General features: G+C 64.5%; 53 protein-coding genes (2 of these 53 only partly in view). 28 read left to right on the top strand and 25 right to left on the bottom strand.

Translation table 11 applies throughout. The features are described 5' to 3' along the window. The 3 genes from AB5K84_RS35060 to AB5K84_RS35050 all read right to left on the bottom strand — a co-directional run. On the bottom strand, nucleotides 1-934 hold the 5' portion of the coding sequence (locus AB5K84_RS35060; RefSeq protein WP_011085234.1) for a lytic murein transglycosylase. Its footprint begins 368 nt before the window's first position; 934 of the gene's 1302 nt are visible here — the first part of the coding sequence; the start codon lies at nucleotides 932-934; its stop codon lies beyond the left edge, outside the window. Nucleotides 935-1057: 123 nt separating this feature from the next. Then, nucleotides 1058-2995 carry a glycosyltransferase gene (locus AB5K84_RS35055; RefSeq protein WP_171463840.1) on the bottom strand — a complete coding sequence of 646 codons (1938 nt, stop codon included), beginning with the start codon at nucleotides 2993-2995 and terminating at the stop codon, nucleotides 1058-1060. Beyond that, on the bottom strand, nucleotides 2995-4353 hold the full coding sequence (locus AB5K84_RS35050; RefSeq protein ID WP_038967394.1) for an HlyD family secretion protein: 1359 nt from the start codon (nucleotides 4351-4353) through the stop codon (nucleotides 2995-2997). Before AB5K84_RS35050 ends, AB5K84_RS35055 begins: the two co-directional genes overlap by 1 nt. A gap of 275 nt (nucleotides 4354-4628) precedes the next feature. Here AB5K84_RS35050 and htpX point away from each other — a divergent pair, with 275 nt between their 5' ends. After that, nucleotides 4629-5600, top strand: a complete 972-nt coding sequence (gene htpX, locus AB5K84_RS35045; RefSeq protein WP_011085237.1) for a zinc metalloprotease HtpX — start codon at nucleotides 4629-4631, stop codon at nucleotides 5598-5600. A gap of 137 nt (nucleotides 5601-5737) precedes the next feature. Further along, a complete protein-coding gene (locus tag AB5K84_RS35040; RefSeq protein WP_028175046.1) occupies nucleotides 5738-6379 on the top strand; it encodes a tetratricopeptide repeat protein in 642 nt (213 codons plus the stop codon). Between the two features lie 169 nt (nucleotides 6380-6548). Here AB5K84_RS35040 and AB5K84_RS35035 read toward each other — a convergent pair whose 3' ends face one another. Further along, entirely contained in the window at nucleotides 6549-6905 is a 357-nt protein-coding gene (locus tag AB5K84_RS35035) for a hypothetical protein (protein WP_038967397.1), read from the bottom strand. A 172-nt stretch (nucleotides 6906-7077) separates the two neighbouring features. Next, a complete protein-coding gene (locus AB5K84_RS35030) occupies nucleotides 7078-7884 on the bottom strand; it encodes a hypothetical protein (RefSeq protein ID WP_028175044.1) in 807 nt (268 codons plus the stop codon). 228 nt (nucleotides 7885-8112) lie between these two features. On the opposite strand from AB5K84_RS35030, the gene AB5K84_RS35025 reads away from it, so the two are divergent. Further along, a complete protein-coding gene (locus tag AB5K84_RS35025) occupies nucleotides 8113-8406 on the top strand; it encodes an antibiotic biosynthesis monooxygenase (RefSeq protein WP_027543691.1) in 294 nt (97 codons plus the stop codon). Nucleotides 8407-8593: 187 nt separating this feature from the next. On the opposite strand, the gene AB5K84_RS35020 is transcribed toward AB5K84_RS35025, so the two are convergent. Beyond that, complete coding sequence (locus tag AB5K84_RS35020; protein ID WP_011085241.1) at nucleotides 8594-10039, bottom strand: helix-turn-helix domain-containing protein; 1446 nt, start codon at nucleotides 10037-10039, stop codon at nucleotides 8594-8596. 229 nt (nucleotides 10040-10268) lie between these two features. Here AB5K84_RS35020 and AB5K84_RS35015 point away from each other — a divergent pair, with 229 nt between their 5' ends. The 3 genes from AB5K84_RS35015 to AB5K84_RS35005 all read left to right on the top strand — a co-directional run bounded on the left by AB5K84_RS35015 (nucleotide 10269) and on the right by AB5K84_RS35005 (nucleotide 12926). After that, nucleotides 10269-11903 (top strand): isocitrate lyase, encoded by a 1635-nt coding sequence (locus tag AB5K84_RS35015; RefSeq protein ID WP_038967398.1) that lies wholly within the window; start codon nucleotides 10269-10271, stop codon nucleotides 11901-11903. Between the two features lie 70 nt (nucleotides 11904-11973). After that, nucleotides 11974-12183 carry a DUF4170 domain-containing protein gene (locus tag AB5K84_RS35010; protein WP_018323282.1) on the top strand — a complete coding sequence of 70 codons (210 nt, stop codon included), beginning with the start codon at nucleotides 11974-11976 and terminating at the stop codon, nucleotides 12181-12183. A 188-nt stretch (nucleotides 12184-12371) separates the two neighbouring features. Continuing rightward, nucleotides 12372-12926 (top strand): hypothetical protein, encoded by a 555-nt coding sequence (locus AB5K84_RS35005; RefSeq protein ID WP_038967399.1) that lies wholly within the window; start codon nucleotides 12372-12374, stop codon nucleotides 12924-12926. A gap of 125 nt (nucleotides 12927-13051) precedes the next feature. Here AB5K84_RS35005 and AB5K84_RS35000 read toward each other — a convergent pair whose 3' ends face one another. Next, complete coding sequence (locus AB5K84_RS35000; protein ID WP_011085244.1) at nucleotides 13052-13933, bottom strand: metallophosphoesterase family protein; 882 nt, start codon at nucleotides 13931-13933, stop codon at nucleotides 13052-13054. Between the two features lie 92 nt (nucleotides 13934-14025). Here AB5K84_RS35000 and AB5K84_RS34995 point away from each other — a divergent pair, with 92 nt between their 5' ends. Both AB5K84_RS34995 and AB5K84_RS34990 read left to right on the top strand, forming a co-directional pair. Beyond that, nucleotides 14026-14517 carry an NUDIX domain-containing protein gene (locus AB5K84_RS34995; protein ID WP_441232722.1) on the top strand — a complete coding sequence of 164 codons (492 nt, stop codon included), beginning with the start codon at nucleotides 14026-14028 and terminating at the stop codon, nucleotides 14515-14517. Between the two features lie 260 nt (nucleotides 14518-14777). After that, complete coding sequence (locus tag AB5K84_RS34990; RefSeq protein WP_011085246.1) at nucleotides 14778-15293, top strand: GNAT family N-acetyltransferase; 516 nt, start codon at nucleotides 14778-14780, stop codon at nucleotides 15291-15293. 74 nt (nucleotides 15294-15367) lie between these two features. On the opposite strand, the gene AB5K84_RS34985 is transcribed toward AB5K84_RS34990, so the two are convergent. From AB5K84_RS34985 to AB5K84_RS34960, 6 genes are all read right to left on the bottom strand, one after another. Next, nucleotides 15368-17764 (bottom strand): TonB-dependent receptor, encoded by a 2397-nt coding sequence (locus AB5K84_RS34985; protein ID WP_011085247.1) that lies wholly within the window; start codon nucleotides 17762-17764, stop codon nucleotides 15368-15370. Nucleotides 17765-17919: 155 nt separating this feature from the next. Further along, on the bottom strand, nucleotides 17920-18324 hold the full coding sequence (locus AB5K84_RS34980) for a DUF2946 domain-containing protein (protein ID WP_038967401.1): 405 nt from the start codon (nucleotides 18322-18324) through the stop codon (nucleotides 17920-17922). A gap of 390 nt (nucleotides 18325-18714) precedes the next feature. Next, nucleotides 18715-20778, bottom strand: a complete 2064-nt coding sequence (locus tag AB5K84_RS34975; protein ID WP_011085249.1) for a membrane protein — start codon at nucleotides 20776-20778, stop codon at nucleotides 18715-18717. Nucleotides 20779-20929: 151 nt separating this feature from the next. Then, nucleotides 20930-23743: a DUF4159 domain-containing protein gene (locus AB5K84_RS34970; protein ID WP_011085250.1), complete on the bottom strand. Its 2814-nt coding sequence runs from the start codon at nucleotides 23741-23743 to the stop codon at nucleotides 20930-20932. After that, nucleotides 23740-24684 carry a DUF58 domain-containing protein gene (locus AB5K84_RS34965; protein WP_011085251.1) on the bottom strand — a complete coding sequence of 315 codons (945 nt, stop codon included), beginning with the start codon at nucleotides 24682-24684 and terminating at the stop codon, nucleotides 23740-23742. Before AB5K84_RS34965 ends, AB5K84_RS34970 begins: the two co-directional genes overlap by 4 nt. Next, nucleotides 24684-25682, bottom strand: a complete 999-nt coding sequence (locus tag AB5K84_RS34960; RefSeq protein ID WP_011085252.1) for an AAA family ATPase — start codon at nucleotides 25680-25682, stop codon at nucleotides 24684-24686. Before AB5K84_RS34960 ends, AB5K84_RS34965 begins: the two co-directional genes overlap by 1 nt. Before the next feature lie 300 nt (nucleotides 25683-25982). On the opposite strand from AB5K84_RS34960, the gene AB5K84_RS34955 reads away from it, so the two are divergent. From AB5K84_RS34955 to AB5K84_RS34935, 5 genes are read left to right on the top strand one after another with little or no spacing between them, the layout of a single operon-like run. Further along, nucleotides 25983-26594 (top strand): DUF1285 domain-containing protein, encoded by a 612-nt coding sequence (locus AB5K84_RS34955; RefSeq protein ID WP_028175034.1) that lies wholly within the window; start codon nucleotides 25983-25985, stop codon nucleotides 26592-26594. Beyond that, the gene (locus tag AB5K84_RS34950) at nucleotides 26591-27262 is read left to right on the top strand and encodes a CoA pyrophosphatase (RefSeq protein ID WP_038967402.1); all 672 of its coding nucleotides are present in this window, start codon (nucleotides 26591-26593) and stop codon (nucleotides 27260-27262) included. Before AB5K84_RS34955 ends, AB5K84_RS34950 begins: the two co-directional genes overlap by 4 nt. Beyond that, nucleotides 27259-27522, top strand: coding sequence for a DUF6111 family protein (locus AB5K84_RS34945; RefSeq protein ID WP_011085255.1), 264 nt, complete (start codon nucleotides 27259-27261; stop codon nucleotides 27520-27522). The genes AB5K84_RS34950 and AB5K84_RS34945 overlap by 4 nt, the downstream gene beginning before the upstream one ends. Nucleotides 27523-27532: 10 nt before the next feature. Further along, on the top strand, nucleotides 27533-28789 hold the full coding sequence (locus AB5K84_RS34940) for a CCA tRNA nucleotidyltransferase (protein WP_011085256.1): 1257 nt from the start codon (nucleotides 27533-27535) through the stop codon (nucleotides 28787-28789). Further along, complete coding sequence (locus AB5K84_RS34935) at nucleotides 28786-29556, top strand: sulfite exporter TauE/SafE family protein (protein ID WP_011085257.1); 771 nt, start codon at nucleotides 28786-28788, stop codon at nucleotides 29554-29556. The genes AB5K84_RS34940 and AB5K84_RS34935 overlap by 4 nt, the downstream gene beginning before the upstream one ends. Before the next feature lie 283 nt (nucleotides 29557-29839). Here AB5K84_RS34935 and AB5K84_RS34930 read toward each other — a convergent pair whose 3' ends face one another. Together AB5K84_RS34930 and AB5K84_RS34925 are read right to left on the bottom strand one after the other, a co-directional pair. Continuing rightward, nucleotides 29840-30058: a hypothetical protein gene (locus AB5K84_RS34930; protein WP_039183971.1), complete on the bottom strand. Its 219-nt coding sequence runs from the start codon at nucleotides 30056-30058 to the stop codon at nucleotides 29840-29842. 177 nt (nucleotides 30059-30235) lie between these two features. Then, the gene (locus tag AB5K84_RS34925; RefSeq protein WP_011085258.1) at nucleotides 30236-30799 is read right to left on the bottom strand and encodes a hemerythrin domain-containing protein; all 564 of its coding nucleotides are present in this window, start codon (nucleotides 30797-30799) and stop codon (nucleotides 30236-30238) included. A gap of 322 nt (nucleotides 30800-31121) precedes the next feature. Here AB5K84_RS34925 and AB5K84_RS34920 point away from each other — a divergent pair, with 322 nt between their 5' ends. Both AB5K84_RS34920 and AB5K84_RS34915 read left to right on the top strand, forming a co-directional pair. Next, nucleotides 31122-32693, top strand: coding sequence for a hypothetical protein (locus tag AB5K84_RS34920; protein WP_011085259.1), 1572 nt, complete (start codon nucleotides 31122-31124; stop codon nucleotides 32691-32693). A gap of 251 nt (nucleotides 32694-32944) precedes the next feature. Next, nucleotides 32945-34054 (top strand): IS630-like element ISBj5 family transposase, encoded by a 1110-nt coding sequence (locus AB5K84_RS34915; RefSeq protein WP_011085265.1) that lies wholly within the window; start codon nucleotides 32945-32947, stop codon nucleotides 34052-34054. A 219-nt stretch (nucleotides 34055-34273) separates the two neighbouring features. Here AB5K84_RS34915 and AB5K84_RS34910 read toward each other — a convergent pair whose 3' ends face one another. Then, on the bottom strand, nucleotides 34274-34873 hold the full coding sequence (locus tag AB5K84_RS34910) for a helix-turn-helix domain-containing protein (protein WP_011085260.1): 600 nt from the start codon (nucleotides 34871-34873) through the stop codon (nucleotides 34274-34276). Nucleotides 34874-35080: 207 nt separating this feature from the next. On the opposite strand from AB5K84_RS34910, the gene AB5K84_RS34905 reads away from it, so the two are divergent. The 6 genes from AB5K84_RS34905 to AB5K84_RS34880 all read left to right on the top strand — a co-directional run bounded on the left by AB5K84_RS34905 (nucleotide 35081) and on the right by AB5K84_RS34880 (nucleotide 40334). Further along, on the top strand, nucleotides 35081-35584 hold the full coding sequence (locus tag AB5K84_RS34905) for a fasciclin domain-containing protein (RefSeq protein WP_011085261.1): 504 nt from the start codon (nucleotides 35081-35083) through the stop codon (nucleotides 35582-35584). A 166-nt stretch (nucleotides 35585-35750) separates the two neighbouring features. After that, nucleotides 35751-36215, top strand: coding sequence for a TspO/MBR family protein (locus AB5K84_RS34900; RefSeq protein WP_011085262.1), 465 nt, complete (start codon nucleotides 35751-35753; stop codon nucleotides 36213-36215). 11 nt (nucleotides 36216-36226) lie between these two features. Further along, a complete protein-coding gene (locus tag AB5K84_RS34895) occupies nucleotides 36227-36736 on the top strand; it encodes a hypothetical protein (protein WP_063921413.1) in 510 nt (169 codons plus the stop codon). 215 nt (nucleotides 36737-36951) lie between these two features. Further along, a complete protein-coding gene (locus AB5K84_RS34890) occupies nucleotides 36952-37713 on the top strand; it encodes an IS5 family transposase (RefSeq protein ID WP_063921609.1) in 762 nt (253 codons plus the stop codon). Between the two features lie 63 nt (nucleotides 37714-37776). Beyond that, a complete protein-coding gene (locus AB5K84_RS34885) occupies nucleotides 37777-38886 on the top strand; it encodes an IS630-like element ISBj5 family transposase (protein ID WP_011085265.1) in 1110 nt (369 codons plus the stop codon). Between the two features lie 110 nt (nucleotides 38887-38996). Further along, entirely contained in the window at nucleotides 38997-40334 is a 1338-nt protein-coding gene (locus AB5K84_RS34880; protein ID WP_236842076.1) for an IS701-like element ISBj9 family transposase, read from the top strand. Between the two features lie 204 nt (nucleotides 40335-40538). On the opposite strand, the gene AB5K84_RS34875 is transcribed toward AB5K84_RS34880, so the two are convergent. The 6 genes from AB5K84_RS34875 to AB5K84_RS34850 form a co-directional block, all read right to left on the bottom strand. Then, nucleotides 40539-40748, bottom strand: a complete 210-nt coding sequence (locus AB5K84_RS34875; protein WP_011085266.1) for a YodC family protein — start codon at nucleotides 40746-40748, stop codon at nucleotides 40539-40541. A 349-nt stretch (nucleotides 40749-41097) separates the two neighbouring features. Beyond that, nucleotides 41098-41844, bottom strand: a complete 747-nt coding sequence (locus tag AB5K84_RS34870) for an HAD family hydrolase (RefSeq protein ID WP_083860181.1) — start codon at nucleotides 41842-41844, stop codon at nucleotides 41098-41100. Continuing rightward, a complete protein-coding gene (gene hemF / locus AB5K84_RS34865) occupies nucleotides 41835-42722 on the bottom strand; it encodes an oxygen-dependent coproporphyrinogen oxidase (RefSeq protein WP_028175030.1) in 888 nt (295 codons plus the stop codon). The genes AB5K84_RS34870 and hemF overlap by 10 nt, the downstream gene beginning before the upstream one ends. Before the next feature lie 119 nt (nucleotides 42723-42841). After that, nucleotides 42842-43207 carry a 6-pyruvoyl trahydropterin synthase family protein gene (locus tag AB5K84_RS34860; protein ID WP_011085269.1) on the bottom strand — a complete coding sequence of 122 codons (366 nt, stop codon included), beginning with the start codon at nucleotides 43205-43207 and terminating at the stop codon, nucleotides 42842-42844. Between the two features lie 17 nt (nucleotides 43208-43224). Beyond that, complete coding sequence (gene queE, locus AB5K84_RS34855; RefSeq protein WP_011085270.1) at nucleotides 43225-43857, bottom strand: 7-carboxy-7-deazaguanine synthase; 633 nt, start codon at nucleotides 43855-43857, stop codon at nucleotides 43225-43227. Nucleotides 43858-43875: 18 nt separating this feature from the next. Beyond that, entirely contained in the window at nucleotides 43876-44334 is a 459-nt protein-coding gene (locus AB5K84_RS34850; RefSeq protein ID WP_011085271.1) for a tRNA (cytidine(34)-2'-O)-methyltransferase, read from the bottom strand. Nucleotides 44335-44611: 277 nt separating this feature from the next. On the opposite strand from AB5K84_RS34850, the gene petA reads away from it, so the two are divergent. The 7 genes from petA to AB5K84_RS34815 all read left to right on the top strand — a co-directional run bounded on the left by petA (nucleotide 44612) and on the right by AB5K84_RS34815 (nucleotide 54045). Next, nucleotides 44612-45142: a ubiquinol-cytochrome c reductase iron-sulfur subunit gene (petA, locus tag AB5K84_RS34845; RefSeq protein ID WP_011085272.1), complete on the top strand. Its 531-nt coding sequence runs from the start codon at nucleotides 44612-44614 to the stop codon at nucleotides 45140-45142. Nucleotides 45143-45204: 62 nt separating this feature from the next. Further along, on the top strand, nucleotides 45205-47268 hold the full coding sequence (gene fbcH / locus AB5K84_RS34840; protein WP_011085273.1) for a cytochrome b/c1: 2064 nt from the start codon (nucleotides 45205-45207) through the stop codon (nucleotides 47266-47268). 210 nt (nucleotides 47269-47478) lie between these two features. After that, nucleotides 47479-48153 (top strand): dienelactone hydrolase family protein, encoded by a 675-nt coding sequence (locus AB5K84_RS34835; RefSeq protein WP_011085274.1) that lies wholly within the window; start codon nucleotides 47479-47481, stop codon nucleotides 48151-48153. Nucleotides 48154-48273: 120 nt separating this feature from the next. After that, the gene (locus tag AB5K84_RS34830; protein ID WP_236842198.1) at nucleotides 48274-49476 is read left to right on the top strand and encodes a DMP19 family protein; all 1203 of its coding nucleotides are present in this window, start codon (nucleotides 48274-48276) and stop codon (nucleotides 49474-49476) included. A gap of 249 nt (nucleotides 49477-49725) precedes the next feature. Continuing rightward, a complete protein-coding gene (locus AB5K84_RS34825) occupies nucleotides 49726-51891 on the top strand; it encodes an anthranilate synthase component I (protein WP_011085276.1) in 2166 nt (721 codons plus the stop codon). 9 nt (nucleotides 51892-51900) lie between these two features. Next, nucleotides 51901-52440, top strand: coding sequence for an adenine phosphoribosyltransferase (locus AB5K84_RS34820; protein WP_011085277.1), 540 nt, complete (start codon nucleotides 51901-51903; stop codon nucleotides 52438-52440). A 258-nt stretch (nucleotides 52441-52698) separates the two neighbouring features. After that, a complete protein-coding gene (locus AB5K84_RS34815) occupies nucleotides 52699-54045 on the top strand; it encodes an IS5-like element ISBj5_B family transposase (RefSeq protein WP_011084757.1) in 1347 nt (448 codons plus the stop codon). 39 nt (nucleotides 54046-54084) lie between these two features. On the opposite strand, the gene AB5K84_RS34810 is transcribed toward AB5K84_RS34815, so the two are convergent. The 3 genes from AB5K84_RS34810 to AB5K84_RS34800 all read right to left on the bottom strand — a co-directional run. Then, a complete protein-coding gene (locus AB5K84_RS34810) occupies nucleotides 54085-54753 on the bottom strand; it encodes a hypothetical protein (protein WP_038967970.1) in 669 nt (222 codons plus the stop codon). A 62-nt stretch (nucleotides 54754-54815) separates the two neighbouring features. Next, nucleotides 54816-55568, bottom strand: a complete 753-nt coding sequence (locus AB5K84_RS34805; RefSeq protein ID WP_011085279.1) for a hypothetical protein — start codon at nucleotides 55566-55568, stop codon at nucleotides 54816-54818. A 185-nt stretch (nucleotides 55569-55753) separates the two neighbouring features. Continuing rightward, nucleotides 55754-56471, bottom strand: the 3' portion of a protein-coding gene (locus AB5K84_RS34800; protein ID WP_011085280.1) for a M48 family metallopeptidase. It continues 497 nt past the right edge of the window; 718 of the gene's 1215 nt are visible here — the last part of the coding sequence; the start codon falls outside the window, past its right edge; it ends in the stop codon at nucleotides 55754-55756.

Genomic DNA, 56471 nt, shown 5'->3' with positions numbered 1-56471 from the left:
GTCCCATCGGCAGCAGCACGGACGCCGCGAGATTGTCGTTCGGCAGCGGCCGGCCGTCGGGATAGGTCACGCCTAACTGCGCCCATTTCGAGCGCGGCTGCTGCACGGTGAGATCGGTCTGCTCCCACGGCAGGTTCTGCGGCACCTTGATCTCCTCCAGCCATGGCTCGCCGCGCCGCCACTTCAAGCCGTTGGCGATGTAGTTCGCGGTCGAGCCGATCACGTCGGGCTCGCTGCGCAGGAGATCGCGCCGTCCGTCGCCGTCATAGTCGACGGCGTAGTTGACGTAATGCACGGGCAGGAACTGCGTCTGTCCGAGCTCGCCGGCCCAGGAGCCGATCATCTCGTCGGCTGTGAGATCGCCGCGGTCGATGATCTTCAGTGCGGCGATGGTCTCGTTCACGAACATCTCCGAGCGGCGGCAGTCATAGGCGAGCGACACCAGCGATTTCAGCGTCGGCAGGTTGCCCATGTTGGCGCCGAAGTCGCTCTCCAGGCCCCAGAACGCAGCGATCACCGCCGGCGGCACGCCATATTCCTTTTCGGCGCGCGCGAAGGCAGCCGCGTGGGCCTTGATGTGCTGCTGGCCGTTCTGCATGCGATAGGGCGCGGCCATGCGGCCGGCGAACTCGGTGAAGAGCTGGCCGAACACGCGCTGGCCGCGGTCGCGGTTGACGATGCCCTGGTCGTAGACGAGGTAGGGCGAAGCCTCCGAGATCGTCCGCTGCGATACGCCGGCGGCCACCGCCTGCTGTTTCACGTCGGCCAGGAAGCGATCGAAGCTCGCCCCATTGTGGCACGAGGCTGCGCGCGGCGAGGGCGCGGTGGCCTTGGGCGCCGCAGGCCTTGCGGGCGGCGGCGCGAACTGGGCCGAGGCAGTGGCGGAGCATGCGAGGAGCGCGACGGCCGCGATCAGAAATCGGGTCTGGAGCATAGGGGTTCCGGCGGGGAGGGAAGGCGTGGATTCGCTTGAAGTCTAGGTGAAGTGACGGCCTCAGGCCATCCTTTCCATGCCATGCCAATAAGCGGAATGCGAGGGAGCGGATGCCGCGCCAGCCTAGCCGAACAGACGCATCAGCAGCGCTTTTCCGACCGGAAGCGCCCTGACGCCACGATAGGCGCGGACATACTCGCCGGCATAGAACGCCCGGATCGCATGCACGCGCGTATCCATGCCTTCCTCGAACCGCACCGCGAATCCGTCCGTGGTTCGTCGCACAACGATGGCCGCGATCGAGCGGCCATAGATGCGGCAGTCGATCGTGCTGCCGGGTGCCGGCGGATCGGGATCGATCAGCCGGGCGCCGGTAATGGAGATATCGGCGAGCCGCGCCAGATGCCACTTGCCGTCCTGACGCAACAGGATCGGCTCATTGCGATCGAAGCGCTCCGCCTTGCGCTTGCGTGGCTGCTCGATGCAGACGAAGCAGACCACGGTGAGGATGAGCGCGTTGTAGAGGCTCCAGGCCAGGGCCAGTCCGCCATAGGCGATGTTCTCGCCGCGCAGGTGCAGGATGAAGGCATAGGCAATGGCCGCCAGCGTGATGAGGAGCGCGCAGCCATAGATCCGCAGCAGCGGCCATTCGACAAATCTCCTGTCACGGTCGCCGCCCTTCGCCGTGACCTTGAACTTGTGTCCCTTCGGCTTCAACAGGCCGGCTGCCACCGCCTTGAGCACCGCGGGCGCGGCGATGAGTTGCGAGACGTCCGTCATCATGGCGAGCGAACGGCCGTGTGACAGCCAGGCCATGCTGAGCCCGTGCCAGACGTAGAACGGCAGGAAGAAGCGCAATAGCTCGGTGAGGTCCGCCTGCACCGCCTTGATGCCAAACAGCAGGAACAGCCAGGGCACCATCAGTCCCGCGACCTTCGACGTGTAGACCGCCGACCAGCTCATGAAGGCATCGACCAGCGAGAGCCGGTCGATAAAGGACAGCTTCGAGTCCTGCGAGAACGGTCCGCTGCGGCCGCGCACGATTTGCATCAGGCCGAGGCACCAGCGCGCACGCTGGGTGATGTATTCCTTCAGCCCCTCCGGCGCGAGCCCGATCGTCAACCGTTCGTTGAGATAGATGGTGTTGAAGCCGCGCTCCTTCAGGCGAAGGGTGACGAGGTAGTCTTCCGTGACGGAGTCGGTTGGAAAGCCGCCGATCTGCACCAGCCCGGCGTAGCGAATGAGCGATGAGGTGCCGCAGCAGAAGGCGACGCCCCAGGCGTCCTTCGCCGGCATCAGGATGTCGAAGAAGAAGCGCTGCTCGTCGGGCCATACATCGGTTGCAGCGAGGTTGGTCTGGATCGGGTCGGGATTGATGAAGTGCTGCGGCGTCTGCACCACGCCGACCGAAGCGTCGTCCATGAGGGAGATAGTGCGCGCGAGGAAGTCGGGCCGCGGCACGAAGTCCGCGTCGAGAATGGCCACGAAATCCGGTCGTTCCGGCAGGGCGCCGACGTGCTTGAGTGCATGGTTGATGTTGCCTGCCTTGGCGTGGTGGTTGTCGGGCCGCGCGAGATAATGGCAGCCGAGTTCGCTCGCGAGGCGCCGCAGCCAGGGGCGCCTTCCGTCGTCGAGCACCCAGACGCGATAATTGCCGTACTCCATACCGGTCGCGCCGATGATCGTGCGCTCGAGGATGGATCGTTCCTCGTTGTAAGTGCAGATCAAGACGTCGATCAGCGGCGCGTGTGGATCGATGGCTCGGCCGTCGATCCTGGCCGCACCTGTGCGGTCGATGGTCCGGCTCAGAAACAGCAGGGACAATGCGACCGCGACGAGCGAGGCCGCCTCCAGCAGCATGAAGGGATAACCGATCACGGCGTCCGCCGTCAGATGCGGTGGTGGGAGTGTCGCGGTGACACGCCAATAGAGATAGCGGAGCAGGAAGACCAGCGACACGACGGCCAGGAACGAGCGCGCCATCGTGCTGTCGCGCCGGAGCAGCGGCACGACCGCCATGAAGGCGCCGAGCGTGATCAGGCCTGGCGTCAACGCCGTCATCACGGTGCGGTCTCGCGCCGGGCAAACACAACGCGGCCGGTGCGCCCCACGGTGCAGGCGTGGGCAGCGGCATCGCCAGGCGCCACGGTCACGCGATAGGGCTCCTTGCTGAGCGCATCCGGATTGATGGCGAGATTGGCGGGCGCGCCGGCGGCGCCGGTCAGATTGACCACGGTGCCGGAGATCGGCTCGCCGCCGTCATTCGGCTCGAAGCTGGCGCGGTCGCCGAGCTGCAGGCGATTGTAGACGTTCTCGGTGACATTGGCCGTGATGACGGCGCCGCTGCAATCGAGGATCTTGAGCAGGGGTTGGCCGGCCTGCACGTCCTCGCCCGGCGAGGTCATCATCTCCCAGACGCGGCCCGCAACGGGTGTCGTGATGTTGGCTTCGGACAGATCGGCGAAGCGGGCCTCCTCGATGATGATCTCGTTGGCGAGCCAGGCGATCTCGGTGTCGGTGCGCGCGAGATCAGCCTCGAGATCGCCGGCGCGCTGACGCATCTCCTCCTCGCGCTGCACCGAGCTCGGGCGGTCGTTATAACTGTCGCCGAGGAACGAGCCGTTCTGTGCCGCCGTGAGCTCGACCTTCGCGGCATCCAGCCGCTTGCGCGCACCGAGCTCGGTTTGCTGTGCCACGGAAAGCTCGCGCGTCAGCCGCGCCAGCTCGACCGTCGAGACATTGCCGGACTTCGCGAGCGAGGATGCGCGCTCGACGGCGGCGCTGGCTTCGTCCCGCCGCGCTGCCGCCGCCTCGATCGAGGTCTGGATCTCGGCGATGCGGGCCTCGAGCTGAAGCACGCGTCCCTCGCGGAATTGCGTGGCCTGCCGCGCCAAATCCTTTTGGGCTGCCTGGGCCGCGGCAAGCTTGGCGGCAACGCTCGGCCGCTCGATCTCCAGGCGCGATTTCTGCCGTCGCAGATCGTCGAGCCGGGTGCGATCCCCGCGCGAGTTCACGACGCGCAGGAGCACGGTTCCGGCGTCAAGTTTGGCCTGATCGGTAATGGGCTGGGCGGCGACCACGCGGCCGCCGATCGGCGTGCGCAGGGTGACGAGACGAGAATTCAGCACCGCCTCGACGCTCGAATACTCCCAGATCGCACGCAGCGGCAGCCAGCCGAACACGGCGATGATGGCAAGTCCAATGGCGATCTTGGCGCCGCGTCGCAGATGCGGCCAGCGCGGCCCTGGTTCTGGCGCCGTCTGCGCCTCGCATGCGTGGCCGGTTTCGTCATCGGCGAACAGCTGCTCGTGCAGCGCCTCCTGTAATCCCTTCGCGTCGGTCTTGGTCTCGCTCTTGGTCTCGTGAGGGGAAGGAGTGGATGCGGGGTCGATGGAAGCGGCGCGTAAGCGGTCTACCATGACGGTCACCTGGTTGACGGGGAGCCCACGGAACCGGTCAATGCGCAACAACCGTGCGGTGTGCCCCGCTACCGCAGATTTAGCCGAGGCTGGGCTTTCCAGGTTGCTAAGCGTTCGCGCGTGTTTTTGTGCAAGCTTTAGCGACTGGGGAAAGGCTGGCCGCGCGGCTTTGGATCTGCGGCTCCGCGCCGCATGAACCCTTGCGATGCCCGGCGGCATTCATACTTCGAAGATGCCGGCTGGAGGCTCGCCCGCGGCCGGTTCGGGAGACGGCCATGAACTATCTTCGTACCGCAATGCTTCTCGCAGGCCTCACCGCCCTGTTCATGGGCGTGGGCTATCTGATCGGCGGTGCCTCCGGCGCCATGATCGCGCTCGTCATTGCCGCGGCGACCAATCTCTTCACCTACTGGAACTCCGACCGCATGGTGCTCTCGATGTACGGCGCCCATGAGGTCGACCGTTCGACCGCGCCGGAACTGGTGGGTCTCGTCGCCGAGCTTGCGGGCCGCGCGGGCTTGCCGATGCCGCGTGTATTCCTGATGGACGAGGCGCAGCCCAACGCGTTCGCGACCGGCCGCAATCCCGAGAACGCCGCCGTTGCCGTCACCACCGGCCTGATGCACCAGCTCAGCCGCGAGGAGCTCGCCGGCGTGATCGCGCATGAGCTTGCGCATATCAAGCATCACGACACGCTGCTGATGACGATCACCGCGACCATCGCGGGCGCGATCTCGATGCTGGCGCAGTTCGGCATGTTCTTCGGCGGCCACCGCGACAACAACAACGGCCCGGGCATCGTCGGCTCGATCCTGATGATGATCCTCGCTCCGCTCGGCGCCATGCTGGTGCAGATGGCGATCAGCCGCACCCGCGAATATGCCGCGGACAATCTCGGTGCGCGCATCGTCGGCCAGCCGATGTGGCTGGCCTCGGCGCTGGTGAAGATCGAGGGCGCCGCACATCAGGTCCCGAACTTCGAGGCCGAACGAAATCCCGCGACCGCGCACATGTTCATCATCAATCCGCTGTCGGGCCACGGCGTGGACAATCTCTTCGCCACCCATCCCTCGACGCAGAACCGTATCGCGGCGCTCCAGCAGCTCGCGGCCGAGCTCGGCGCGCAGGCGGCGCCGTCGGTCGGCGCCAACGAGAACTATCCGCCGGCGAGCCCGTGGGGCCGCTCATCTTCGCGCGGTCCTTGGCGTGGTCCTTCGCAAGGTCCTTCTCGTGGGCCTTGGGGCTAATCCGGAACCGGCAAGGATTTGCGCGTGGCTTTGTGACCTGGCGCACACAGGATCGTCCCGGCCGGTGTTAACACCTCGCCGTGACACTTCCTTCGAAAGGGGATGCGTGGCCGGCCCGTCGCCGGTCACCGTCGAAGATGACCAGAGCTGCCGTACCATTGCTGATCGTCCTGGGCGTGCTGATCGGCCTGTCCACGCATATGGTCGTCAATTGCGGGGACGAGGACGAGCCCGACATCTGCGCGGCCGTGATCGGTTTCTCGCCGCTCCGCGGTTCTCTGATCGCCTTTGCCTATGAAGGGCGCGGGCGGATCGCGCTGCGCCACGGCGACTGGCGGCGGGCGATCGCGGATTTCGACGAGGCCATTCACCTCAATCCCAATCGCGCCTCGCTCTATCGCGACCGCGCGGAGGCGCGCCGGCAGAACGGCGACCTCGAGCTCGCCATTGCGGATTACGACGAGGCGATCGCGCATGATCCCAAGCTCGCCGCGCCCTATCACCAGCGCGGTCTTGCGCTCGCCGCCACCGGCGATCTCGATCGCGCCATCCTGAGCTACAACACGGCGGTCCGTCTCGCCCCCTCCGATGCGCAGGCCCGGCTCGACCGTGGCCTGGCGTTCCTCGCCCGCGGCCAGGCCGACGATGCGCGCGCCGATTTCGAAGCCGCTCTCGCGCTGCCCGCCGGCAAGGATGCCCGCACGCGCGAGGCGGCGCGCGCCAAGCTCGCCGAACTCGCCAGCGCCGAGCCGACCCGGGTTTCAGCACCGCGGCGGTGAGGGGAGTTGTCTCCCTCTCCGTTCTTACGGGGAGAGGGGCTCTCTCCACGCATGAGGCTGTCGAGAGACCGGTACCCCCTCACCCGGATCGCACCGGACGATGCTTCGCATCGCCGAGGCGATCCGACCTCTCCCCGCAAGCGGGGAGAGGTGAAGGGCGCGGGCGCGCCTACTTCGCCTTCTTGGCTTTCGCCTTCTTCGCCTTGGCCGCCTTCTTCGCCGGCTTCTCTTCCTTCGCCTTCTTCTCCACCTTCGCCGCGATCGGCGTGCTGGCCGCGATTCGCATCGATCGTGCGTAGCTGTCGGCGACGTTGTCGGCGGACATCTGGAGGCGCTTGGCGGCGGCGGTGGCCTGCTCCATGGTGGTCTTGGCCATCATCTTGAAGCGGTCGCCGGTCTCCTTGCCCTTGGCCTTGGCCGCAAGGCCGTTGAAGCGATCCCGCCGCTCCTTGGCGCGGGTCATCAGGCCCGTATGCAGCTGTCTGGCCAGTTGCCGGATCACGACATCCAGGTCGGCGTCCGCCATGTTCTTCTATCCCCTTGAAAACAGTATCGATGCGGGCGGGACTATGCAGATCGGGCCCCGCCTTGGCAATTCCCGGCCGGGCGTCATCCGCAGCTTCCGGGACCCAAAACAAAAAAAGCCGCGCATTTTGCGCGGCTTTTTGCCTGGTTGGTGCAGATGGGCTAGGTCCGCCTCACTTCAGCGAGGCCACCGGGCCGCTTGACGCAGTCGGGTCGGGGTCGAAGCCGAACACGCCGACCAGGTATTTGTAATAGTCCGGCATCTTCTCCTTGAGCGTCTCGCGCGACTTGGGGTCGTGGAATTCGCTCTTTCCGGCCAGGAAGATGCTGGCGGTCACGGCAAAGAACTCCATGGGATTCTTCAGCGCATAGGATTCCTTGGGCAGGAGGTCCTTGGACTTGGCCAGGGCATAATAGCCGATCACGCCCTTGTTGGCGTAGCCGTCCGGCAACAGGCGCGCGTGATAGGCGTGCAGCAGTTCGTGCAGCAGCACCGCCTCCTTCTCGTACCGCATCATGTCCGGCCGCAGCATGATCACGCCGAGCCCCGAATCGACGGCGAGGTCGATGGCATTCGGATTGGTCCAGCGCTGCTTGTTGGGGTCCCAGACCGTCAGCGTCCGGGGAGCGGTGCGCTGCATGTCCGGCGTGACCCTGCCGTAGCACGCGGTCGCGGCGCCTTCGTCGAGGCAGGCCAGCTCGCTCGCGACGATCGGAACGGTATGGAAGAAACGCAGCACGCGCGGGGAGAGGCCGGCGCCTTCGACGACGTCGATCTGGCGCTTCAGATTGTCGGTGAGCTTGTCGACGTCCTTACGATCGGAGTTCTCCGACAGGTCGAACATGTAGCCGCGGTAGCTCTGGAAGCCCGGCGGCAGCGCCTGCGCTGCCTCGGCGGATGCATCGAGCGATCCGGCATTGGATGGACTGGCGAAAAGCGCGCCGACAATGGTTGCGGTCAGCAGCAACGCAATGCGCATGATGAACCCCCTGATGTCACTTCGCCCGGCAGAATAGGCCACCGTTGTTTGCGAAACGTGAGTGGGGCGAGACTAGGGCAGCGATGTTGAGGCGTGCTTAACCATTGGTTGCAGATCGCGCAGACGGATTAGTGCCGGGTTAACCAAGGAGGGTATCCGGGCCCCGCGCTTCGGCGTAACATCCAGTCCGGGCACAAAGCCCACATTAATAGCCGGGAGGAGGAAGCCATGTATGCCGCCATCCGTCAGGCCAAGGCGAAAAGCGGGAGCGCGGAGGAGCTGGCGCGCCGCATCAAGGACGGCGCCGTTCCGATCATCAGCGACGTCGACGGTTTCCGCGCCTATTACGTCGTCTATGCCGGCGACGACACGGTCACAGCGATCTCGATCTTCGACAAGTTCGAGCAGGCGGAGGAGGCGAACCGGCGCGCGATCGCCTGGATCGAGAAGGATCTCGGCCCGCTGCTCGCCGGCGACGCGCGCGCCGCCGCGGGACCGGTGATCGTGCATACGCTGGCGTAGTTGGACGGATCGCTGCCTCCCAATGTCGTCCTGGCGAAAGCCAGGACCCATTACCCCAGGGAGGAGTTTTGCGACGCGTGGCCGCCACCTGCGCTTGCATGATAATTCGGTGGTTGTGGGTGCTGGCCTTCGCCAGGACGACAGCGAGTTTGTGGCTGCATCTAAAGCCAAGCGCGAGCCTTCGCCCTCACAACTCCCGTGCGTTCGAGAACGCGAAACTCGACACCCGCCGCGTCGTCTCGTCCAGGATCAGCGTACGCGTGATCGGCGGCTCGGCGCGCTGGGCGCAGTTTTCGCGTTCGCAGAGGCGGCAGTTGACGCCGATGGGCGTGCCTTCCGTCTTCTCCAGGTCCATGCCGGCGGCGTAGACGAGGCGCGCGGCGTGGCGGATCTCGCAGCCGAGGCCGATGGCGAAGCGCGGCTGCGGCAGCGGGTGCGGCGCGACCGGGCGGCGCACCATCTGCGCGATCGAGAAATAGCGCGTGCCGTCGGAGAGCTCGATCACCTGTTTCAGCAGGCGATCCGGCGTGTCGAAGGTCGAGTGCACATTCCACAGCGGGCAGGTGCCGCCGAATTTCGAGAAGGGGAAGGTGCCGGACGAGAAACGCTTGGAGACGTTGCCGGCATTGTCGACGCGCAGCAGGAAGAACGGAATGCCGCGCGCGTTCGGCCGCTGCAAGGTGGTGAGGCGGTGGCAGACCTGCTCGAAGCCGGAATTGAAGCGCTGCGCCAGCACGTGGATGTCGTAGTTGAGCGCTTCCGCCGCGGCGAGGAAGGCCGGGTAGGGCATCATCACGGCCGCTGCGAAGTAATTGCCGAGCGTGATGCGGAACAGCCGCCGCGGCGCGTCGTCGAGCGGGCCGGCGCGGTTGATGATGGTCTCCAGCTGCTGCGCGCATTCGCCAAGGCCGAGCTGGAAGGCGAGCTGGAACGCGCGGCCGGGCGGGTCGACCAGTTCCGAAATCAGGAGCTGGCGGCGGTGGCGGTCGAAGCGCCTCAGCGTCTCGCGCATCACATCGACAGGCATGATGCGGGTCTGGATCGAATGCTTTTCGCGCAAGCGCGCGGCAAGGGCCGCGTAGAGCCCTTCGGCCGGCACGTTCAGCTCGTCGCGAAGCGTCTCCGCGGCCTGTTCGAGTTCCGGAAAATAGTTGCGGTTCGCCTCGATCAGCTCGCGCACGCGTTCGACCGGATTGGCCTCATAGCGCGTGCCGACGTCGCGGTCGGCCATTTGCGCGGCTGCCAGCGTCTCGCCCTGACGGGCCTCGGTATAGGCCGCGTAGAGGCGCTGCAGCGCGTGGGTGACGCCGGGACAGAGTTCGGCGAGGTCGCGCAGCTCCTGCTTGGGTACGTCAATCTGGCGGAACAGGGGATCGGAGAAGATCTCGTTGAGCTCGGCAAAGAATCGGTCCTCGTCGGCGGTGGCGAGGTCGCGCAGGTCGAGGTCGTAGGTTTCGGCCAGCCGCAGCAGGATCTGGGCGGTCACCGGGCGCTGGTTGCGCTCGATCAGGTTGACGTAGCTCGGCGAGATCCCGAGCCCCTCGGCGATCTGGGTCTGCGACAGGCCCAATTGCTGCCGGATCCGCCGGAAGCGCGGGCCGACGAACAGTTTCTTCCCGGATTCGGCGGGCATTCTTCAGATCTCCAGGGCCATTAAGGACAGTCTCGCTGACCTATAATTTACAAACTTTACAAAATAACATCTATTACATGTTCTGATGTTACATGACATCACCAATAAAAAACAAGCCATCTATACGAAGTTTCCGTTTTCGCGTTTACGTCGTGACACGCATTTCGCAATGCACTGTCAAGAATGTCGATGGCCAGCCATCGCCATCGTCAGCGAAAGGATCAGGCACATGAACTACCAGCCCCGTGGCATCAGCACTTTCCAGGCGCCGGCCTCGTATCAGAGCGAGATCGATGCAGCGAAGGCGCTCCTCGAGACCCAGCCGACCTGGAACGGGGTGTCGGCCGAGGCCGTCGCGCGCATGCGCCTGCAGAACCGCTTCAGGACCGGCCTCGACGTCGCCCGCTACACCGCGGCGCTGATGCGGGCCGACATGGCGGCCTATGACAACGACCCCACCAAGTACACCCAGTCGCTCGGCTGCTGGCACGGCTTCATCGCCCAGCAGAAGCTGATCTCGGTCAAGAAGCACTTCGGTGGCAGGACCGATCGCACCTACCTGTATCTCTCCGGCTGGATGATCGCGGCGCTGCGCTCCGAGTTCGGACCGCTGCCCGACCAGTCGATGCACGAGAAGACCTCGGTGCCGGCGCTGATCGAAGAGCTCTACACCTTCCTGCGCCAGGCCGACTCGCGCGAGCTCAACGACATCTTCCGCAGCCTCGACAAGGCCCGCAAGGAAGGTGACAAGACGCGCGAGAAGGAGCTGATCGAGAAGATCGACGGCTTCCAGACCCATGTCGTGCCCGTCATCGCCGACATCGATGCCGGCTTCGGCAACGCGGAGGCGACCTACCTGCTCGCCAAGAAGATGATCGAAGCGGGCGCCTGCGCGCTCCAGATCGAGAACCAGGTCTCGGACGAGAAGCAGTGCGGCCACCAGGACGGCAAGGTCACCGTGCCGCACGATGTCTTCCTGGCGAAGATCCGCGCCTGCCGCCACGCCTTCCTCGAGCTCGGCGTCGAAGACGGCGTCGTCGTGACCCGCACCGACTCGCTCGGCGCTGGCCTCACGCAGCAGATCGCCGTCAGCCACAAGCCCGGCGACATCGGCGACCAGTACAACAGCTTCCTCGATTGCGAGGAAATCACCGCGGAGAACGCCCGCAACGGCGACGTCATCATCAACCGCAACGGCAAGATGATGCGTCCGAAGCGGCTGCCCTCCAACCTCTACCAGTTCCGCCCGGGCACCGGTGAGGACCGCTGCGTGCTGGATTGCATCACCTCGCTGCAGAACGGCGCCGACCTGCTCTGGATCGAGACCGAGAAGCCGCATATCGAGCAGATCGCCAAGATGGTCGATCGCATCCGCAAGGTGGTTCCGAACGCCAAGCTGGCCTACAACAACTCGCCGTCGTTCAACTGGACCCTCAACTTCCGTTGGCAGGTCTACGACGCGATGAAGGAAGCCGGCAAGGACGTCAGCAAGTACAACCGCGCCGAGCTGATGAAGGCGGAATATGACGACACGCCGCTGGCGAAGGAAGCCGACGAGCGCATCCGCACCTTCCAGGCGGATTCGGCCAAGCGTGCCGGCATCTTCCACCACCTGATCACGCTGCCGACCTACCACACCGCGGCGCTTTCGACCGACAATCTGGCCCGGGAGTACTTCGGCGAGCAGGGCATGCTCGGCTACGTCAAGAACGTCCAGCGCGCCGAGATCCGTCAGGGCATCGCCTGCGTGAAGCATCAGAACATGGCCGGCTCCGACATCGGCGACGACCACAAGGAGTACTTCGCCGGCGAGGCCGCCCTGAAGGCGGGCGGCGCGCACAACACGATGAACCAGTTCGGCTAACGGCGGAATTGATCAGTCCGGGGTCCCCTCGGAGCCCGGACTGGTCACGCACCTCAACAGGAGACTGACAATGACCAAGGGCAGCAATTTCTGGGTGATCGGCGGCGAGTTCGGCTCGATGAACTTCCACAAGCTCGTGGAAGGCTCGGCCCAGGTGCAGGGGCCGTTCAAGACCCGCAAGGAAGCCGAAGATGCCTGGCGTACGGTCTCGGAAGAGAACCGCCACAAGGCCGGCGTCCGCTTCTCCATCGTTGAAGAGCCGTCGCGCGTCTCGGCCTGACGGCTGCCTGACCAATCAAGAAGACGTCCAAGGACGGAGGGTCCCATCCGGCGCAAGCCGGGTGGGATCGTCTGTTTTTGGCACAGGTAAGACAGCTGTGGGTGCCGTAAGTATCTGGAATTGTGGACCCTTTGCGGAAGGTGTGGTTGCTGATAGGTTAATGGAGGCAAGTGAGGACGAGGCCGACAATGTCAGAGCCCGAGACCAGCGGGACCCATCCCAGCCAGCCGCGCCCGGTGCGGCTGCGCGACGCGCTGCTGCGCGCGCGGATCGAGGCCGCCGACCGGACCGGCGTCGTCGTCGATTTGCGCGATGCCGAGGTGGCGCGGCTCGAGATCCTCAACGACGCGCTCGATCCCCTGTTTGCACAAGTGCCCGAGCAGATCGACCTGTTCGACCGCGGCATCAGCCAGGGCGATACGCCCAGACTCTGGATCGACGTCGTCGCGCACATCATGATGGGGCGCGACAAGCGGATGTATCGCTTCGTCCAGGACACCCGCTTCGGCCGCATCGTGCTCGCCGAATCGCACGACACGTCCGTGATCGTCGAGGCCGTCACCGACTATGTCGCCCGCCGCATGATCGAGCGCGAGCATGCGATGGTGGTCCTGCCCGAGCCGAAGCCGGAGGCCGCGGAGCGGCCGGCGCGCTCGCGCGTCTGGCCGTTCGTGTTCGGCTTCATCCTCGGCGCCGCCGCCTTGTTCGGCTTCGCCGTTCTGGCGGCCTTGCGGAGCTGGTGAATTTCCCACCGCCGTCATTCCGGGGCGCGCATCAGCGCGAACCCGGAATCCATCGGGCCACAGCGTATGCGGCTGAATGGATTCCGGGCTCGCGCCTTTCGGCGCGCCCCGGAATGACAGTGGCCTCAAACCAACCTCGCATGCTTGATCTGCCCAATCTGAAATCCGGACCCGAGCCCGCGCACCGTCTGCTCGCAGCGCCAGCCGGCATTGTCCTTCTCGATCGTGAACAGATTATACGCCGCCGCCGGGTAGCGCCCGTGTGCGAGCGCGGACGCCGACGGCACGCCGATCGCGGGAATGTTGCCGTTGGGGCCCTCGAACCACATCGTCGAATGAATGTGGTCGTGGCCGTGCAGGACCAGCTCGACACCGTGGCGCTTCAAGAGCGCCAGCAGATCGGCCGCGTCCGTCATTCGCTTGTGGCGCGCATCGGACTTTAGCGGATGATGCACCAGCAGCACGCGGAAGACGTCTTCGGTCGCGAGCCGCTCGAGAACTCGTTCGAGCGCTGCGAGCTGAGCGCGCCCGAGCGTGCCCGTCGCCATCAGCGGCAGGGTCGGCACCGCCGTGGACAGGCTGATGAGCGCGAGCGGCCCGCGCCGGCGCAGGGCCGGAAAGCCGGCGCTTCCGTTGTCGCTTGCAAGATAGGGCGCAAAGGTCTCGCCGAAGCGATGATAGGTGGCGCGGACATAGGCGTCGTGGTTGCCGGGAATCGTGGTGACGCGGTCGGGCGGGCCGACGCCGTCGAGCCAGGTGCGCGCCGGCGCGAACTCCGCGTCCAGCGCCAGATTGACGAGATCGCCCGTCACCGCGATGTGGTCGGGCGCCTGCGCCTTGACGTCGGCAACGAGTGCGTCGAGCACCTCGCGGCGCTGGTACTTGTGGCGGTTGCGCGTCCAGTTGACGTAGCCGAATACGCGCTTGCCGGCGAGCTCGATCAGCCGCGGCTTCGGCAAAGGCGGCAGATGCGGGTCGGACAGATGGGCGAGCGTGAAGGAAGCCATGGCGCGCGAGTGCCTCGCTATTGCTCCGCTGTAATGGCAAGGTCGCGAGGACTGCGCAAGCGCAGCCTGAAGAGGGGACCAAAGAGAACCTGATGGGAGATCGTCTGAACCGCATCCGACGGAAGTTCGAGCCGCTGCTGCGGCGAATCTTCCACGCCTATTTCCTGCTCGTTCGCGGCATGACCCTCGGCGTTCGCGCCGTGGTGCTGGATTCCGACAACAGGGTGTTCCTGGTCAGGCACAGCTACATCTCCGGCTGGTATCTGCCCGGCGGCGGCGTCGATCTCGGCGAGACCATGGAGCAGGCGATGCGGCGCGAGCTCAAGGAGGAGGGCGACATCGACCTCACCGCAGACGCCGCGCTGCACGGCATCTTCCTCAACAGTCACGTCTCCCGCCGCGACCACGTCGCGGTCTACGTCGTCAGGCAGTTCAGGCAGGATCGCCTGCCCGAGCCCAACCACGAGATCGTCGAATGCGGGTTCTTCGCGACCAATGCGCTGCCCGAGGGCACCACGCCGGGCACGCGGCAAAGAATCGTGGAAGTGCTGGATGGCACGCCGTTGATTGCGACATGGCGGTGAGATCAACCGCCGCTTTGGCCGTTGGCGGGGCTCGACACCGGTCTCGCCCGTGCAACCGATGGCTATCTCGCGGACAAGCTGCACAGTATCGGTTATCCGGACTGGAGCTTCGCGACCATCCTCAGCCGCAGCCCGGCCGGCAGTTCGGCCCGGTATGAGCCCGATGGACCGCAGCCCTCCGAGATGTTATCCCGCTCCCCTCATTGACGCGTTTTCATGACGCGAACCCGGGTCCACTTCGCTCGAAGACGCATGCCGACATGAACGATCTCTCGCTCACCATCCTTCCCGAAGCTGCCGGCGACGCCCAGGCGATCGAACGGCTGCACGAGCGCACCTTCGGCCCCGGCCGCTTCGTGCTCAGCGCCTACCGCATCCGCGAGCACGTCGACCATCTGCTCGAACTGTCCTTCACCGCTCGCATCGGCACGCTGCTGGTCGGCTCGGTCAGGCAATTGCCTGTGCTGGTCGGCGAGACGCCGGCGCTGCTGCTCGGGCCGCTCACCGTCGAGCCGCCGTTCCGCGACCGCGGCATCGGCCGTCTGTTGATGGAGCGCGCGCTGAAGGACGCCAAGGAGCGAGGTCACCGCCTGGTGCTGCTGGTCGGCGACGAGCCCTATTACAGCCGCGTCGGCTTCAAGCCGGTCCCCAAGGGGCGCGTCACCATGCCGGGCCCGGTCGACGCCGCCCGCATCCTGGTGTTCGAGCTCGTCGACGGCGCCTTCGAGGGCGTGTCGGGAGCGGTCGTGCCCGACTGGAGCAAGGCGCGGGGGTAGCGGCGTGTGATGCCGCGACAGCCTGCTCGCTCGACGTGGGTGTACCGGGGCCCGCAGGCCCCGGCTGGAGGCGATCAGAACTTGAAGTTCGCGAACGCCCGCACGCCGATGCCGGGCATCAGCACCTCGTCCTTGGTGTAGGACACCGAGTTGCGGATGCTCTCGTTGAGGAGATTGTTGCCGACGACGCCGGCAATCATCTCGCGCGCACCGAACCAGTTGCGGTCGAGCTTGGTCTTGTAGCTCACCTCGGCCTTCAGGAGGTTGTAGCCTGCCGTCGGCGTCTCCGCGATCACGGCGACGTTGTTCTGCGCGAAGGCGTGCAACAGGTTGACGCGCATCAGCCAGTTGTCGTCGCGCCAGAACACGCCGCCGCCCATTCTGAGCGGCGGAATCCGCGGCACGTTGGTGCCGTCGGTGAAGGTGGCGCGAACCACGTCGAGCTGGTTCTCGATGCCCCAGATGCCGCCCTGGAACGCGCCGACGTCGAGCTGCGACTGGAATTCGCCGCCACGGAAGTTCGCGTTCCGCTGCGAGTAGACCGCCTGGTTCAGCTCGGCCCCGGGCGTGCCGCACGAGGCGAAGTCGTCGCCGCACATCACGCCGGTGAGGCGGCGGAAGATGAAATTGTCGAAATGCGTGTAGTAGACGGTCGCCTCGAACCGGAACGGCCCCGTCGCCTTGCGCACGCCGAGCTCGACGGACTTTGCGGTCTCGATCGTCAGGTTCGGATTGCCGATGTCGAACGTCGCGGTCGCATCATGCGCGCCGCGCGAGAACAGTTCCGCCGCCTTCGGCGCGCGCTCGACATATTGCGCGGTGATGCTGCCGACCATGCCGCCCGGCAGGTCCTGCAACAGGCCGATGCTGCCGCTCTTCGGCGTGTAGGACGGATTGCGCGCGATCGCCACCTGCGGCGTGCCGTCGGGCAGGAAGTCGGCCGGGAAATTCGGCGTCGTGCCGTGCAGCTCGACATGCTCGATGCGGCCGGCGATCTGCGCCCGCGTCGCGTCGGTGAACTTGAACTCGTTGAAGGCGTAACCAGCAACGCGCGTGTTGTTGTTGGGGTCCCACAGGCCGTTGAACAGCGTGCCGGGATTGTCCGGGCTCGGCGCGGTCAGTTCCTGGTGGCCGACCTGGAAGCCCAGCGCCGTCGTCACCTCGGCGAAGCGCGCGTTGAACGGCATCAGCTGCACCTCGGTGCGGATCTCCTGCTCCTTGTTGGTAAAGGTCTGCCGCACGCCGTCGCTGTTGGGGTCGGCGGGATCGGCAAGCCCGATCTCGTTGTGCCGGTAGTCGGTCGCGCCGGCCCAGAACCGGATCGTGTCGATCGCGGCCGCATCGGGACGGTACTCGCCCTTGACGTTGATCTTGGTCTGGTGACCGTCGATGCGCGTGTTGTGGTCGGCGCCGTCGATGCCGGGGATGTGGTAGAGCGAGTCGTTCTGCGTGATCGCAGCCCCGATATAGCCGCCCTGGAAGAAGTAGGAGCCGCCGATCGAGGCGCCGTCCGAGCGCGTCGCCGAGTTCGGCTGGCGGCCGTTGGCGACGGATCGCGTCTGGTCGTTCAGATAGGGATAGCTCGGGATGCCGTAGTCCGTGGTGGTGCGGCCATAGACGTCGGCATGGAAGGCAAAATTGCCGCCGCCGGTGTCGAGCAGCACGCCGCTTTCGACGCCGCGATCGACCGAGCTGAATGCGGAGCGCGTCTCGGCCGTGACGCAAGGCGAGGTCTCGGCGGTTGCCAGCGGCGCCTTGGTCGGGAGGCCGTAGGTCTGGAACGACGGAGCGCAACTCGGCAGCGCATCCGGAATCCGGTTGTTGGTCGCGCTGACGACGCCGCCGATCGAGGTCGAGCCGTAGCGGAGCGCAGCCGGCCCGCGCACCACCTCGACCTGGTTGGTCGCGAGCGGATCGATCGGGACGAAGTGATCCTCGCCGAGGTCGGAGGCGCCACCCGAATTGGTGCCGTTCTCGACGATGCCGACGCGGTTGACGTCGAGCCCGCGGATGATCGGCCGGCTGGAGGCGCCGGGCGCGAAGCTCGAGCCGGTGATGCCCGGCTTGGAGAACAAGAGATCGCCGAGCTGACCGCCGCCCTCGCGGCGGATCTCCTCGTTCGGCACCACCGTGACGGTGGCGAACTGGTTGGTCACGATGGGCAGCACGCCTTGCTGAGGCGCGGCGGCAGACGCCGCGGCTGGCGGCGTAGCTTCGGCCGCGTGTTGCTGGCTCCGCGACCGTCCGGTGCGCGCGACATGGACCGGGCTGCGGGTCGGTACCACCCTGCGCACGATCGGGCTCGGCGCCGTCACGGTGATGGCGGGGAGCTCGGCCGACGACTTGTCCTGCGCAGGCTGTTGTACCGGCTGTTGTACCGGTTCTTGGGCGAGCGCGGATGTGGCGGCGGCGCCGAGCAGGAGCAGGCTTGCTCCTGCGAGACGCTGCACGCGTCGCAATTCAAATGACATGGTCCTGATTCCAGTCAGGCGCCGTCCGCATGCTTGTCTGATGATCGGAGGCGGCCTGCCGTCGCGGCGCGACGGAATTCGACTTCAACGGCTCCCGGGCGATCGTCCGCGCGTGTGGCGCGGCGAGCCCGGGCGTGATCAAGCGATGTCGAGAGTCAGGACGCGGGTGGGGCGCGGGGCTGGAACGCCGTGCCGGCCGATTTCAGATGGATGAACTCGGCGTCGATGGTGCGGTGGAGCAGCTCGATCGCCTGCGGCAGCTCCAGGAGAGGCGGCGTCGCGGACACCACAGTGCCCGCCATCGCGACCACGGCGCAGATGGCGCAATTGTCGTCGCCCGGCTGCTCCCGGTCGGATCCTGAAGGCGATTGCTTCTGGACCGCGGCGCGGTCGGTCGAAGCGATCGCCTTGGCGGTGTCGGTCTGCTGGAGCGAGGCTTGGGAGAGGGAGGCGGCCTGGACGAACCAGTGGCTGTGGCCGAATGCCAGCGCGAATTGCACCAGCATCGCGAACAACGCGAGCCGGGCGCCGTGCCTGATATTCGACCGGAACCACTTCATCTGGAAACGCCACCCCACATCGCGAGGATCACCCTCTGATACCGCGATGTTATAATGTAACATCGCAGGAACGAGGAACGGATGTCAACGGCAGGTCGGCCCCGCGCCTGCAGGCAGCCGACCCGATGTGTCGTTCGGGCAACTAACGCCTGGTGGAAAAGCCTGGCCTAGCGCCCCGATGGAGGTGCGTTCCCTCCCCCCTTGTGGGGGAGGGCTAGGGAGGGGGGTAGCCCTGGAAAAGGTGCCGATTATTAACGCATCGCGTGTGAGTGCGCGACGGAAAGAGTCCCCGTGTGGCACCCCCCTCCCTGCCCCTCCCCCACAAGGGGGGAGGGAACGGAGAGAGCGTCGCTGTTGGCCGAATTCGATTCGACTTCAAGCTATCGGGCTTCACCGCCCTTCGCGGACCCAGGTCGCGGCGAAGGCGCCGAGCAGCAGCAGCAGGCCGATCAGGCCGGCGAAGATCGGCAGCACGCCGACGCCCTTAACGACGCTGGCGTCGCGCATCCGCACGCCCATCCAGCCGTCGCCATGGAAGACGCTCACCGAGCGCACCGGCACGATGCGCGGCAGCTCGACGCTGGCGCCATCAACCACGCGCACGGCATTGCCGCCGGTCGCCTGCGTCAGCGGCTTCAGGGTCTCGGTGGTGGAGGTGACTTCCGAAAACTCCTTCGGATTGGTCGGGCCGACATTGATCAGCGCCTTCAGCGTGCCGTCGGTCGCCTGCCACAGGCCGAGCTCGTTGGCCGGCAGGCTGGCGCGCCACTCGCCGGGATCGCCGGCGTTGAGCGTCAGGTCGCGCGACACGCCCGATGGCGAGGTCACGCTCACCGGCTGGACGCTGTCCGACATGGTCTGGCGCACCACCACGAGATCCTTGCCCTGGACCTGGAGGCGCAGCGCTTCTTCATCAAGATCCGGCTGCTTCATCAGCCAGTGCGACATCCGCCGCAAGAGATCGAGATGCGGGCCGCCGCCCTCATAGCCGCGCGCCCACAGCCAGATGTGGTCGGAGAGCAGCAGCGCGACGCGTCCCTCGCCGAAGCGCGACAGGAACAAGAGCGGCTTGCCGTCGACGCCCGTCATGACCGGCGGGTTGACGGAATTGCGGGTGTCGACGGTGCGGAAGAACCGGCTCCAGCGTGGCGGCTCGCTGGCCGAGCCCTCCAGCCCGCGCGTGACCGGATGGCGTTTGCCGATGTCGGACAGGTGCGCATAGAACGGCTTCTCGGTCACGCCGACCGGCTCGGCCGGCAGCACCGAATCCAGCGGCGTGCGCCAGATGCTGGTGTTGGAGGCATAGTCGGGACCGGCCGAGACCAGCACCGCGCCGCCCGCGCGCACATAGCGCGCGATGTTGTCGAAATAGGCGATCGGCAGCACGCCCTGGCGGGCGTAGCGGTCGAAGATGATCAGCTGGAATTCGTTGATCTTCTGCTGGAACAGCTCGCGGGTCGGAAACGCGATCAGCGACAATTCGTTGATCGGCGTGCCGTCCTGCTTCTCCGGCGGGCGGAGAATGGTGAAGTGCACGAGATCGACGCTGGCGTCGGACTTGAGCAGATTGCGCCAGGTGCGCTCGCCGGAATGCGGCTCGCCGGAGACCAGCAGCACGCGCAGCTTGTCGCGCACGCCGTCGATGGCGACGACGGCGCGATTGTTCACCGGCGTCAGCTCCCGCTCGAGCGGCGAGGCCTCGATCTCGACGATGTTCGGGCCGGCATGCTTGATGTCGACGTCCACGCTCGCGGTCTGGCCGCTCGAGAGCGTGCGCTCGTTGATGACCTCGCCGTCGCGGCGAACCGTGACCTTGGCGCGCTCGCCGGAAACGCCCTGGTCGTCGAGCCGGTAGGTGATGGTCTGGTTTTGCCCGACGATGCCGAAGCGCGGCGCCGCCGTGATCGCGATGCGGCGGTCGCGCTCGTCCTTCTGCCCGGTGATCAGTGCGTGCACCGGCGCCTGGAAGCCGAGCGCGGCGGCGTTCGCGGGAATGTCGTGGACGCGGCCGTCGGTGATCAGGAACGCGCCGGCGACGCGGTCGACCGGCACGTCCGACAAGGCCGAGGCGAGGGCGCCGAACAATCTCGTGCCGTCGGTCTCGCCGTCGGCCTGTCCGGCGTCGACGACGCGGACCTCGAGGCCCTTGATCTTCTTCAGTCCGTCGACCAGCGCTTCCTGCGCCTGGGCCGCCTCGCGATTGCGGTTGCCGAAATTCTGGCTCGGGCTCTTGTCTACGACGACCGCGGCGACCGAGGTGAGGGGATCGCGGTCCTCGCGGGTGAAGGAGGGATTGGCGAGCGCCAGCAGGAACAGCACCAGGGCGGCCACGCGCACCGCGGCGCCGCGCGCGCGCGCCAGCACCAGCACGAGCGCGATGACGACGATCGCGGCCAGCGCGAGCCAGAGGACGATCGCGGGAACAAGCGGCGTGAACGCGATGCCGTAATTCATCAGACAGACCTATCAACGTCATTCCGGAGCGATGCGAAGCATCGAATCCGGAATCTCGAGATTCCCCGGTGCGCAGTGCGCACCTGCGGTCTGGTCCTTCGGACCATCCCGGAATGACGGGGCGTGTAGCTCAAGCTCGTCACGCGCATCTCTATTGCCCCAACCGTTCGATCAGGGCCGGTGCGTGCACCTGGTCGGCCTTGTAGTTGCCGGTCAGCGTGTACATCACGATGTTGGCGCCGGCACGATAGGCGAATTCGCGCTGGCGGGTGTCGCCGCCGGTCACCGGCAGCATGTACTGGCCGTCGGGGCGCACGGCCCAGGCGCCGGCAAGGTCGTTCGAGGTGATGATGATCGGCGAGACGCCGTCGCCGCCGCGCGCCGGACGCTGCGCGCTCTCGTCGTCGTCCTCGCGCGGCAGGGTCTCGACCCAGGTCTGGCCGGAGTTGAAGCGGCCGGGGAAGTCGCGCAGCAAATAGAAGGTCTTGGTCAGCACGTGCTCGCGCGGCACCGGCTCGAGCTCGGGCACGTCGAGCGAGGACAGGATCTCGCGCAGCGCCCGCATGCCCGGCGTCTGCGAGGCGCCGTTGTCGCCGGGCGGCGCCTCGATCGCGTCGCGGGTGTCGAACAGCACGGTGCCGCCCTGCTTCATGTAGGCGTCGATCTTGTTGATGGCGTCCTGCGGCGGCTTGGGCGCGCCGGGCACGATCGGCCAGTAGATCAGCGGGAAGAAGGCGAGCTCGTCGCGCGCCGGATCGATGCCGACGGGATCGCCGGCCTCGAGCGCGGTGCGTTGCGCCAGGAACAGCGTCAGCCCGGTCAGGCCGGCCTTGACGATGGAATCGACGTCGGCATTGCCGGTCACGACATAGGCGAGGCGGGTCTGCGACACCGCCTTCATCGCGAACTCGTCCGCGGCGCTGTCGGCGCGCGCGGGCGCCGGCGGCAGTGCAGAGAGGCCCGCAAGCACGAGGCCGAGCAGGATCATTGCGGGCGCGGCGCGGCGGCGCAGCAGCGCGGCGAGGCCGCCGCCGAGCACCGCGACGATGATGGCGTCGACCAGGAACAGAGCGAGCGCCGTCGACAGCAGCCAGCCGCGCAAGTCGCGCGGCTCGGCATTGGTGTAGGTGGCGTGCCGGGCGCGCAGGCTCGCGGTGTTCAGGGCTGCGATGCGGTCGGCGCTAGCAAGCGTGTTCACGGCGAGCGGTCCTTCTGCAGGACCATAGAAGCCCGGCGGATGATCGGGTGTGGCGCGGTCGCGATAATCGGCCGGAAGCGGCTTTGCCGTGGCCGGCGGCGGACCGAAGGCGCCGAAGCCGTCGAGCATGTGCAGCGGCGCCACCGTCTCGGTGGTCGCCTCGCTGGCAACGCCGGCGCCGGGCTTGGTGGTGTATCCCGACATGTCGACGACCCGCCGCAGCATTTCGACGAAGATGCCCGACATCGGCAGATCCGACCAGCGCATGTCGGCGCTGACGTGGAACAGGCTGACGACGCCCTTGCCGCGATGCTCGCCGGTCACCAGCGGGGTGCCGTCTTCCAGCGACGCCCAGCTCTTGGTGGCGAGCACGGCATCGGGCTCGGCCAGGACCTGGCGGCTCACGGTGACGTCCTTGGGGACCACGACGCCGGCAAACGGACCGTCGGCCGCGAAGGCGGCGAGGTGTTGCGGCTTCTCCCAGGTCAGGCTGCCGCCGAGCGTGCGGCCGCCCTTGCGCAGCTTGACCGGCACGAGATCGTCTTCGGCCTGCGCCAGGCGGGGCCCGGCGAACCGCACCAGCACGCCGCCCTGGTCGATCCAGGCATTGAGACGCTCGCGGATTTCAGGCGCGATGGTGCCGACATCGGCGAGGATGATCATCGGCAGCTTCTGGTCGAGGAACTGGGTGATGCCCTGCTGCGGCGAGCCCTTGTCGGCGAGCCGCACGTCGGCGAACGGCGCCAGCGCGCGGGTGAGGTAGAAGGTCGGCGCCAGCAGCGGCTGCGCGGTCTCGCTGGTCGAGCCCGAGACGATGCCGATGGCGCGGCGGCGCCAGCGCTTGTCGAGCAGCTGCACCGCGCCGGCGGAGCGCTCGCCCGATATCTCGAGCCGCGTGATGTCGTTGCGCAGCTCGACCGGCAGGTCGAACGAGGCCTCGGTTTCCTTGTCCTGCGGGCCGAACGAATAACGGGCTTCGCCGATCGGCGATGCCTTCTGGTCCAGAGCGCGCACGGTGCCGACGGCGATGCCGCCGTCGGTGCGCAGCACCTTCACCGTCATCCTGGCGGCGGCGTTCTCGGCCGCGACCAGCGCCAGCGGCGAGGAGGTGCCGCCTTCGAAGATGGTCAGGCTGCGATCGCCGATGGTCTTGCCGAGGGCTTGCACGAATTCCTCGCCGCGCCCGGTATCGACGCCATCCGACAGCCAGGCGATCTCGCAGTCGCCGGTGGCCTTGAGGAAGCGATCGACCGCTGCGAGGGTTTCGACGCGCTCGATCGAATAGGGCTTTGGTACCAGCTGGCGCAGCGCGACGCGCGCCGCCCCCGCCGGCATCAGGGTGATATCGCGGTTCGGCTCGGACAGCGGCACCAGCGCGATGGCGCGGCGGTCGTTGTCGGCGTTGGCGATCAGCTCGTCGGCGGCCCTGATCCTGACGTCCCAGTTCGAGGCCGCGCTCCAGCCGTCGTCGAGCATGATCATCAGCGGCGCCTTGCTGCCCGCGAGCCCGGTTTGCGGATTCCAGATCGGGCCGGCGGCGGCGAATATTACGAGGGCCGCAGCCAAAAGCCGCAGCGCAGTCAGCCACCACGGCGTCCGCGAAGGCGTCTCTTCCCTTGGCGCGATGTCGAACAGCAGGCGCGTCGGCGGAAACTCGATCCGGCGCGGCCGCGGCGGCATCACGCGCAGCAGCCACCACAGCACCGGCAGGCTGACGAGGCCGATCAGGAGCAGCGGTTCGGTGAAGGCGAGCGGCAATCCCATCATGCGGCCGGCCCCGCTTTGATGGAGGTGGTGCGCGCGCCCGACTTGCTCACCTGCATGCCGGCATGCAGGAACAGCAGCAGCTCGGCGGCGGAGCGGTCGGTCGCATGGGTCGTGAACAGCCAGTCGAGCTTCGAGGTCTCGGCGCGGATCTGGTCGCGGTGCAGCGCGAGCCGCGCGGTGTAGTCCTGCGCCCAGCTTTCGGCGCGGCCGGCGGTGATCACGCCAAAACCTTCCGGCTCGACGAACTCGACGCGGCCGGAATAGGGGAAGGACTCCTCGGCGGGATCGACGACCTGCACCATTGTGCCATGCGCGCCGGAGCCGGAGAGCCCTGCGAGCGTCGTCCTGATCTCGGCGATCGGCGACCAGAAATCCGACAGCACGATGATCTCGGCGAGCGCGGAAGGAACGAAGGAGGGCGGCAGGCTCAGCCGGTCGGCATCGTCATGCAGCATCGCCTGCGCCATCTTGTCGATGACGCTGCGGCTCGCGGTCGGCGCCATCAGCCCGGGAATGCCGACGCGCTCGCCGCCGGAGACCAGCAGTTCGGCCAGCGCAAAGGCGACGATCAGCGTGCGTTCGAGCTTGGACTCGCGCGCGGTCTTCGAGGCAAACGCCATCGACGGCGAGCGGTCGGGCCAGATCCAGACCGTGTGCGAGGCTTCCCATTCGAGCTCGCGGACATAGAGATGGTCGTCGCGCGCCGAGCGCCGCCAGTCCACGTTCTGCGACGGCTCGCCGGAGACGAAGCGGCGGTATTGCCAGAAATTTTCGCCGGAGCCGGCGCGGCGCCTTCCGTGCAGGCCGTGGATGACGTTGGCGGCGACGCGGCGGGCTTCGAGCACCAGGCGCGGCAAGGAAGCGGCGAGCGTGCGGCTTTCGCCATCGGCACGTCGGATCGCGATGATCTCCTTCGTTGTGTGCCCGTTCTCGGCGGCCATCAACCGATCCGTGTTTTCAACTGCCGGATCACGTCCGGAATCGTGCGCCCCTCGGCGCGCGCCTGGAAGGTCAGCGCCATGCGGTGCTTCAGAATAGGTTCGGCGAGGTCGAGCACGTCGTCGACCGAGGGTGCGAGCCGTCCGTCGATCAGCGCACGGGCGCGCACCGCCAGCATCAGGGATTGGCTGGCGCGCGGGCCGGGGCCCCAGGCGATGAACTTGCCGGTCTCGCCGCTGTCCGGACCCGGACGGGCCGAGCGCACCAGCGACAGGATCGCCTCGACCACGGAATCGCCGACCGGCAGGCGCCGGATCAGCCGCTGCGCGGTGATCAGCGCATCCGCGGTCATCGATCCCTTCGCCAGCGTCTCCTCGGCGCCGGTGGTCTCGAACAGGATGCGGCGCTCGGCGTCGCGATCGGGATAGTCGACGTCGATCTCCATCAGGAAGCGGTCGAGCTGCGCTTCGGGCAGCGGATAGGTGCCTTCCTGCTCCAGCGGGTTCTGGGTCGCGAGCACGTGGAACGGCTTCGGCAAATCGTGCCGCGCGCCGGCAACGGTGATGTGCTGCTCCTGCATCGCCTGGAGCAGCGCCGACTGCGTGCGCGGGCTGGCGCGGTTGATCTCGTCGGCCATCAGGAGCTGCGCGAACACCGGACCTGCGATGAAGCGGAAGGAACGCTTGCCCGCGGTGCTCTCGTCAAGCACCTCGGCGCCGAGGATGTCCGACGGCATCAAATCGGGCGTGAACTGGATGCGCTTGGCGTCGAGACCGAGCGTGACGCCGAGCGTCTCGACCAGCTTGGTCTTGGCAAGGCCCGGCACGCCGATCAGCAGCGCATGGCCGCCGGAGAGGATGGTGACCAGCGTGTTCTCGATCACGCGGTCCTGGCCGAAGATGACGGACGCGATCGCGTCCTTTGCCGCCCGAATCTGGCTCGAGACCTGCTCGGCCGAGCGGACGATTCCATCCTCGAGTTTCTCGACACTCTCCGCCATCCGTTAGCTCCTTCAGCCTGCCGCGCGGCTCGCTCGCGTCGTCATGTCATCGCATCAGGTCAGATGCATCAAATCTTCACTTCAAGCGAAGACGTCAAACCAAGTCATGGCCCCTATGCTAGACTTGCAGGAAGGCCATGTATTCGTTGAATTAACCTATCCCCACCTTATCGGCTTAAGGGTATGTAGGGCATCACGAAGTGGCGACCTCCACACCGGACTAATCCGGGGTGGAACCGTTCGCCGATGGACAGCGTAAACCTGCACCAATCGTGCCAAAGGACAAAGTCAGGGCAAACCATGGCGAACCAAGGGCAGAGCGCCGATCGTGGTCTTGAGGGGCTGACTGCCGCCGCCAAGAGTGCTGCCAGTGCCGAAGGCGCCAAAAAGGGCCTGCCTCCGGTGCATCTATGGAATCCGCCGTTCTGCGGCGATCTCGATATCCGAATCGCGTCCGATGGTACTTGGTTCTACATGGGGACGCCAATCGGGCGTCACGCGCTGGTCCGCCTGTTCTCGACCATCCTGAAGCGCGAGGGCGACAAGCATTTCCTCGTGACGCCGGTGGAGAAGGTCGGCATCCGCGTCGACGACGCGCCGTTCATGGCGGTCGAAATGCAAGAGGACGGCGAGGACAACCATCGCGTGCTGCGCTTCCGCACCAATGTCGACGACTGGGTCACCTGCGATGCCGCGCACCGGCTGCGCTTCGAGCAGGCAGTGGACGGCGGGCTGACGCCCTATCTGCACGTCCGCGCCGATCTCTGGGCCAAGGTGACCCGCGCGCTCTATTACGATCTGGTTGACATGGGCGAGGAGCGGATGGTCGATGGCCAGCCGATGTTCGGCGTCGAATCGGCCGGCGAATTCTTCGCCATGGCCGATGCGGACGAGGTGAGGGCCGCGCTTTGAACAAGCCTATCCTGAAAAGCGAGCCTGTCGCGCTTGGCGCGGCGGATTTCTTTGCCCGTTCCAGGGCGAAGCTCGGCTTCGACGTTCCGTCCGGCCTCTACGATCCGAACATCATTCCGGCCTCGGGCGATCCCGGGACCGACAAGATGCTGGAGATCGTCGCGCGCGAGCAGCCGGTGCGGCCGGCGGCGGTCCTGATCGCGGTGGTGGACCATCCCGAGCCGACCGTCCTGCTGACGCAGCGTTCGGCGCATCTCAACGACCACGCCGGCCAGATCGCCTTTCCCGGCGGCAAGATCGACGCGACCGACACCTCGCCGCTCGATGCGGCACTGCGCGAGGCCGAGGAGGAGGTCGGGCTGTCCAGAGACTTCGTCGAGCCGATCGGCTATCTCGATCTCTACGGCACCGCCTTCGGTTTCCGCATCCTGCCGACGGTCGCGAGGGTCCGGCCCGGCTTTGCGCTCACGATCAACCACTCCGAGGTTGATGATGCGTTCGAGGTGCCGCTATCCTTCCTGATGAATCCGGCGAACCACCAGGTGCACAGCAAGGAATTCCGCGGCATGGAGCGCTTCTACTATGCGATGCCGTTCGCGGAGCGTTACATCTGGGGTGCAACGGCCGGAATGCTGCGTGTGCTGTATGAGCGGATCTACTCATCATGATCCGGACGGTTCTGACCGAGATCGGAATTTTCCTCGTTCCCTTTGCCGTCTATGCGTTGTTCCTGGCCGCCAGCCGGTCCGGCCTGTTCGTGCAATCGTCCTGGCCGGTCACCATCGTCGCCCGCCTTGCCCTCATGGCGATCGTGCTTGTGATCGCGGGTCTGATCGGCCTGGCGCAATTCTCCGGCGCCGGCCCGGAGTCGACCTACGTTCCCGCCCATATCGAGAACGGCAAGTTCGTGCCGGGCACGGAAAAATAGGGGCCTGCCGATGAGCGCGGAGCCGATCCTCGCCGATGCGCCATGGCTGATCTCCGGCGGCACCGCGCGCGTCCTGCAATTGCTGGGCGCTGATGGCGAGGAGGCGCGGGTGGTCGGCGGCGCGGTGCGCAACGCGCTGCTCGGTCTTGTGCCCGGCGACATCGACATCGCGACCACGGCGCGGCCGGAGGAGGTGGTGCGGCGCGCCAAGGCTGCCGGCATCAAGAGCGTGCCGACCGGCATCGACCACGGCACCGTCACGCTGGTCATCGACGGGCATCCCTACGAAGTCACGACCCTGCGCGAGGATACCGAAACCTTCGGCCGCAAGGCCAAGGTCGCGTTCGGCCGCGACTGGGTGAAGGACGCCGAGCGGCGCGACTTCACCATGAACGGCCTGTCGGTCGATGCGACCGGTGTCGTGTACGACCATGTCGGCGGGATCGCGGATGCAAGAGCGCGCCGCGTGCGCTTCATCGGCGACCCCGACCAGCGCATCGCCGAGGATTATTTGCGCATCCTGCGCTTCTTCCGCATCCACGCCGCCTTCGGCGCCGGCGAGCCCGACCGCGACGGCTATCTCGCCTGCATCCGGGGACGCGCGGGCCTTGCCAGCCTGTCGGCCGAGCGGGTGCGCATGGAGATGCTGAAGCTGCTGGTGGCCGGCGGTGCGTCCGCCGCCGTGCTGGCCATGGCCGAGGGCGGATTGCTGCAGGCGCTGATCGGCGGCGTCGCCTATACCGGGCCGCTGGCGAGCATGGTCGCGATCGAGCGCGAGCTTGGCCTGCCGGCGAGCGTCACCCGGCGCCTGGCCGCGCTGACGGTGGCCGTGACGGAAGACGCCAAGCGCGTCGCCACGCGCCTGCGGCTCTCCAACGCCGAGGCCAAGGCGCTGGATTCGATGGGGCACCGCTGGTGGCGGTTTGCCACCAAGGACGAGGCCAATGCGCGGCGGCTGCTCTACCGGCTCGGTGCCGAGCGCTATCACGATCGCGTGTTGCTCGGCTGGGCGCGGGCGGCGGGCGACGTGCATTCGTCGCGCTGGCGCGAACTCGCCGAGCTGCCGCAGCGCTGGACTGCGCCGAAATTTCCGCTCCGCGCCGCCGACTTCATCGCGCGCGGGATGGCGGAAGGGCCCGCGCTCGGACATGTGTTGACACTCGCCGAGGACGCTTGGCTTGCGGCGGATTTTCCACTAGAGGAAGCCGCGCTCGCTTCCATCGCAGATCAAGCTGCGGCACGCGTCAGCCGCGAACGGAAAACGTGACCATCGTCTCGGGCTTCGCCGACATCTCGATCTTTCAGCTTCTGCTGGTCGCGTTGATGGCGTTGTTTGCTTCGATCATCGGTGGTCTCGCCGGCTACGGCACCGGCGCGCTGATGCCGCTGGTGCTGGTGCCCCTCGTCGGCGCCGAGCCCGTGGTGCCGATCATCGCGATCTCCGCGATCTTCACCAATTCGAGCCGTGCGCTCGCCTATGTCCGCTATGCCGACCGCCGCCGCGCGCTGATCGTGCTGGCCTGCGCGGCGCTGACGACCGCGCTCGGCGCCTACGGCTATACGCGCCTCACCAATGCGGGCGCCGCGCTCGTGATCGGCACCATGCTGATCCTGAGCGTGCCGCTGCGCCGCGTGCTCCGCCGCCGCCAGGTCAGGATCGGCGACACCGGCCTTGCCGCAGGCTCCGTCGGCTACGGCGTGCTGGTCGGCGGCACCTCCGGCTCCGGCGTGATCCTGCTCTCGCTCTTGATGGCCGCAGGCCTCGAAGGCGCCGCCGTGATCGCGACCGATGCGATGATCTCGCTCGGCACCGGCCTGATCAAGATCTCGGTGTTCGGCCTCGCCGGCGCCGTGAATGCGCAGGTGCTCGCCTTCGCACTGCTGATCGGGGCGATCGCGATCCCCGGCGCATTCCTCGCCAAGGCGTTCGTCGAGCGGATGCCGGTGCACATCCACACCGCGATCCTAGATGCGGCGGTGATCACCGGCGGGCTGGTGATGATCTCGGCGGCGGCGCGGCAGCTCGTCGCGTAGGTGATCCTCGCGGCATTTGCGTCTGGATCGCGGATATTGGCCCCGTCGTCATTCCGGGGCGCGCCTCTTGGCGCGAGCCCGGAATCCATTCATCCACCGACGCTGCAGCCCGATGGATTCCGGGCTCGCGCGGCGCGCGCCCCGGAATGACGAGACGGGCCAGGGCGTGTGCCCAGGAACGTCAGGTTTCGCGCCCAAACCGGAAATCGCCAGGCATAACCGCCATCGGCGGCTTTTGACCCAACTCAGATATCGGCGCGAGCTTCCGTCTCGCGTTTTGCGTTCAGGACCACGGCGGCTCTTCGCCCGCCGCGGCTGCCTCATGGTTGATCGTGACGCCCGCCGAACGCAACCCGGTCAGCAAGACAGTTCTTACCGAGGCGGGATCAAATCCAATATCCTTGGCGTTTGGTGGATGTGCCTCGCTGTCCTTCAATCGGAGCGCCAGGTGCAATTGCTCGCAAAGGTGCTGAACGACGCGATTGACTTGATCGTCAGTCATCGTTGGCTTCCTCCTGCTACCTTTTGTTCGACTAGGTAGCACAAAATAGGGCGGTACGCGATTGGACGGCCCCAAGCCCAACCCCACACTCGTGGACGGGCCGGCCCGTCTGGTACGCCGGAAGTGACTGGCAGCGATGGGACATTGAGTCCAATCAGCGCATGCGGATGAGCTTGACTAGTGCCGTTCGGCTTCGGCTTCCTGTTCCAACTGCAGGATGCGCGCCCGTAACGCGTCGAACGTCTCTTCGGCGGCCTCGCTGAACAGCGGATCCTCAGGATTGGTCATGGCCGAGGCGATCTCCGTCCAATCCTCAGGCTCGAGAGCCTTCAGGGCGGCGGGAAAGAAATCGCGATCTTCCTTCATGATGTGGCGCCGCTCGTGCTCGATGAAATCGCGAACGATGGCATCCACGTCCTGCCGAAGCAGTTCGCGGTCGGCAAGAACGTTGTCGACCGCATGAGCGACGCGGCGCAAGAGTTCGGCCCCTTTCTGGTGTTCGCGGGCGAGATCACCGACCTTCGCAGCCGCAGCCGGATCGCGAATTTGCAACTTGGCGAAGACCAGGTCTTCCTGAGGGTGGTGGTAAACCTCCGGGTAAAGCTCGAAGTAGCTGATAACCGCGCCAATAACCTCATAGTCGGGGCGGTCGCCGCGGTCGAAAACCTCAAGTTCCCGCTCGAGGATGGCGAGCAGTTTCTCAATGTTGCGGTGCTCTTGGCTTAAGCGCTCAATGATCATTGGTGCGATCCACAAGGTGACCGATTGAGAAGCTCTTGAAAGCTTAGCCCCAAGTCGCCTCAGCGCTTTGCGCTAGATCAAGCTCCGGAGGCATGGTGCGCCATCCGCCTGTTCTATGTCGCTTATTTTGCCAATAGCGCGTCACGAATGGGAGGTCCGGGCTTGGACCGAAGCGGAACTCACCCAACAAAAGTGGAAACTCTTCCGCTGGTAGCTGTTTCTCGATAGCTCAACCTTTTAACGAATTATTAGGAGGCTCTACCGCAACTAGTTCTAGAAGAAAACAACAACCCTACCGGGTTTCAATACCCGGAGTAATCGCGTGAATGTACCCGCTCTCCTGATCCCAGAAGATCTCATCGATCGCGGTGCTCGCTCAGATCGATCGGTCGCGACCACTGTGTTCGCCCTGCTCGCCATCGCGTCGCTTCTCCCCACGCTGCTCACGCCCATTCCGGCGATGGTCGATTACCTCAACCACCTCGCCCGCATGTATCTTCTGAGCCAAATGGGCACCGCCAATGCCAATCCATATTACCAGGCGGCCTGGGCCTTCTATCCCAATCTGGCGATGGACTTGGTGGTCCCGCCAATGGCGCGGCTGATCGGCGCCGAGAACGCGACTCGGCTGTTTCTTCTTTTCGGCCAGTTGTTGATCATCGGCGGCGCGCTTGCGCTCGAATGGGTTGTGAAGCGGCGCGTTCACCTCGCCGGCTTCGCGGCGCTCTTGTTCCTCTACTGCCTGCCGTTCACGTGGGGATTCGTCAACTTCGAATGCGCTCTCGGCATCGCGCTCTGGGGCATCGCCGCTTATCTGTTCGCCGCCGAGCAACCAACTCCGGTACGTTTCGCCGTCAACACAGCTTTCGTGGTGGTGCTGTTTGCGGCGCATTTCTTTTCCTTGGGGATCTATGGCGCGACGCTCGGGTTCTATGAGCTGTGGCGCGCCTTCGACCGGAAACTGCCTTACCGCGACGCCGCGCTCCGGCTCGTCACGCTCGCAATACCGGCCGTGGCGCTGTTGGTCGTCATGCGACTGACCGCGGGCTCTGTCGGAAGCGAGGGCACGTTTTGGTATTTTGACTACAAGCTGCTCTGGCCATTTTTTATCATGAACGGCTACAGCATGGCTGTCTCGGGGGCGAGCGCGCTCGTGCTAATGGCTGCGTTATACGTCGCCGCAAGGTGCGGCATGCTAAAGCTGCAGCCTGCCGGGATCTGGGTCGCAACTGGCTTCGCGCTCCTCTACCTTGCGATCCCGCCAAGGCTATTCGGCACGGCGTTCGCGGATATTCGGGTTCTTCCTGCGGCCGCTTTGATCCTTCCCGCCTTCTGTTCGCTGTCACTGCCGAGCCGACGATGGACGATGGCCGCGCTCGCCATTGTCGGCGGCATCACGCTGGCCAATCTGGCCGTCGTGCTCGTGGTCTGGCTGTCGTACCGTGGAGACTATTCAGCTTTCATTCGGTCTTTTCAGAAGATTGATCGTGGTTCGAAGATACTGATCGGGACCAGCGGAGAGGGCGATGATCCACCGTTCAAGGACCTCACTCAGTATCCAATGTATTATGCGCCGACCCTGGCGGTGCATTACGCCAATGCTTTCGTGCCGAACGTATTCGCCGAGGCCGGCAAGCAGCCGGTTCAGGCGCGGACCGAGGTCCGCCGTCTCGCCATTCCCTACGGTGGGCCTGTGCCGATACGCCTGCTGAGTGCAATCGCCGCAGGCCAGATGACGGCGTCCGACGACGCCGCCTTCATCCGCACCTGGTATCGAGATTACAACTATCTTTATCTGCTCGGCACCGGCGTGGCGAACCCGCTGCCAGACATGCTGAAGGAATTGGACAGGTCCGAGCGCTTCGTTCTCTACAAGATCCGCCGCACACCTTAGAGTATTTTCCTCTACGCGACGGACATGATTTCTCATCATCGATCATTCGCTGGAGCCCGTTTGCTCCTGACATTTTTTCTATAGGCATCCGCGGACGGCGGGCTCGCCGCAGCGATGCCGGCTGCGCGCTTAGCGCAGCAGTTGCCCTCGTGTAAGCGTGCCGATGATGAAGTTACGCCCGCAACTAGTCATCTGGAACGGAAGTTCGTGACATTAGTTGATCGCTCGGATCTCTAGAGAGGAGAGCGCTCGTGGCGAATGCAGGTGTGAAAGGCCGGCCGATCGCGCCGTTGGTGCTGAGTTCGCAGGAGCGGGCGTACTTGGAGAGGCAAGTTCGTCGTCATCGTGTAGCCCGATCGCTATCTGAGCGATGCCGCGCGATCCTGCGGTGTGCAGATGGTCTGCCAAGCAAGTCTGTGGCTGCCGAACTTGGCATCCATGAACACACCGTCGGCAAGTGGCGCCGCCGATTCTTGAAGGATCGTTGTGATGGCCTGCTTGACGAAGCCCGCCCGGGCCGCCCTCGAACCATCGACGATGATCAGGTTGCCGAGGTAATCGAGCGGACATTGCGTACGACGCCGCCCGACGCAACGCACTGGTCGATCCGCTCGATGGCTGCGGATACTGGCTTTTCTCACACCACGATCCGCCGAATGTGGACGGCGTTCGGCTTGCAGCCGCACCGCAGCCAGACATTTAAACTATCGAGCGATCCGCTATTCGTCGATAAGGTGCGCGATATTGTCGGGCTTTATCTGTCGCCGCCTAACCGAGCCGTTGTCCTCAGTGTCGATGAGAAAAGCCAGATCCAGGCACTCGATCGCGAGCAGCCGGTCTTGCCGATGATGCCTGGGGTGCCGGAACGTCGCACGCATAGCTATGTGCGGCATGGTACGACCACGCTGTTTGCCGCGCTCGATGTCGCTTCCGGCTTCGTCATTGGCAAATGCTACAAGCGCCATCGGGCGCTCGAGTTCTTGAAGTTTCTCAAAGAGATCGACGCTCAAATCCCTGAGGGGCTCGCTGTCCATATCGTCATGGACAACTACGCTACCCACAAGACCCCCAAGATTAAAGCGTGGCTCGCTCGCCGGCCGCACTATCATGTCCACTTCACGCCGACTTCCGCGTCGTGGATCAATCAGATCGAGCGCTGGTTCGCTGAACTCACCAGAAAGCAGATCCGGCGAGGTGTTCACACCTCCGTCAGGCAGCTCGAAGCCGACATCCGTACCTTCATCGAATTGCACAACAACAACCCGAAGCCCTTCAAATGGACCAAGTCCGCAGACCAGATCTTGGCTTCCGTCAAACGCTTTTGCCACAAAGCCCAGCAGACTTTATGTGGCGAACTTTAGATTCATGTGACTAGGCCGTGTACTCATAAATCAAGATTCACTACCGCGGCTGTGAACGATGTCCGCTATCCGACGTTTTGCGGACTCAATCCGGACATCGCCTCAGGTCAGAAAAGTGCCACCCCGGACGTGCGGAGCAAACTAACGGATAGTCGTTTCTGATAGCGCAGGCGAGCAGGGGATAGTTCCTGTTCGTCGGGGATTGTCTTGCGATCCCGGTCACGTTGAAGCTGATTTCGGCGTCACGACGATAATGGCCGCGCACGGCAACGACCCTTTAAGGCGGTAAGTGTGCGGATGAGCGCAATCGAAATACATCGAATCGCCTTGGCCCAGCGTGAAGTCCTCTCCCTCCAGGTTCACCACAAGCTCGCCATCCAAAACGTAGATGATCTCCGCGCCCGGATGCTCGTGAGGCTCCGACTGCTCGTCTTCCTTTACAAACTCGACGTAATAGCCGTTGAGCTTGCGGTCGCTGACCGGATAGTCGAGCGACTCGAAGCAGTAAGCGGGCGAAGTCCGTCCGGCCTTCTCCGGAAGACGAATGCGGTCCGCCTTGCGCACGACCGCATGTACCGGCCGGTCGCTGTCCTCTCTGAAAAAGTGATCGAGCCCGACGCCGAACACTAAAGCGATCCGCAACAAGGTCGGTAGCGTCGGAAACAGATGCCCGCGTTCGATTTTCGACAGCATCGCCGGCGAGAGACCGGTGTGCTCGCTTAGCTGGACCAGCCCCAGCTTTTTGCGCAGCCGCAGCCGGCGGATCTTTGGGCCGATGGCGTAGCCCTTAAGGGCCGTGATCAGAGTCTCCGATAGCATGGTTCCGGTCTCATTTCATCCCAGTTCAAAGATGGAACGTGCGTTTTATCCTCACGAAAACTAGTTTGCATATCACGCTAATGTGCCCTTGATGAAAATTTGTTTTACTACCATTCAAGAAGGGCAAGGCAAAACACGTTTCTCCCGTCCCTCGAAACCGGAACGCGGGCCGCCAAGCCGGCCCCCGCAAGTTACAGGAGCTAAAAGATGAGCAGAGTAGGTATTGCGTCGAAGGCCGCGGTCGTCATGGCCGTGGTAGGTTTGGCGATCGGCAGCACTTTCGCGCGCGCCAGCAATCAGGACATTGTCGACACGGCGGTCGGTGCCGGCCAGTTCAAGACGCTGGCGGCGGCGCTCAAGGCGGCCGACCTGGTTGCTACCCTGAAAGGTCCCGGACCGTTCACGGTGTTCGCACCGACGGACGAGGCATTTGCCAAGTTGCCGGCCGGCACGGTGGAGAACCTGCTGAAGCCCGAGAACAAAGCGAAGCTGACGGCCATCCTCACCTACCACGTGGTGCCGGGCGCAGTGAAAGCTGAGCAGGTAACTAAGCTGGACCAGGCCAAGACCGTCAACGGAGCAATGGTGAAGGTCACGACCAAAGGAGGCAAGGTGACGATCAACGATGCTACCGTCGTAAAGGCTGATATCCCGGCCTCGAACGGAATGATTCACGTCATCGACAAGGTCATCCTGCCGCCCCAGAACTGATCGGCCATATCCCTCAACGGATCGACCGCCGGTCCGCCTTGCCCCAAAGCGGACTGGCGCCTTCTCGACAAGGCCCCCCCCACGAGATGCGATCGCTACTGCTCATCCGAGACAAGAGAACCACTGACATTCTTTTGCCGAACAACAGCGACGAAGATCCATTCGAATGAAAATGCGCGCGGCCGAACTCGGTAGTTTACTTTTGTTTGTTGCGCTCGTTCTGGGTGGCGGCCTTATCATCGGTTTCGCGACCGTGCCCGGTGCATGGTATGCGGCGCTAAGCAAGCCGCCTTTCAGTCCGCCTAACTGGATCTTTGCCCCGGTTTGGAGCATGCTTTATATTATCATCGCGATCGCTGGATGGCGTGTTTGGAGAGAGGGCCGCAACAACTTACCGATGAAGCTATGGTGGGGACAACTGGCTCTGAATTTCGTTTGGTCACCCATATTCTTCTCAGGCCATCGCATCGATATCGCCCTTGGCGTAATCGTGCTGCTTCTGATGACGATCGTTGGCTTCATCATGATAACCTGGCGATGGGATAAGATCGCATCTCTGCTGTTCGCGCCTTACGCGGTGTGGGTGGCATTCGCTTCGGTTCTGAACGGCGCAATCTGGCTATTGAACTAACAGGAGGCCGGATGCGCCGCCGCATTGTCATCGTCAGTGACAAGATGCAAAGAGGCTACCGCTATGTATTGTCTGCGCCGGCCGGGCGCGATTTCGACCCGCAATTCCGGCCCGATTTGACGCCGAAGCAGATGCTGGAACTCGGCGTGTTCTGCGGCAAATACCTCACCGATTGTCGTGACGAGTTTCCCGCGAGTTGGTTCGCGCGGGCGAAGCTCTCGCCTTTTGGCCGCGACTGCCTTTGCAACTATTTCGGCGTGGACGCCAGCCAAAGCTTGTCGGAATGGCGGAGAAAGGGCTGGATGCATCCGAACGATCCGCGCGGCTGGTTCCAGTGGTATTGTCGATACTACCTAGGCCGGCGCTTGCCTGAGGAGGACACGCGACAGATCGGGCGCTGGAAGGCCATGAGGCGACACGTGTCACAGATCAGGAAGCATTGCGAACTGTGCGACCCGACTTGCCGGCCGCGCCAGCGCCAGGCGTTGTTACATTGGGCCTACGACAGCCGGAGAATTTAGACGTCGCGTCGTCATTACCGCCCCGCACAGCGCGACACCTCATCCTATGACGCGGTGATTGCCGCGAGTTGTTGCTCGACGTCAGTTAAGGGTCATTCGCGTCGCTTTTGTGCATCAGCAGCATGTCCGCTATCCGGCTCATCTCGGACTTACAATTCCTCGTTGCGAACACCGAGATAGACGTGATTCAAGCTCTCAAACCGGGGCCTCGAATCATGAGATACGAACTCACGGACTTTGAGTGGGCCGCCATCAGGCCGTTCCTTCCTAACAAGCCGCGCGGCGTACCGAGGGTCAATGACCGACGTGTCCTAAACGGCATCTTCTGGATATTGCGGTCAGGCGCACCATGGCGCGATCTGCCGGAGAGCTTTGGGCCTTACACGACCTGCTACAATCGGTTCGTCCGTTGGCGAATGGCTGGCATCTGGGACCTGATCATGAAAGCCCTCGCCGAAGCTCATGATGGCTCCGTCCAGATGATCGACACTTCCATTGTTCGCGTCCACCAGCATGGAGGTTGCGCGGGAGGGAGCGAAAAAAGACTGATGGGCCGGTCGAGAGGTGGGTTAACAACCAAAATACATGCCTGCGTGGATACCAACGGATTGCCCGTTCGTCTCGAACTGACGACCGGTGCGGCCCATGATAACCGGCTCGTCACCGGGCTGCTATCTGATCTGAAATCAAGGGCGATGCTGCTCGCTGACCGTGGATACGATGCAGATTGGATTAGAGCGCTCGTCAGTGAACGCGGCGCTTGGGCCAACATTCCTCCGAAGCGAAATCGCAAAGATCCTATTTGTTTTAGTCCGTACCTGTATCGGGCGCGCAATTTGGTCGAGCGTTTCTTTAACAGGATCAAGCAGTGTCGGCGTGTTGCGACTAGGTACGACAAACTCGCGGCAAACTACCTCGCCTTCATCAAACTTGCATCTATCCGAATTTGGTTACGCACTTATGAGTCCACGCCCTAGTCATCTGGAACGGAAGTTCGTGACATTAGTTGATCGCTCGGATCTCTAGAGAGGAGAGCGCTCGTGGCGAATGCAGGTGTGAAAGGCCGGCCGATCGCGCCGTTGGTGCTGAGTTCGCAGGAGCGGGCGTACTTGGAGAGGCAAGTTCGTCGTCATCGTGTAGCCCGATCGCTATCTGAGCGATGCCGCGCGATCCTGCGGTGTGCAGATGGTCTGCCAAGCAAGTCTGTGGCTGCCGAACTTGGCATCCATGAACACACCGTCGGCAAGTGGCGCCGCCGATTCTTGAAGGATCGTTGTGATGGCCTGCTTGACGAAGCCCGCCCGGGCCGCCCTCGAACCATCGACGATGATCAGGTTGCCGAGGTAATCGAGCGGACATTGCGTACGACGCCGCCCGACGCAACGCACTGGTCGATCCGCTCGATGGCTGCGGATACTGGCTTTTCTCACACCACGATCCGCCGAATGTGGACGGCGTTCGGCTTGCAGCCGCACCGCAGCCAGACATTTAAACTATCGAGCGATCCGCTATTCGTCGATAAGGTGCGCGATATTGTCGGGCTTTATCTGTCGCCGCCTAACCGAGCCGTTGTCCTCAGTGTCGATGAGAAAAGCCAGATCCAGGCACTCGATCGCGAGCAGCCGGTCTTGCCGATGATGCCTGGGGTGCCGGAACGTCGCACGCATAGCTATGTGCGGCATGGTACGACCACGCTGTTTGCCGCGCTCGATGTCGCTTCCGGCTTCGTCATTGGCAAATGCTACAAGCGCCATCGGGCGCTCGAGTTCTTGAAGTTTCTCAAAGAGATCGACGCTCAAATCCCTGAGGGGCTCGCTGTCCATATCGTCATGGACAACTACGCTACCCACAAGACCCCCAAGATTAAAGCGTGGCTCGCTCGCCGGCCGCACTATCATGTCCACTTCACGCCGACTTCCGCGTCGTGGATCAATCAGATCGAGCGCTGGTTCGCTGAACTCACCAGAAAGCAGATCCGGCGAGGTGTTCACACCTCCGTCAGGCAGCTCGAAGCCGACATCCGTACCTTCATCGAATTGCACAACAACAACCCGAAGCCCTTCAAATGGACCAAGTCCGCAGACCAGATCTTGGCTTCCGTCAAACGCTTTTGCCACAAAGCCCAGCAGACTTTATGTGGCGAACTTTAGATTCATGTGACTAGCTCTACTTTGGCAGATTTTGCGATTGAGCGGCGGGACCGGATTCACAAATCAGTTTTTCAATGATTCATAGGTGGTCGGCTTTTGGAGGGCCGACCATGGTGGGCACGACGTCGGATTGGGAAGATGAGCTTGGACGCTGGCTGAAGCCATTCCTGGATTGTTTAGGTCACAAGGCGCGGCGGCGAATGTGCCCGCTCTATGTTTCGGGGCTGATTGGACCGGGCGATCGTAAAAGCGTCCAGCCGATGGCATCGCGACTGGCGCCGGGCGACTATGATCAGTTGCACCATTTCATCGCTGACGGCGTCTGGGACGCGGCGCCGTTGGAATCAGAACTGCTCATTCACGCCGACCGGCTCGTCGGTGGCAAGGATGCGGTGTTGGTCATCGACGACACCGCGATGCCGAAGAAGGGCAATCGCTCGGTTGGTGTCGCGCCGCAATATGCATCTACCCTTGGCAAGACGGCCAATTGCCAAACGTTGGTGTCGCTGACGCTTGCGCGGGGTGAAGTGCCGGTGATGGTGGCATTGCGTCTCTTCGTTCCCGAGAGTTGGACGAGCGATCCGGCGCGTTTGAAGCGTGCCGGTGTTCCAGTTGAGCAGCGCGTAGCGCGAACCAAGCCAGAGATCGCGCTGGCCGAGATTGATCGCGTGATGGCAGCCGGTGTTCGCTTCGGCTGTGTACTGGCAGATGCCGGATACGGTCTCAGCGCGCCGTTCCGTCAGGGTCTCACGGCCCGCGGGCTGGTTTGGGCAGTCGGTATCCTGGGGCGTCAGAAAGTATATCCGGCGGGGGTGAAGCTGATCTTTCCAATAGCTGGTCGGGGGCGCCCCCGTCAGCGGCACATTCCGGATCTGTTGTCGATGCCGTCGGAAGACATGCTTGCTGACGCCAAGTGGAAAAATGTGAGTTGGCGGCTGGGGACCAAAGGCAGACTGCAAGCACGCTTTGCCGCCGTTCGCGTGCGGATCGCCGACGGGCCTCCACAACGGATCAAGGATAAGGGTCAACAGCATCTTCCCGGCGAAGAGGCGTGGCTGATCGGCGAACACCGCAGTTCGGGGGAGAAGAAGTATTATCTGGCAAATCTGCCAGCCGAGATGGACCTCCGACAGTTGGCTGCAACCGTCAAGGCACGATGGATCTGCGAGCAAGCGCATCAGCAACTAAAAGAGGAGCTCGGTCTTGATCACTTCGAGGGGCGGTCCTGGCACGGGCTTCACCGTCACGCCCTCATGACGATGATTGCTTACGCCTTCTTGCAACACCGCCGCATCGCCAAAGCGGGACGGAAAAAAAAGAATCAACGGGCCGCCACCTCAGCCAAGCCTGCCGGCCGTGCGCAACGCCATCGTCGATCTCATTCTTCGGCTACCTCGTCAGCGGTGTCCGCACTGCAGAAGACAGATCAACGAAGCGCAACGGCGTGAATAGATCTGCCAAAGTAGTGCTAGTGAGAACAATGAGAACAATAAGTCCCGACGCATCAGATGGCACCTGTCCGTAAGTCTGGTCGTGGCCCTTCTGCACCATGTGGCGATGTCCGCTCCTGCGCCGCGATTGGCGCAAAAGCGGACATCAGACGCTCCGGAGCCGAGCGCTCCGATCTAACTAGGACGCGGCCTTAGCCGCGCCTATTCCTCGTCTTCGTCGTCCTCGTCCTCTTCTTCATCCTCGTCCACCTCTTCCAGGTGTTCGAGCACGGCGAGCGGCAGCGTCTCGCGAAACAGGTCGCCTTCCACGCCCATCCAGAGGCAGATCACGTCGTCGCCTTTGACTTCCGCGACGGTCAGCGGCTGGCCGCCGGATTTGAGCATGACGATATCGCCGGCTTTCAGTTCCATGGATGGTCCTTTCGGGTTGATTGACTTGAGAGGCTAGCAAGCCGGCATGACACGCCGATCACGGACTGCGGGATCAGTGGATGTGCTGCGGCAGCGCGCATCCGCTGCCAAGGCTGCTGAAACGCCGACGACGGAGCTTCAGGCCGGGAGCGGGACCATGACGGAGGCAAGGGCGCCTGCGCGATGGGTTGCGCAGGGGCTTGTCTGTCCCATGCGCCGCGATGATGGCATCATGCGCCTGTTTCGCCCGACGGGTCAAACGGTTTCGTAAAATCCGTAAGCCGTTGATTTTGCTGCAGCCGGCTACTGTGCATGGGGTTGTTTTTCGCGTTTTTGTTTCGCGCCCTGGTTACGACCGGTCCGGCACCAGCTCGGTCAGCGAGCGGATGATGCGATCGGGCCTCACGGTCGAGCCTTCGGGCAGGCCGTCGCCATGCACGTCGATCCAGATCGAATAGATGCCGAGGCGCTGCGGCGTCACGACTTCCCATTCGAGGTTGTCGCCGATCATCCAGGTGTCATCAGCGGCGACGCCGAGGGTCTCCATCGCGTGCAGATAGGCGCGCTCCTCCGGCTTGCCGAAGCCGTGCTCGCCCTCGATCTGGATGTGGTGGAAGCGGTGCGCGAGCTCGAAGCGCTCGACCTTGGCGCGCTGGGTGTCGGCGGCGCCGTTGGTCACCAATGCGAGCTTGATGCCGAGCGCCTTCAACTTGTCGATCGCCTCATGCGCGCCGGGGAAGACGAACATCTCCTCCTCGCGATAGGCGGTGAAGCGGTCCGCGAGGCGGACGGCGAGATCATCTGGCAGGGCGCGGTGGCCGGCGGCCGCGAGCGCGGCGAAGCCGCCCTTGACCGTGAGGTGCCGGGCCTCGGCGAGCTTCATCCGCCAGGCGGCTTCCGCATTGGCCCAGAATTTTCGCGCGAAAGCCAGGACCGCGGTCGCGACCTCTCGCGGCGGCAGCGGCGCAAGCTCCTCGGCAAACTCGTTCGCGATCGTGTTCCAGGCGATCTCGGGCCGGCCATAGGCCGACAGGATGGTGTCGTCCATGTCGATCAGCATGGCGCGGGGGAGCGGCCTCATGATGGTCATGGCCATTTCACCTCCGGCGGCAGCGACGACAGGATCGAATCCACATTGCCGCCGGTCTTGAGCCCGAAGATGGTGCCGCGATCGTAGAGCAGGTTGAACTCGACATAGCGGCCGCGCCGGATCAGTTGCTCCTCGCGGTCCGCAGCGGTCCAGGCGCTCGCGAAATTGCGCCTGACGATATCAGGGTAGATCTTCAGGAAGGCGCGGCCGACGTCCTGGGTGAAGGCGAGGTCGGCGTCCCAGTCGCCGCTGTCGTGCCAGTCGTAGAAGATGCCGCCGATGCCGCGCGCCTCTTTGCGGTGCGGCAGGTAGAAATACTCGTCGCACCATTTCTTGTACTTGTCGTAATCGGCAACGCCGTTCGGCTGCACGCAGGCCTCTTTCATCGCGGCGTGGAAGGCGATGCTGTCGGCGTCGTCCTGCGTGCGCCGGCGATCCAGCACCGGCGTGAGATCGGCGCCGCCGCCGAACCAGGCCTTGGTGGTGACGACGAAGCGCGTGTTCATGTGCACGGCGGGCACGTGCGGATTGCGTAAGTGCGCGATCAGCGAGATGCCGGAGGCCCAGAACCGCGGATCGTCCGCCGCGCCCGGAATCTGAGCGCGAAACTCGGGCGCGAACTCGCCGTGCACGGTCGAGCAATGCACGCCGACCTTCTCGAACAGCCGGCCCGACATCATCGACATCACACCGCCGCCGCCGGCCGCACCGCTATGATCGGTGCGCTGCCAGGGCGTCCGCGTGAAGCGGCCAGCCTCGCCCGGATAGAGGCCTTGCGGGGCGTCGTCCTCCAGCCGCTCGAAGCTCGCGCAGATGTCGTCGCGCAAAGCTTCGAACCAGGCGCGGGCGCGCGTCTTGCGGTCTTCGATTGTCGAAACGTCCATATTCAATTCCCGAACGGACCTGCCGTAGGGTGGGCAAAGGCGCCCTTGCGCCGTGCCCACCATCTATCACCATTTGTCTTGATTGGTGGGCACGCTACGCTTTGCCCACCCTACGAAATCTAACCTTGCGGACCGTAATAGGTGCAGCTCTCGTTGCAACTGTCGCGATGGATGCTGACGCGGGTGAGCTTGCCGATATGCTGTAGCCGCTCCCAGACGAAGCGCGACAGGTTTTCCAGCGTCGGCTTGCCCAGCGCCTCGATCTTGTTGAGGAACTTGTGGTCGAGCGTCAGGCGCACATCCTCGATGGCGCGCTGGAGCAGGCCGAGATCGACCACCATGCCGGTCTCAGGGTCGGGCGTGCCGCGCACAGTCACCTCGGCGCGGAAGGAGTGGCCGTGGATCTCTTCGCTGGCTGCGCCAAAGGTCGTTCCCGACAGCGAATGCGCCGCCTCGAAGCGGAACGATTTCGTCAATTCCCACATCTGTTCGAAAACCAATCCTATCTGATGCCGAGCGATTTATGCGTCTGCACGCTCAGCCGCCATTGCGGATGGCGCAGGCAGTAGTCGATCGCGCGCGCGGTGTTCTCGGCAACCTCGGGCCCGTCCATCGGCTGCAGCGAGAAACGCTCGAAGGCGAGGCCCTCGAAGGTTTCCGGCGCGGCGAGCGCCTGCGGATAGACCAGCTTCAGCTCGTGGCCGCGGCGCAGCACCAGCTCGCTGCCGCCCTTGGGGCTGACGCAGATCCAGTCGAGGCCATCCGGTGCGGCAATCGTGCCGTTGGTCTCGACGCCGATCTCGAAGCCTCGCGCATGCAGCGCATCGATCAGCGCGTCGTCGACCTGGAGCAGCGGCTCGCCGCCGGTGAGCACCACGTAGCGGTTGTCGTTGGAGGCGGTCCATTGCGCCGCGATGGTGTCGGCGAGCTCCACGGCCGACGCGTAGCGGCCGCCGAGCGTGCCGTCGGTGCCGACGAAATCGGTGTCGCAGAACTTGCAGGTCGCGTCCTGACGGTCGGCCTCGCGCCCGCTCCACAAATTGCAGCCGGCAAAGCGGCAGAACACGGACGCGCGCCCGGCATGGGCGCCTTCGCCTTGCAGGGTCAGGAAGATTTCCTTGACCGCGTAACTCAATGGTCTCTCCTCAACATATCAACCTTGCGGGTTCCGGATCTGCCGCAGCGCCTCGCCTGCGGCCATCGCCGCGGTCATGGCGACATTGAGCGACCGCAGTCCCGGGGCGATCGGGATCACCAGCCGCGCATCCGCGGCCTCGACCACCGCGTCGGTGACGCCGGCGCTCTCGCGCCCGAATAGCAGGATGTCCGACGTCTGGTAACGGAAATCGCGGTAGTCGGTGGCAGCCTTCGTGGTGAACAGCAGCAGCCGGCAGCCCTGTGCCGCGCGCCACTCCTCGAATTGCGGCCAGGAGACATGGCGGGTGATGCTGACTTGGTCGAGGTAATCCATTCCCGCCCGGCGGAAATGCCGGTCGGAGACGGGGAACCCTGCCGGTTCGATGATGTGGGCGGCCAGCCCAAGGCAGGCGCAGAGCCTGAGAATCGTGCCGGTGTTCTGGGGGATGTCGGGCTGGAAGAGCGCTATCTGCATGGGCGGCGGCGGGTTGGTTGTGGGCCGGAAATGTCTCAATAAAACATCGCTGGCCGCGGAATTCGTGCATTGCACGCTTCCCCGCCGTTAGCGGGCTTGCGCTCGCCCGGCAAGGGTGCCAATAGAACGATTCTGGACTGCTGTTTTCGCTTGTTTTGGCGGGGACAAGCGAAGTTCTGCCGCCGCGGGGGGTCGCGGGCGCCGGCAGCCAGTTCTGGGGACCTTGGGGGCCCCCGGAGCGGTTCCACCGGTAGCATAAGAAGAAAGGGTTGGAATCGTGACGACAGCGTCTTCGGCGGACCATCCGACACGCCGTGATTTCTTATTCGTTGCAACGGGGGCAGCTGCAGCAGTAGGGGGCGCAGCTGCGCTCTGGCCCTTCATCTCCCAAATGAATCCTGATGCCTCGACCATCGCGGCCGGTGCGCCGATCGAGGTCGATCTCAGCCCGATCGCCGAGGGCCAGGACATCAAGGTATTCTGGCGCGGCAAGCCGATCTACATCAGCCACCGCACCAAGAAGCAGATCGACGAGGCGCGCGCCGTCAACGTGGCGAGCCTGCCCGATCCGCAGAGCGACGAGGCCCGGGTCAAGTCCGGCCATGAGCAGTGGCTGGTCGTGATCGGTATCTGCACCCATCTCGGCTGCATCCCGATCGCTCATGAGGGCAACTACGACGGGTTCTTCTGCCCCTGCCATGGTTCGCAGTACGATTCGTCCGGCCGCATCCGTCAGGGGCCCGCGCCCGCGAACCTGCCGGTGCCGCCGTACCAGTTCGTTTCCGACACCAAAATCCAGATCGGCTGAGCTTCGGACCCTTGTCCGAAGCTTCGCGCCGTCTCGTCGTATTATTTCCTCAGGATCGCATCATGAGCGGACCATCCGACTACCAGCCGAGCAATCCGGCCCTGCAATGGATCGAGCGGCGCCTGCCGATCCTCGGCCTCATGCACTCCTCCTTCGTCGCCTACCCCACTCCGCGCAATCTGAACTACTGGTGGACGTTCGGCGCCATCCTCTCCTTCATGCTGGGGATGCAGATCCTGACCGGCGTGATCCTGGCGATGCACTACACGCCGCATGCCGATCTCGCCTTCAAGTCGGTCGAGCTGATCGTCCGCGACGTCAACTACGGCTGGCTGCTGCGCAACATGCATGCCTGTGGCGCGTCGATGTTCTTCTTCGCGGTCTACGTCCACATGCTGCGCGGCCTCTATTACGGTTCCTACAAGGAGCCGCGTGAGGTGCTGTGGATCCTCGGCGTCATCATCTACCTCCTGATGATGGCGACCGGCTTCATGGGCTACGTGCTCCCCTGGGGCCAGATGAGCTTCTGGGGGGCCACCGTCATCACCAACCTGTTCTCCGCCATTCCCTATTTCGGCGAGAGCATCGTGACGCTGCTGTGGGGCGGCTATTCGGTCGGCAATCCGACGCTGAACCGCTTCTTCTCGCTGCATTATCTGCTACCGTTCCTGATCGCGGGCGTCGTCGTGCTCCACGTCTGGGCGCTGCATGTCGCCGGCCAGAACAATCCTGAGGGCGTCGAGCCGAAATCGGAAAAGGACACGGTGCCGTTCACGCCGCATGCCACCATCAAGGACATGTTCGGCGTCGCCTGCTTCCTGCTGCTCTACGCCTGGTTCATCTTCTACATGCCGAACTATCTCGGCGACGCCGACAACTACATTCCGGCGAATCCGGGCGTGACGCCGCCGCACATCGTGCCGGAATGGTATTACCTGCCGTTCTACGCGATCCTGCGCTCGATCCCGAACAAGCTCGCGGGCGTGATCGGGATGTTCTCGGCGATCATCATCCTGTGCTTCCTGCCCTGGCTCGATGCCGCCAAGACCAGGTCGTCGAAGTACCGCCCCCTGGCCAAGCAGTTCTTCTGGATCTTCGTCGCGGTCTGCATCCTGCTCGGCTATCTCGGTGCGCAGCCGCCGGAAGGCATCTACGTGATCGCCGGCCGGGTCCTGACGGTCTGCTACTTCGCCTATTTCCTGATCGTGCTGCCGCTGCTCTCGCGCATCGAGACGCCGCGGCCGGTGCCGAACTCGATCTCGGAGGCGATCCTCGCCAAGGGCGGCAAGGCGGTGGCCTCCGTCGCCATCGCGCTCGTCGCCGCCGGCGCGCTGTTCCTCGGCAGCTTGCAGGACGCGCGCGCCAACGAAGGCAGCGACAAGCCGCCGGGCAACAAATGGTCGTTCGCCGGTCCCTTCGGCAAGTTCGACCGCGGCGCGCTCCAGCGCGGCCTGAAGGTCTACAAGGAAGTCTGCGCCAGCTGCCACGGCCTGTCCTACATCGCCTTCCGCAACCTCGCGGAAGCCGGCGGCCCCAGCTATTCGGTGGCGCAGGTGGCGGCGTTCGCGTCGGATTACAAGATCAAGGACGGTCCGAACGATGCCGGTGACATGTTCGAGCGCCCGGGCCGGCCGGCCGACTACTTCCCCTCGCCATTTCCGAACGAGCAGGCAGCCCGTGCGGCGAACGGCGGTGCGGCGCCGCCCGACCTGTCGCTGATCACCAAGGCGCGCTCCTACGGCCGCGGCTTCCCCTGGTTCATCTTCGACTTCTTCACCCAGTACCAGGAGCAGGGCCCGGACTACGTCTCGGCGGTGCTCCAGGGTTTTGAGGAGAAGGTGCCGGAGGGTGTGACCATTCCGGAGGGCTCCTACTACAACAAGTACTTCCCGGGCCACGCCATCAAGATGCCGAAGCCGCTCAGCGACGGCCAGGTCACCTATGACGACGGCTCGCCGGCCACGGTCGCGCAATATTCCAAGGACGTCACCACGTTCCTGATGTGGACCGCCGAGCCGCACATGGAAGCGCGCAAGCGCCTGGGCTTCCAGGTGTTCGTGTTCCTGATCATCTTCGCCGGCCTGATGTACTTCACCAAGAAGAAGGTCTGGGCCGACTCGCACTGAGCGGCGCGAGACGAGAATGAAAAGGCCCCCGCTAGGGGGCTTTTTTGTTGCCGTCATTCCGGGACGATGCGTAAGCATCGAGCCCGGAATCTCGAGATTCCGGGTTCGCACTTCGTGCGCGCCGGAATGACGGGACTGTGGATTGCGCCGCGCGCCCCCAGCGGCCAAAATGCCGCCAATCGCTCCCTCAGAAACTCACCGGAGGACATCATGGGAACCGCCATCACCTTCAAGCGCCCGGACGGCAAGGACGCATCGGGCTATCTCGCCAATGCCGCGCGCGGCAACGCGCCGGGCGTGGTCGTGATCCAGGAATGGTGGGGGCTGTCGGACCAGATCAAGGGCCTGTGCGACCGCTTTGCGCTGGCCGGCTTCGACGCGCTCGCGCCCGACCTCTACAAGGGCAAGGTGGTGCCGTATCACGACATGGAGAGCGCCAACAAGGAAATGAACTCGCTCGACTTCATGGACGCCACCACGCAGACCGTGCGCGGCGCCACGCAATATTTGTCGCGCAACGGCGCCAAGGTCGGGCTGACAGGCTTCTGCCTCGGCGGCGCCGTCACCATCATCGGCGCGACCAAGATCCCGGAGCTTGCGGCCGGCGTCGTGTTCTACGGCATTCCGCCGGAGCAGGCGGCCAAGCCCGCCGACGTCAAGATTCCGCTCCAGGCCCATTTCGCCAACAAGGACGATTGGTGCACGCCGGAGCTGGTCAACGGCTTCGAGAAGGCGATGAAGGCCGCCGGCAAGTCGCTGGAGCTGTTCCGCTATGACGCCGAGCACGCCTTCGTCAACGAGCAGCGCCAGGCCGTGCACGACCGCGAAGCCGCCGAGCTCGCCTGGGGCAGGGCGACGGAGTTCTTCCGGAAGCATCTGGGGTAACGGGGGCGGCCTGCGGCGCGAGCCAACTAACGTCTCTTGCTGGACCACGACTGCAATTGCCTTTTGCAACTATAAGCCGTAGTTGCATGGCGTTTCGCCATGGTGAACGTGGGAGGCGTAATGATCGAAGGAAGCCGGTTAACAACAGTTGTCGTGTCTCTCGATGCGCTGGAGGCGGCTCAAGCACCTGAGAAGGCTGACTACCTGACCGAGGCGGTGGTCTACTACGTCAATGAAATTCAACGCGTCGGCGTCTACAAGGGACGTGAACTGCCGGCTGTGGCCATGCAGGCCTATCACGCCGACTACTATCTCGCTCAGGTCAACAACGGCGGTCACAGTCAGTTCATCGGTAACACGGGCGTTGCGATGCTGCCGACGACATCTGGCGATGCGCTCGCTGGACTGAAGGCTATGGGAGCGGCCGCGCAACACCAGATCCTGCAGGAAATGATGGACTGGGTGAAAGCCAATACCGGCGAGGCTGCACTGCAAAACGGCTTCGGAGAGCGCGCCGCGCCGCTCGATGCGCTTGACCGTCGCTTCTATGAGGCCGAACGACAGCAACCAATGACGCAGCTGGCAGCCCGGTGGATCGCGAACTGGCCCGAATTGCGCGCCGTAGCCAAGCAGCAATACGCATCCGAAATCCAGCGGCTTGCGCAACTTAATCCGCATCTGTCGCAGCGACGGATCTGGCGAGGCGTTCGCCAGATCCGCTTCCAGATGACTGACCGCTTGCAAATCACGGTCGCCGCAGCATGCGGGGCGGTGGCGCCCGAGCCAGAGCTCAAGCTCATGGTTCTTGCAGGAAGCAGTATGGAGGTGGAAGGGCAGCAATGCATGGCCTTCGGCGTTAAGACAGACAAGGGCGCGCGACTCTGCGTTTATGAGGATGCGGGTGGACAACTTTATGAGTACGGCCCGGGCAGCCAGAGCCCGAAGCCTGCGGAAATGCATGAAATTTTGAAGAGCTTTCCGCCATCACTGGTGGGCGGGCGGCTATCTGTTGTGGGGGCTGACGCGATCCGGAATTTCTCGAGGATCGCCGAGCAAAACCTTGCAGCCGAAGCCATCGACCTGCTGTTGCGGAAGTCGGGTCTGGATCCGACCGCGATGATCACGGCGTTGGACGTGAGCGACGACCGGGCGGCATGGCATGCGGTCACAGGGAAGACCTGCGTTTTGATTGAAACCTTGGGCGACCGCGCCAACATGATCGGACCTGACGGCAGGCCCGCGCTCACGGTCACGCGGGCCGAAATCGAACGACATGCCGCGGAGGCGGCTGTGGGGCGCGACAGCCTGGAGATCCAGGCATAAGCCGCAACGCGATCCGCGCCATTTTGGTGATCGAGGCCGCCCGGCCGCCCTTGACGCCGTCCCCGCGCCATGGTGAGTATCCGCCCATGAGCACCGCCGTCCGCCCAGCCCGTCTTTGGTGGCGCACCTCCTAAGAGGTGGCCGGTGCGATTTCTTTTCCCAAAATCGTCGAAGGTCGCCCACGCAGTGCGGCGGCCTGATCGTTTGTCCTGTGTGGCGTTCCCTCGGCAAGTTTCGTAAGAGGACGACATGAACAGGACAGTCTTTGCCCTCCCGGCCAGAAGCGATTACGTGACCCGCGGCGGTCTCGCGATCACGCGCGTGGCGGAGCAGTTTACCGGCGGCGCGAGCCGGCTCGACGATCTCGTCAACCTGCTCGACCGCCGCCGCGGCGTGGTGCTGTCCTCGGGCACGACCGTGCCGGGCCGCTACGAGAGCTTCGACCTCGGCTTCTCCGATCCGCCGCTCAAGCTCGAGACCACAGGCGTCAATTTCAAGCTGGAAGCCCTGAACGAGCGCGGCCAGGTGCTGATCGCCTTCCTTGCCGATGTCCTGCGCGAGCCCTGCGTGGTGATATCCGAAAAGACCGCTTCGCGCCTCGCCGGCCACATCATCCGCGGCGATGCCCCGGTCGAGGAAGACCAGCGCACCCGGCGCGCCAGCGTGGTGTCGCTGGTGCGCGACCTCGTCGCCGCCTTCTCCGCCAATGACGACGGGCTGCTCGGCCTGTTCGGCGCCTTCGCCTACGATCTCGTGTTCCAGATCGAGGATCTCGTGCAGAAGCGCGCGCGCGAGAGCGACCAGCGCGACATCGTGCTCTACGTTCCCGATCGCCTGCTGGCCTATGACCGCGCCACCGGCCGCGGCGTCGTGCTCAGCTACGACTTCACGTGGAAGGGCAGATCCACCGAGGGCCTGCCGCGCGAGACCGCCGACAGCCCGTACATGAAGACACCGCGCCAGGGCTTTGCCGATCATGCGCCCGGCGAATACCAGGCCACCGTCGAGACCGCGCGCGCGGCCTTTGCCCGCGGCGATCTGTTCGAGGCCGTGCCGGGCCAGCTGTTCGCCGAGCCCTGCGATCGTTCTCCGGCGGAAGTGTTCCAGCGCCTCTGTGTCATCAACCCGTCGCCCTACGGCGCGCTGATGAATCTCGGCGACGGCGAGTTTCTCGTCTCCGCCTCGCCCGAGATGTTCGTGCGTTCGGACGGCCGCCGCGTCGAGACCTGCCCGATCTCGGGCACCATCGCGCGCGGCACCGATGCGATCGGCGATGCCGAGCAGATCCGCCAGCTCCTGAATTCGGAGAAGGACGAGTTCGAGCTCAACATGTGCACCGACGTTGATCGCAACGACAAGGCGCGCGTCTGCGTCCCCGGCACCATCAAGGTGCTGGCGCGCCGGCAGATCGAGACCTACTCAAAACTGTTCCACACCGTCGACCACGTCGAGGGCATGCTGCGTCCCGGCTTCGACGCGCTCGATGCCTTCCTCACCCATGCCTGGGCCGTCACCGTGACAGGTGCGCCGAAGCTCTGGGCGATGCAGTTCGTCGAGGATCACGAGCGGTCGCCGCGGCGCTGGTATGCGGGTGCGATCGGCGCGGTGAATTTCGACGGCAGCATCAATACCGGCCTCACCATCCGCACCATCCGCATGAAGGATGGTCTCGCCGAGGTGCGCGTCGGCGCCACCTGCCTGTTCGATTCCGATCCCGCTGCCGAGGACCGCGAATGCCAGGTCAAGGCGGCGGCGCTGTTCCAGGCGCTGCGCGGCGATCCGCCAAAACCGCTCTCGACCTTTGCGCCCGATGCGACCGGAAGCGGCAAGCGGGTGCTGCTGATCGACCACGACGACAGCTTCGTGCACATGCTCGCCGACTATTTCCGCCAGGTCGGCGCCAGCGTCACCGTGGTCCGCTATGTGCATGCGCTCGACATGCTCAAGCAGAAGAGGTGGGATTTGCTGGTGCTGTCGCCCGGCCCGGGCAGGCCCGAAGATTTCGGGATCAGGAAGACGATCGATGCGGCGCTGGAGAACAAGCTGCCGGTGTTCGGCGTCTGCCTCGGCGTGCAGGCGATCGGCGAATATTTTGGCGGCGAGCTCGGCCAGCTCACGCATCCCGCCCACGGCCGGCCCTCGCGGGTGCAGGTGCGCGGCGGCCGCCTGATGCGCAATTTGCCGAGCGAGATCGTGATCGGCCGCTATCACTCGCTCTATGTCGAGCGCGACAGCATGCCGGAGGTTTTGTCCGTCACCGCCAGCACCGAGGACGGCGTCGCTATGGCGCTGGAGCACAAGACCCTGCCGGTCGCGGGCGTGCAATTCCACCCGGAGTCGCTGATGTCGCTCGGCGGCGAGGTGGGCTTGAGGATTGTCGAGAACGCGTTCCGGCTGGATGCGCGTGTTGATTGAGAGGCACCAATGACCTTTGACCACGACCTGAAGGCGAGCGTTCGCACCATTCCCGACTATCCCAAGCCGGGGATCATGTTCCGCGACATCACGACCCTGCTCGCGGATGCGCGCGCATTCCGCCGCGCCGTGGACGAGCTCGTGAACCCCTGGGCCGGCAACAAGATCGACAAGGTCGCCGGCATGGAGGCGCGGGGCTTCATCATCGGCGGCGCGGTGGCGCACCAGCTCTCCGCCGGCTTCGTGCCGATCCGCAAGAAGGGCAAGCTGCCGCACACCACTGTGCGCATCGCCTATTCGCTGGAATACGGCATCGACGAGATGGAGATGCATGTCGACGCCATCCAGCCCGGCGAGCGTGTCATCCTGGTCGACGACCTCATCGCCACCGGCGGCACCGCGGAAGGTGCGGTGAAGCTGCTGCGCCAGATCGGCGCCAATGTCGTCGCCGCCTGCTTCATCATCGACCTGCCCGAGCTCGGCGGCGCCGCCAAGCTGCGCGCCATGGACGTGCCGGTGCGCACGCTGATGACGTTCGAGGGGCATTGAGCGACGGCGGGCGCAGGATATCGCCCGGGTAAATTCTGGTCGGTGCAGGCCGAGGACGGGCTTCACCTCTCCCCGCTGGGGAGAGGTGAGTCGTCCGTGAAGAAGGACTAAGCCACTGATCGGGAATCTCGATTTGGGCTAAGGGGCATTTCCAGATTGCAAGGTTTTGATGCTTTGGGCGTCAGAACCTTGCGATTTGGTTTTCGTGGATTCCCTCGAAGCGGGAAGCATGATTCCTTGTCTGCATCGGAGGGAACGATGCGGCCGAAGAAGCACAAGACGACGGGATCGAACGATCTGTTCCGGGCTCGGCTCGACCAGATCATCAATATGAAGCACGAGCTGGTTCTGCTCGCCGGCAAGGTCGATTGGGACTGGATCGACGGCGAGATCGCGCCGCTCTACAGCGAGAACGGCAGGCCCGGGATCGAGACGCGCTTCATGATCGGTCTGCTGTTGCTCAAGCACATTTACGGGCTGTCCGATGAGGAGGTGTGCGAGCGCTGGGTCCATGACCCATACTTCCAGTTCTTCACCGGGGAAGAGTTCTTTCAGCACACGTTCCCGCACGAGCGCTCGGACCTGAGCCATTGGCGCAAGCGGCTTGGCGACAAGCTGGAGTTGCTGCTGGCCGAGAGCTTGCGGGTAGCGCACGAGGCCGGTGCATTACGCAGCCAGGACCTCAAGCGGGTTACGGTCGACACCACGGTGCAGCCGAAGGCCATCACCTTTCCGACCGATGCCAAGCTGCTGCATGCGGCCATCAAGGGGCTCAACCGCCTGGCGATCAGGCACGGCGTCAGGCTGCGGCAATCCTATGCTCGCATCGCCAAGGCCGCCGCGATGATGGCCGGCCGCTACGCCCATGCCAAACAGTTCAGGCGGCATCAGCGGCAGTTGCGTATCCTGCGTAGCCGGCTGGGCCGGATCATCCGCGACATCCGCCGCAAGATCGAAGGCCAGCCAGCACTGGAGCAGGCGTTCGCCCTCCCGCTCGGCCGGGCCACGCAGATCCGCTCGCAGCAGCAGCGCCAGCGCGGCTGGAAGCTCTATTCCTTCCATGCCCCGGAAGTGGAGTGCATCGGCAAGGGCAAGGCCAGCGCGCCTTACGAGTTCGGCGTGAAGGCCTCCATCGTCACCAACAACCGCCGGGCTCCCGGTGGCCTGTTCGTGCTGCACGCCAGCGCACTGCCCGACAACCCCTACGACGGTCACACCTTGCGGGACGTCATTGACCGCACCGAGACACTCACCGGCTGTCCGATCGAGCGGGCCTATGTCGACAAGGGATACCGCGGCCACGACGCACAAAATCCCCGTCGCGTCTTCATCTCCGGCCAGAAGCGCGGCGTTTTCGGTGTCATCAAGCGCGAGCTGCGCCGCCGCTCCGCCATCGAGCCCATCATCGGACACCTGAAGGCGGAAGGCCACCTCGGGCGCTGCTACCTCAAAGGCCGCGCCGGCGATGCCGCCAACGTCGTCCTCTCAGCCGTCGGACACAACTTCCGCCGCATCCTCGCCTGGCTGAGATATCTCTTGTGCCTGTTCCTGGCCCAGCTATGGCGCACGCTCGCCCGGCCAGCCTCGATCAATCCGGCTTCTTAACGGACGACAGGTGAACACCGAGTTCGCCGGCCGAGTGCTCTACGACCGCTGCAGGATCAGGCTGAGCTCGAGCTCCCGGAACGCGAGGTAGTTGCGCCGGGTCCACTGGTGCAGCTCGGTGGAGGCGTCCTTCTCCTGGCGCAGGTAGCCGGTGAAGGAGAAGTTGAGCCGGTCGATATAGGTCTTGAGGAAGCCGGGCAGGGCGGGGAGGCGGAACAGCCGGCCGCCTGCCATCGCGGCGGGCAGCTCGCCGCGGACGACGTATTCGTTGTCCACCGTGATCAGGTTCATCCGCGGGATCTGCTCGCGCAGCATCTCATGGGCGCGGGCCGAGACGCGGTCGGTGTCGGCCACGAACAGGATCTGTGGTGCGACGTGGCGGCGGGCCGCCTCCTTCAAGAGGCCGATCTCGTCGGCCATCTTGAAGAACTCGTCGAAGGCGTGGAAGCCGAGGTCGATCACCTTGGCAACCCCGTCATCGACGATGACGCGGTCCATCAGCTGCATCTTGCCGTAGGTGTCGATCACGTCGGCCGTCTCGGTGATCTTCGGCAGATAGTCGAGCAGCGACGGCTCCTTCAGGTTGACGTCGAAGGCCGCGACGTTGCCGTTCTTGAGCAGCAGGAACTCGCTCAACAGCCGCGCCAGCAGCGTCTTGCCGACCTGCGGGCGGGGCGAGCAGATGATGTAGACGGGTGTCGCGGGCATCACGAACTATTATCTGAGCGAACTCACCGCCCAATCCAGCCGTATCAGCCCGGACTCCGCAACTATTTTTCGCTGCTGCGGGCGCCGGGCTTTGAACCGACGATGTCGGTCAGGCGGATGCGGTCGAACTCGCTCCAGACATTGGCCAGCCAGTGCCGGACATAGCCGCGCAGCACGAAGGAGTAGTTGGCGGCCTCGTCGTTGATGCCCTTGTTGGCGACGAATTTCAGGAACGGGACGGAGGAGACCTCGACCTGCTCATAGGCCATTTCGTTGAGCTTGGGGATGGTCAGCTCGGTGGCGTCCTTGATGCGGTGGAAGTAGGAATTATAGGTCGCCTGGTCCCACTGGAAGAACTGGGTGTCGTTGATGAAGTTCTTGACCAGGAAATATTTTGCGCCGGTCATGAAATTCGCGGTCTCGGCGATTTCGTCCAGCGAGGCGATCGAGGGGCCGAGGATGTGGAACACCGCGAAGGTGATCTGCCCGGCCTTGGCGGCGTCGAGGAAACCGATGTCGCGCAGCGAGGCGAGCGCCGGGGAGAGCAGGCCGGCGCGGACGTCGATCACTGTGACCGACGGGCTGGTCGCGTTGAGCGTATCGAAGATCTTCATCTGATCGGCCGTCGTCGTCATGTCGACGATCTCGGTGATGCCAGGATGGAAGCGCTTCAGCGTTCCGCGCGGGGATTCCGTGTCGAAGGCGCGGGTCGGCACGTTGTTGGCGGAAAAATAATCGAGCAGGGTGCGCGATACCGTGGTCTTGCCGACCCCGCCCTTGTCCGCGCCCACCACAACCACTGCCGGCTTTGCCATTGCTGTCCCCTAACGCGCGCCCCCGATCGCGAGGTCGCAATCGGCCGGGCCCCAAATCGATGTCCCGAGTCTGCTGTTGGGCGCGAACATGGCAGAAACAAGGGAGAATTCAATTCCGCAGGCCCCGGTTGCGGCAATTCCCGAGGTTTTTCCAGATTGTCGTGAAACTGGCCATGGGCGCGCGCTTAATGGCGGCCCCAGGGCCCCATGGGATTCCCGATCGGGTTGCCGGCCGTGGTTCCGGAGGGGCTGGGCGCTGGTACGGGCGGCGGATTGGCCGGGCCGGCTGCGTCGCCCCATGGTCGCTGCGACAGCGGCGGCGGGGCGTCCTGCGGGGCTCCCTGCGCCTCGGGCTGTTCCGTCTCGTCGGTCGGGTCCGGCAGCGGACCTGGATCATGGCCGCCAGCGAACTTGACCAGCGCGTCGACCCGGGACTGCACCGACGGGTGGGTCGCAAACAGATCGGCAAAACCCTCGCGCGGATTGTCGACGCAGAGCTCCATCACCGCGGAGGTCGCGCCTGGCAGCTCGCCGCGGTTCTCGATCTTGCGCAGCGCCGAGATCATGGCATCAGGGTCTTTCGTCAGCTCGACGGAGCCAGCGTCGGCGAGATATTCGCGCGAGCGCGACAGCGCCAGCTTCACCACCTGCGACATCAGCCAGGCCACCACGATCAGCACGACCGCGATGATGATGACGATCACGGCGCCGCCCCCCGAGTTCTTGCTGTCGCTCGACGACGAGGACGACCGCGACGACGACGAACCCGAGGACCATGAGCCGCCGGAGTTCCAGCTCAAATTCGTGAACAAGCGGAAGAACAACTCGCCGAAGAAGCCGACCACGCCGGCGATGATGACGGCGACCACCATGAGCTGCACGTCGCCGTTCTTGATGTGGGTC

The sequence above is a fragment of the Bradyrhizobium sp. 1200_D9_N1_1 genome, assembly GCF_052075915.1.
In the GTDB taxonomy this organism is placed as follows: Bacteria; Pseudomonadota; Alphaproteobacteria; order Rhizobiales; family Xanthobacteraceae; genus Bradyrhizobium; species Bradyrhizobium diazoefficiens.
Note: the sequence above shows the minus strand (reverse complement) of the source record. Positions and strands in the feature narration are given on the sequence as shown.

Bases quoted from the DNA above. Each gene is read 5' to 3' on its own strand.
- AB5K84_RS35010 (WP_018323282.1), top strand. From the start codon at position 11,974: ATGACCAAGGGCAGCAATTTCTGGGTGATCGGCGGCGAGTTCGGCTCG.
- AB5K84_RS34925 (WP_011085258.1), bottom strand. From the start codon at position 30,799: ATGATCATTGAGCGCTTAAGCCAAGAGCACCGCAACATTGAGAAACTG.
- AB5K84_RS34980 (WP_038967401.1), bottom strand. From the start codon at position 18,324: ATGAAGTGGTTCCGGTCGAATATCAGGCACGGCGCCCGGCTCGCGTTG.
- AB5K84_RS34910 (WP_011085260.1), bottom strand. From the start codon at position 34,873: ATGCTATCGGAGACTCTGATCACGGCCCTTAAGGGCTACGCCATCGGC.
- AB5K84_RS34895 (WP_063921413.1), top strand. From the start codon at position 36,227: ATGCGCCGCCGCATTGTCATCGTCAGTGACAAGATGCAAAGAGGCTAC.
- AB5K84_RS34820 (WP_011085277.1), top strand. From the start codon at position 51,901: ATGACCTTTGACCACGACCTGAAGGCGAGCGTTCGCACCATTCCCGAC.
- AB5K84_RS34875 (WP_011085266.1), bottom strand. From the start codon at position 40,748: ATGGAACTGAAAGCCGGCGATATCGTCATGCTCAAATCCGGCGGCCAG.
- AB5K84_RS35030 (WP_028175044.1), bottom strand. From the start codon at position 7,884: ATGCGCATTGCGTTGCTGCTGACCGCAACCATTGTCGGCGCGCTTTTC.
- AB5K84_RS34900 (WP_011085262.1), top strand. From the start codon at position 35,751: ATGAAAATGCGCGCGGCCGAACTCGGTAGTTTACTTTTGTTTGTTGCG.
- AB5K84_RS34930 (WP_039183971.1), bottom strand. From the start codon at position 30,058: ATGACTGACGATCAAGTCAATCGCGTCGTTCAGCACCTTTGCGAGCAA.
- AB5K84_RS34815 (WP_011084757.1), top strand. From the start codon at position 52,699: ATGCGGCCGAAGAAGCACAAGACGACGGGATCGAACGATCTGTTCCGG.
- AB5K84_RS34995 (WP_441232722.1), top strand. From the start codon at position 14,026: ATGGGAGATCGTCTGAACCGCATCCGACGGAAGTTCGAGCCGCTGCTG.
- AB5K84_RS34990 (WP_011085246.1), top strand. From the start codon at position 14,778: ATGAACGATCTCTCGCTCACCATCCTTCCCGAAGCTGCCGGCGACGCC.
- AB5K84_RS35015 (WP_038967398.1), top strand. From the start codon at position 10,269: ATGAACTACCAGCCCCGTGGCATCAGCACTTTCCAGGCGCCGGCCTCG.
- AB5K84_RS34975 (WP_011085249.1), bottom strand. From the start codon at position 20,778: ATGAATTACGGCATCGCGTTCACGCCGCTTGTTCCCGCGATCGTCCTC.
- htpX (WP_011085237.1), top strand. From the start codon at position 4,629: ATGAACTATCTTCGTACCGCAATGCTTCTCGCAGGCCTCACCGCCCTG.
- AB5K84_RS34945 (WP_011085255.1), top strand. From the start codon at position 27,259: ATGATCCGGACGGTTCTGACCGAGATCGGAATTTTCCTCGTTCCCTTT.
- AB5K84_RS34940 (WP_011085256.1), top strand. From the start codon at position 27,533: ATGAGCGCGGAGCCGATCCTCGCCGATGCGCCATGGCTGATCTCCGGC.
- AB5K84_RS34955 (WP_028175034.1), top strand. From the start codon at position 25,983: ATGGCGAACCAAGGGCAGAGCGCCGATCGTGGTCTTGAGGGGCTGACT.
- AB5K84_RS35000 (WP_011085244.1), bottom strand. From the start codon at position 13,933: ATGGCTTCCTTCACGCTCGCCCATCTGTCCGACCCGCATCTGCCGCCT.
- AB5K84_RS34970 (WP_011085250.1), bottom strand. From the start codon at position 23,743: ATGATGGGATTGCCGCTCGCCTTCACCGAACCGCTGCTCCTGATCGGC.
- AB5K84_RS34860 (WP_011085269.1), bottom strand. From the start codon at position 43,207: ATGTGGGAATTGACGAAATCGTTCCGCTTCGAGGCGGCGCATTCGCTG.
- AB5K84_RS34850 (WP_011085271.1), bottom strand. From the start codon at position 44,334: ATGCAGATAGCGCTCTTCCAGCCCGACATCCCCCAGAACACCGGCACG.
- AB5K84_RS34890 (WP_063921609.1), top strand. From the start codon at position 36,952: ATGAGATACGAACTCACGGACTTTGAGTGGGCCGCCATCAGGCCGTTC.
- AB5K84_RS34880 (WP_236842076.1), top strand. From the start codon at position 38,997: ATGGTGGGCACGACGTCGGATTGGGAAGATGAGCTTGGACGCTGGCTG.
- AB5K84_RS35025 (WP_027543691.1), top strand. From the start codon at position 8,113: ATGTATGCCGCCATCCGTCAGGCCAAGGCGAAAAGCGGGAGCGCGGAG.
- AB5K84_RS34905 (WP_011085261.1), top strand. From the start codon at position 35,081: ATGAGCAGAGTAGGTATTGCGTCGAAGGCCGCGGTCGTCATGGCCGTG.
- AB5K84_RS34825 (WP_011085276.1), top strand. From the start codon at position 49,726: ATGAACAGGACAGTCTTTGCCCTCCCGGCCAGAAGCGATTACGTGACC.
- AB5K84_RS34985 (WP_011085247.1), bottom strand. From the start codon at position 17,764: ATGTCATTTGAATTGCGACGCGTGCAGCGTCTCGCAGGAGCAAGCCTG.
- AB5K84_RS34960 (WP_011085252.1), bottom strand. From the start codon at position 25,682: ATGGCGGAGAGTGTCGAGAAACTCGAGGATGGAATCGTCCGCTCGGCC.
- AB5K84_RS34965 (WP_011085251.1), bottom strand. From the start codon at position 24,684: ATGGCCGCCGAGAACGGGCACACAACGAAGGAGATCATCGCGATCCGA.
- AB5K84_RS35050 (WP_038967394.1), bottom strand. From the start codon at position 4,353: ATGGTAGACCGCTTACGCGCCGCTTCCATCGACCCCGCATCCACTCCT.
- AB5K84_RS35035 (WP_038967397.1), bottom strand. From the start codon at position 6,905: ATGGCGGACGCCGACCTGGATGTCGTGATCCGGCAACTGGCCAGACAG.
- AB5K84_RS34830 (WP_236842198.1), top strand. From the start codon at position 48,274: ATGATCGAAGGAAGCCGGTTAACAACAGTTGTCGTGTCTCTCGATGCG.
- AB5K84_RS35020 (WP_011085241.1), bottom strand. From the start codon at position 10,039: ATGCCCGCCGAATCCGGGAAGAAACTGTTCGTCGGCCCGCGCTTCCGG.
- AB5K84_RS35040 (WP_028175046.1), top strand. From the start codon at position 5,738: ATGACCAGAGCTGCCGTACCATTGCTGATCGTCCTGGGCGTGCTGATC.
- AB5K84_RS34870 (WP_083860181.1), bottom strand. From the start codon at position 41,844: ATGGCCATGACCATCATGAGGCCGCTCCCCCGCGCCATGCTGATCGAC.
- fbcH (WP_011085273.1), top strand. From the start codon at position 45,205: ATGAGCGGACCATCCGACTACCAGCCGAGCAATCCGGCCCTGCAATGG.
- AB5K84_RS34835 (WP_011085274.1), top strand. From the start codon at position 47,479: ATGGGAACCGCCATCACCTTCAAGCGCCCGGACGGCAAGGACGCATCG.
- AB5K84_RS35005 (WP_038967399.1), top strand. From the start codon at position 12,372: ATGTCAGAGCCCGAGACCAGCGGGACCCATCCCAGCCAGCCGCGCCCG.
- AB5K84_RS34810 (WP_038967970.1), bottom strand. From the start codon at position 54,753: ATGCCCGCGACACCCGTCTACATCATCTGCTCGCCCCGCCCGCAGGTC.
- AB5K84_RS35055 (WP_171463840.1), bottom strand. From the start codon at position 2,995: ATGACGGCGTTGACGCCAGGCCTGATCACGCTCGGCGCCTTCATGGCG.
- AB5K84_RS34805 (WP_011085279.1), bottom strand. From the start codon at position 55,568: ATGGCAAAGCCGGCAGTGGTTGTGGTGGGCGCGGACAAGGGCGGGGTC.
- hemF (WP_028175030.1), bottom strand. From the start codon at position 42,722: ATGGACGTTTCGACAATCGAAGACCGCAAGACGCGCGCCCGCGCCTGG.